Origin of the sequence: Pseudomonas sp. B14(2022) (genome assembly GCF_012030485.1) — a bacterium.
In the GTDB taxonomy this organism is placed as follows: domain Bacteria; phylum Pseudomonadota; class Gammaproteobacteria; order Pseudomonadales; family Pseudomonadaceae; genus Aquipseudomonas.
In genome coordinates this window covers 169,708-217,187 of sequence record NZ_JAAUVM010000010.1, presented here as the reverse complement: position 1 = coordinate 217,187, position 47,480 = coordinate 169,708, and the positions used below count along the sequence as shown (strand labels likewise).

34 protein-coding genes and 3 pseudogenes are annotated in these 47,480 nt (G+C 57.8%); 35 read left to right on the top strand and 2 right to left on the bottom strand.

The window, feature by feature from the left end; translation table 11 throughout:
• The 22 genes and pseudogenes from HCF10_RS17165 to HCF10_RS17055 form a co-directional block, all read left to right on the top strand.
• Positions 1–305, top strand: a pseudogene (locus HCF10_RS17165) (IS481 family transposase); the annotation flags it as partial.
• A 266-nt stretch (positions 306–571) separates the two neighbouring features.
• A complete protein-coding gene (locus HCF10_RS17160) occupies positions 572–982 on the top strand; it encodes a MarR family winged helix-turn-helix transcriptional regulator (protein ID WP_167656029.1) in 411 nt (136 codons plus the stop codon).
• A complete protein-coding gene (locus HCF10_RS17155; protein ID WP_167656028.1) occupies positions 979–3,057 on the top strand; it encodes an FUSC family protein in 2,079 nt (692 codons plus the stop codon). Before HCF10_RS17160 ends, HCF10_RS17155 begins: the two co-directional genes overlap by 4 nt.
• Positions 3,054–3,263, top strand: coding sequence for a DUF1656 domain-containing protein (locus HCF10_RS17150; protein WP_012721577.1), 210 nt, complete (start codon positions 3,054–3,056; stop codon positions 3,261–3,263). The genes HCF10_RS17155 and HCF10_RS17150 overlap by 4 nt, the downstream gene beginning before the upstream one ends.
• Positions 3,260–4,150: an efflux RND transporter periplasmic adaptor subunit gene (locus tag HCF10_RS17145; protein WP_090401202.1), complete on the top strand. Its 891-nt coding sequence runs from the start codon at positions 3,260–3,262 to the stop codon at positions 4,148–4,150. The genes HCF10_RS17150 and HCF10_RS17145 overlap by 4 nt, the downstream gene beginning before the upstream one ends.
• Positions 4,147–5,589, top strand: a complete 1,443-nt coding sequence (locus tag HCF10_RS17140) for an efflux transporter outer membrane subunit (RefSeq protein WP_145335705.1) — start codon at positions 4,147–4,149, stop codon at positions 5,587–5,589. Before HCF10_RS17145 ends, HCF10_RS17140 begins: the two co-directional genes overlap by 4 nt.
• 81 nt (positions 5,590–5,670) lie before the next feature.
• Positions 5,671–6,303 carry an NADH:ubiquinone oxidoreductase subunit N gene (locus HCF10_RS17135; protein WP_131700499.1) on the top strand — a complete coding sequence of 211 codons (633 nt, stop codon included), beginning with the start codon at positions 5,671–5,673 and terminating at the stop codon, positions 6,301–6,303.
• A 149-nt stretch (positions 6,304–6,452) separates the two neighbouring features.
• Positions 6,453–7,949 (top strand): YdgA family protein, encoded by a 1,497-nt coding sequence (locus HCF10_RS17130; protein WP_167656027.1) that lies wholly within the window; start codon positions 6,453–6,455, stop codon positions 7,947–7,949.
• Between the two features lie 438 nt (positions 7,950–8,387).
• Positions 8,388–10,868, top strand: a complete 2,481-nt coding sequence (pgaA, locus tag HCF10_RS17125) for a poly-beta-1,6 N-acetyl-D-glucosamine export porin PgaA (RefSeq protein ID WP_167656026.1) — start codon at positions 8,388–8,390, stop codon at positions 10,866–10,868.
• Positions 10,869–10,880: 12 nt separating this feature from the next.
• Positions 10,881–12,884, top strand: coding sequence for a poly-beta-1,6-N-acetyl-D-glucosamine N-deacetylase PgaB (pgaB, locus tag HCF10_RS17120; protein ID WP_131700502.1), 2,004 nt, complete (start codon positions 10,881–10,883; stop codon positions 12,882–12,884).
• A 2-nt stretch (positions 12,885–12,886) separates the two neighbouring features.
• On the top strand, positions 12,887–14,227 hold the full coding sequence (gene pgaC, locus HCF10_RS17115; protein ID WP_167656025.1) for a poly-beta-1,6-N-acetyl-D-glucosamine synthase: 1,341 nt from the start codon (positions 12,887–12,889) through the stop codon (positions 14,225–14,227).
• A gap of 2 nt (positions 14,228–14,229) precedes the next feature.
• A complete protein-coding gene (pgaD, locus tag HCF10_RS17110) occupies positions 14,230–14,703 on the top strand; it encodes a poly-beta-1,6-N-acetyl-D-glucosamine biosynthesis protein PgaD (RefSeq protein WP_131700504.1) in 474 nt (157 codons plus the stop codon).
• A 454-nt stretch (positions 14,704–15,157) separates the two neighbouring features.
• On the top strand, positions 15,158–16,879 hold the full coding sequence (locus HCF10_RS17105; protein WP_167656024.1) for a ShlB/FhaC/HecB family hemolysin secretion/activation protein: 1,722 nt from the start codon (positions 15,158–15,160) through the stop codon (positions 16,877–16,879).
• 31 nt (positions 16,880–16,910) lie between these two features.
• The gene (locus tag HCF10_RS17100; RefSeq protein ID WP_237683134.1) at positions 16,911–24,881 is read left to right on the top strand and encodes a two-partner secretion domain-containing protein; all 7,971 of its coding nucleotides are present in this window, start codon (positions 16,911–16,913) and stop codon (positions 24,879–24,881) included.
• Positions 24,882–24,889: 8 nt separating this feature from the next.
• Positions 24,890–25,363 (top strand): hypothetical protein, encoded by a 474-nt coding sequence (locus HCF10_RS17090; protein ID WP_167656023.1) that lies wholly within the window; start codon positions 24,890–24,892, stop codon positions 25,361–25,363.
• 923 nt (positions 25,364–26,286) lie between these two features.
• On the top strand, positions 26,287–26,679 hold the full coding sequence (locus HCF10_RS17085) for a hypothetical protein (RefSeq protein WP_167656022.1): 393 nt from the start codon (positions 26,287–26,289) through the stop codon (positions 26,677–26,679).
• A gap of 9 nt (positions 26,680–26,688) precedes the next feature.
• On the top strand, positions 26,689–26,988 hold the full coding sequence (locus HCF10_RS17080; protein ID WP_443200914.1) for a cytidine deaminase-like fold-containing protein: 300 nt from the start codon (positions 26,689–26,691) through the stop codon (positions 26,986–26,988).
• The gene (locus HCF10_RS17075; RefSeq protein WP_167656020.1) at positions 26,989–27,390 is read left to right on the top strand and encodes a DUF6911 family protein; all 402 of its coding nucleotides are present in this window, start codon (positions 26,989–26,991) and stop codon (positions 27,388–27,390) included.
• A 159-nt stretch (positions 27,391–27,549) separates the two neighbouring features.
• Positions 27,550–32,628, top strand: a pseudogene (locus HCF10_RS17070) (hemagglutinin repeat-containing protein); the annotation flags it as partial.
• A complete protein-coding gene (locus tag HCF10_RS17065; protein ID WP_167656019.1) occupies positions 32,615–32,833 on the top strand; it encodes a hypothetical protein in 219 nt (72 codons plus the stop codon). The pseudogene HCF10_RS17070 and the gene HCF10_RS17065, both read left to right, overlap by 14 nt.
• 156 nt (positions 32,834–32,989) lie before the next feature.
• A complete protein-coding gene (locus HCF10_RS17060) occupies positions 32,990–33,298 on the top strand; it encodes a hypothetical protein (protein ID WP_167656018.1) in 309 nt (102 codons plus the stop codon).
• Between the two features lie 144 nt (positions 33,299–33,442).
• Positions 33,443–33,673, top strand: coding sequence for a hypothetical protein (locus HCF10_RS17055; RefSeq protein ID WP_167656017.1), 231 nt, complete (start codon positions 33,443–33,445; stop codon positions 33,671–33,673).
• Positions 33,674–34,136: 463 nt separating this feature from the next.
• Here HCF10_RS17055 and HCF10_RS17050 read toward each other — a convergent pair whose 3' ends face one another.
• Entirely contained in the window at positions 34,137–34,394 is a 258-nt protein-coding gene (locus tag HCF10_RS17050; protein WP_032883635.1) for a hypothetical protein, read from the bottom strand.
• Between the two features lie 285 nt (positions 34,395–34,679).
• On the opposite strand from HCF10_RS17050, the pseudogene HCF10_RS31460 reads away from it, so the two are divergent.
• From HCF10_RS31460 to HCF10_RS17005, 8 genes and pseudogenes are all read left to right on the top strand, one after another.
• A pseudogene (locus HCF10_RS31460) lies at positions 34,680–38,846 on the top strand (hemagglutinin repeat-containing protein); the annotation flags it as partial.
• 5 nt (positions 38,847–38,851) lie between these two features.
• A complete protein-coding gene (locus tag HCF10_RS17035) occupies positions 38,852–39,466 on the top strand; it encodes a hypothetical protein (protein WP_167656016.1) in 615 nt (204 codons plus the stop codon).
• Positions 39,467–39,825: 359 nt separating this feature from the next.
• Positions 39,826–40,320: a hypothetical protein gene (locus HCF10_RS17030; protein WP_139237781.1), complete on the top strand. Its 495-nt coding sequence runs from the start codon at positions 39,826–39,828 to the stop codon at positions 40,318–40,320.
• A gap of 89 nt (positions 40,321–40,409) precedes the next feature.
• Positions 40,410–40,628 (top strand): hypothetical protein, encoded by a 219-nt coding sequence (locus HCF10_RS17025; RefSeq protein ID WP_205885713.1) that lies wholly within the window; start codon positions 40,410–40,412, stop codon positions 40,626–40,628.
• Positions 40,629–40,837: 209 nt separating this feature from the next.
• The gene (locus HCF10_RS17020; RefSeq protein ID WP_167656015.1) at positions 40,838–41,296 is read left to right on the top strand and encodes an SMI1/KNR4 family protein; all 459 of its coding nucleotides are present in this window, start codon (positions 40,838–40,840) and stop codon (positions 41,294–41,296) included.
• A gap of 139 nt (positions 41,297–41,435) precedes the next feature.
• The gene (gene lepB, locus HCF10_RS17015) at positions 41,436–42,221 is read left to right on the top strand and encodes a signal peptidase I (protein ID WP_167656014.1); all 786 of its coding nucleotides are present in this window, start codon (positions 41,436–41,438) and stop codon (positions 42,219–42,221) included.
• A gap of 127 nt (positions 42,222–42,348) precedes the next feature.
• Positions 42,349–42,822: an RDD family protein gene (locus HCF10_RS17010; RefSeq protein ID WP_092358626.1), complete on the top strand. Its 474-nt coding sequence runs from the start codon at positions 42,349–42,351 to the stop codon at positions 42,820–42,822.
• A gap of 7 nt (positions 42,823–42,829) precedes the next feature.
• Positions 42,830–43,264 carry an RDD family protein gene (locus HCF10_RS17005; protein WP_167656013.1) on the top strand — a complete coding sequence of 145 codons (435 nt, stop codon included), beginning with the start codon at positions 42,830–42,832 and terminating at the stop codon, positions 43,262–43,264.
• Between the two features lie 33 nt (positions 43,265–43,297).
• Here HCF10_RS17005 and HCF10_RS17000 read toward each other — a convergent pair whose 3' ends face one another.
• Positions 43,298–43,555 (bottom strand): hypothetical protein, encoded by a 258-nt coding sequence (locus HCF10_RS17000; RefSeq protein ID WP_065948568.1) that lies wholly within the window; start codon positions 43,553–43,555, stop codon positions 43,298–43,300.
• A gap of 508 nt (positions 43,556–44,063) precedes the next feature.
• On the opposite strand from HCF10_RS17000, the gene HCF10_RS16995 reads away from it, so the two are divergent.
• From HCF10_RS16995 to HCF10_RS16975, 5 genes are all read left to right on the top strand, one after another.
• A complete protein-coding gene (locus HCF10_RS16995; RefSeq protein WP_205885720.1) occupies positions 44,064–44,456 on the top strand; it encodes a DUF2846 domain-containing protein in 393 nt (130 codons plus the stop codon).
• 77 nt (positions 44,457–44,533) lie between these two features.
• Positions 44,534–45,226 carry a hypothetical protein gene (locus tag HCF10_RS16990; RefSeq protein WP_167656011.1) on the top strand — a complete coding sequence of 231 codons (693 nt, stop codon included), beginning with the start codon at positions 44,534–44,536 and terminating at the stop codon, positions 45,224–45,226.
• 58 nt (positions 45,227–45,284) lie between these two features.
• A complete protein-coding gene (locus HCF10_RS16985) occupies positions 45,285–46,166 on the top strand; it encodes a tetratricopeptide repeat protein (protein ID WP_167656010.1) in 882 nt (293 codons plus the stop codon).
• Positions 46,167–46,239: 73 nt separating this feature from the next.
• The gene (locus HCF10_RS16980; protein ID WP_237683132.1) at positions 46,240–46,659 is read left to right on the top strand and encodes a hypothetical protein; all 420 of its coding nucleotides are present in this window, start codon (positions 46,240–46,242) and stop codon (positions 46,657–46,659) included.
• A gap of 117 nt (positions 46,660–46,776) precedes the next feature.
• Positions 46,777–47,397, top strand: coding sequence for a hypothetical protein (locus HCF10_RS16975; RefSeq protein WP_167656009.1), 621 nt, complete (start codon positions 46,777–46,779; stop codon positions 47,395–47,397).
• The last annotated feature ends 83 nt before the right edge of the window (positions 47,398–47,480 follow it).

Genomic DNA, 47,480 nt, shown 5'->3' with positions numbered 1-47,480 from the left:
ATTACGTACGCCCTCACGAAGCGCTCGGCATGAAAAGTCCGGGAGACTTGTATGTGCCGTCCACCCGAATTTATCCAGGATGCTTGCCCGATGTGGAGTATCCGGCAGAAATGAAAGTTCGAAGCGTCAGGCAGGACGGATCGATCAAGTGGAACGGCAAGTTGGTATTTATCAGCGAGGCGCTGTCCGGGGAAAGGATAGGGCTCAAAGAAGCTGAAGATGATGCTTGGGATTTGTACCTGTGTGATTATCCCTTGGGGAGGCTTGGACGAGGTATGACCCGCGTCCAGGCCTCAAATGTGTAAACGATGTCCCCGGTTTCAGATGTAAACGATGTCTACGGTTCTACACCCCGATGGCGGTGGATCATCTAACGAATCTGTTCACTGACACTAAGCTATCGGGAGCAAGCCCCCTCCCACATTCGTCCTGCGGTGTTGCCACTGAATCGCTCCATCCATCGCTAAATTGTTTCAAAACTTGACGCATCTAGCGCCTTTCTCCATATTGATAGTTAGCAAACTAACTGTATGCGAACTATCCAGTGCCTCAATCCCTCGAACAACTCCAGATGAACCTCAGCAGCAGCATGGTGGTGGGCGCCCGTAACTGGCGCAAAATCTGCCAGAGCACGCTGGTGAGCTATGGCATCTCAGAAGCCTGCGCCGTGCCGCTGTTGATGATCGGCCGCCTGGGCGACGGGATGCATCAGGTCAAAGTGGCCCAGGCGTCGGGGATGGAAAGCCCGTCGCTGGTGCGTCTGCTCGACCGGCTGTGCCATGACGGCTATGTGTGCCGTACCGAAGACATCCACGACCGCCGCGCCAAGGCCCTGAGCCTGACCGAGCGTGGGCGCGAGTTGGTGCAGGCGGTGGAGGTGCAACTGGTGCGCCTGCGCCGCGAAGTGCTGGCGGACCTTCCGACCGCCGATATGGAAGCCGCACTGCGCGTACTGCGGGCCTTTGAGGCGGCGACGCTTTGAACGGATTTTTTACCGGTTTTCCGCCCGCCCGTGACTGGTTCTATGGGGTTCGTACCTTCGCCGCGTCGATGATCGCGTTGTACATCGCCATGCTGATGCAAATGCCGCGTCCGTACTGGGCGATGGCTACGGTGTATATCGTCTCCAGCCCGTTTGTCGGTCCTACCAGTTCCAAGGCGTTGTACCGCGCCATCGGCACCTTGATGGGGGCGGCGGCGGCGGTGTTTTTTGTGCCGATGTTTGTGCAATCGCCGTACATCCTGGTGGTGGTGATCGCGCTGTGGACGGGCACCTTGCTGTTCCTCTCCATGCACCTGCGCACCGCCAACAACTATGCCTTGATGCTCGCCGGCTACACCTTGCCGCTGATCGCCCTGCCGGTGGTGGATAACCCGCTGGCGGTGTGGGATGTGGCCGAGGCGCGCACAGAAGAAATCTTCCTCGGCATTGCGGTCGCGGCGGTGGTGGGCGCGATGTTCTGGCCACGGCGCCTGATGCCGGTGTTCGATGGCGCGGTGGCCAAGTGGTTCAGCGACGCCCAGGTCTACAGCCAGCGCTTTCTCACCCGCAATGTGCAGCCGGAAGAAGTCAGCACCCTGCGCGGCGGCATGGTTGCCACCTTCAATACCCTTGAATTGATGATCGGCCAGTTGCCCCACGAAGGCGCGCGGCCGCAGACGGTGCGCAATACCAAGGAATTGCGCGGGCGCATGATCCACCTGCTGCCGTTGGTGGAGGAACTCGACGATGCGCTGTATGCCGTCGAACAGCGTGCGCCGCAGTTTCTAGAGCAACTGACGCCGCTGCTGGAAGCCACCCGGCAGTGGCTGGAAAACACCACCGAAAGCGCACCGCTGGAACGCTGGCGCGCTCTGCGTGACCAGGTCGACGCCCAGCAACCCCACGGCGAAGCTTTGGATGACCGCCACACGCTGCTGTTCTCCAACGCCCTCTACCGCCTCGGTGAGTGGATCGACCTGTGGCAAGACTGTCGCAGCCTGCAAGCCGCCATCCAGTGCGAAAGCCAGGACACCTGGCGTGCCGTGTACCGCCACTGGCGCCTGGGCCGGCTCACGCCGTTCCTCGACCGTGGCCTGATGTTCTACTCGGCGTTTTCCACCGTCACCGCGATCATCGTCGCTTCGGTACTGTGGATTCTGCTGGGCTGGACCGACGGCGGCAGCGCGGTGATCCTGGCAGCGGTGGCCTGCAGCTTTTTCGCCTCGATGGACGACCCGGCACCGCAGATCTATCGGTTCTTTTTCTGGACCGCCATGTCGGTGCTGTTCGCCAGCCTCTATCTGTTCCTGGTCCTGCCCAACCTGCATGATTTCCCGATGCTGGTACTGGCGTTCGCGGTGCCGTTCATCTGCATCGGCACGCTGACTGTGCAGCCACGTTTTTACCTGGGCATGCTGCTGACGCTGGTGAACACCTCGTCGTTCATCAGCATCCAGGGCGCCTACGACGCAGACTTCCTGAACTTCGCCAACGTCAACCTGGCCGGGCCCGTGGGCCTGCTGTTCGCCTTTGTGTGGACGTTGATCGCACGGCCCTTCGGCGCCGAACTGGCGGCCAAGCGCCTGACCCGTTTCAGCTGGCGCGACATCGTCGGTCTGACCGAGCCCGCTACTCTGAACGAACACCGGCACCTGGCCGCACAAATTCTCGACCGCCTGATGCAGCATCTGCCGCGCCTGGCGTTGATCAACCAGGACACCGGCAGCGCCCTGCGCGACTTGCGCGTGGCACTCAACCTGCTCGACCTGCTGGCCTATTCGCCGCGCATCCTCGGCGTACCGCGGGTGCTGCTCAACCAAGTGGTGGAAGGTGTGGGCGGTTACTTCAAAGGCTGCCTCAAGGCGGGTGAACGCTTGCCCGCGCCCAGCGGTCTGCTGATGACCCTCGACCGCACGCGCCGCGCCCTCAACGGCCAGGGCCTGCAAGACGAAGACGATACCCGCCTGCACCTGCTGCACGCGCTGGCCGGCCTGCGCCTGGCCTTGTTGCCGGGTGTGGAATTCATTGGCGGCACGGAGATGGAAGCGCCGCTACCCGATGGAGCGCCTTTATGATCGGTGACCTGGACATCAGCGGGGTGTTCCTGCCCACGCTGCTGGTGCTGATGGGCATTACGTACGTGTTATTCCTGGTGGTTCACGGGCTGTTGACCCGCGTCCACTTCTATCGCCTGGTCTGGCACCGGGCATTGTTCAATGTGGGGCTCTACGCGCTGTTGCTGGGCGCGGTGGACTCACTCAGTCGATACCTGATGACATGAAAAAACCTTTTTTGACCATCGGCCGTGTAGTCCTGACGTTGTTGATCGTGAGCTTCGCGGTCGTCGTTGTGTGGCGCATGGTCATGTACTACATGTTTGCCCCCTGGACCCGTGACGGCCACATCCGTGCCGACATCGTGCAGATCGCGCCCGACGTGTCCGGGCTGATCCAGCGCGTCGATGTACGCGACAACCAACTGGTGACCAAGGGGCAGGTACTGTTTGCCGTGGACCAGGACCGCTTCAAGCTGGCCCTGCGCCAAGCCCAGGCCGCCGTGGCCGACCGCCAGGAAACCCTGGCCCAGGCCCAGCGCGAGTACAAGCGTAACCGTGGCCTCGGCAACCTGGTGCCCAGCGAGCAACTGGAAGAAAGCCAGTCCCGCGTTGCCCGCGCCCAGTCGGCCCTGGCCGAAGCGCAAGTGACGGTGGATTCGGCCCAACTCAACCTCGATCGCTCCGTCATCCGCAGCCCGGTAGACGGCTACGTCAACGACCGCGCGCCGCGTACCCAGGAATTCGTCACCGCCGGGCGGCCGGTGCTGTCGGTGGTGGACAGCAATTCCTTCCATATCGACGGCTACTTCGAAGAGACCAAACTCGACGGCATCCACGTCGGCATGGGCGTCGACATCCGTGTGATCGGCGACAACGCCCGTTTGCACGGCCATGTGCAGAGCATCGTCGCCGGTATCGAAGACCGCGACCGCAGCAGCGGCTCGAACCTGCTGCCCAACGTCAACCCAGCGTTCAGCTGGGTGCGCCTGGCCCAGCGGATTCCGGTGCGCATCGCCTTTGACGATGTACCGGCGGACTTCCGCATGATCGCCGGGCGTACGGCGACCGTGTCGATCATTGGCGACAAACCCAATGAGGGAGCCAAGCCATGAAGCAGCTTTGGGCAACCGCTGCGCTGGGGTTGTTGCTGTCGGCCTGCCAAGTGGTGGGGCCGGATTACAAGCTGCCGCCAACGTCTGCCGTCAACCGCGCTGACCTGCAAGGGCAACTGGCGGGCGAGGGCAACAACGTGGTGTCGGCGCCAGTGCCGGCCGACTGGTGGAAGCTCTACAAAGACCCGCGCCTGGACGAGTTGGTGCGCCAGGCCATGGCCTCCAACACCGACCTGCGCGTGGCCGCTGCCAACTTGCAGCGCGCGCGTTATCAGACCCAACAAGCTGAATCTGCCGGCGGCTGGAGTGCCGGCGCCAAGGCCGAGGTGCAGCGCCTGCAGGAATCCGGCGAAGCGTTTTTGCAGGCGGACAAAGTGCCGGTGGACAACATCGGCAGCGTGGGCATTACCACCTCGTATCAATTCGACCTGTTCGGCACCTTGCAACGTGGCATCGAAAGCGCCCAGGCCAGCGCCGATGCGGCCCAGGCCGCCGCCGATATCGCGCGCATCACCCTGGTGGCCGATGTGGTGCGCTCCTACACCCAGGTGTGCGCGGCCAACGAAGAACTGGCGATTGCCAACGAGTCCCTCGACCTGCAAGCCCAGAGCACCAAACTGACCCAACGCCTGCGTGACGCGGGCCGTGGTGATGAAACCCAGGTCACCCGCTCGCAAACCCAGTACAAATCCCTGCGCGCCGACATGCCGCGCTACGAAGCGGCGCGCCAGGCCGGGCTGTTCCGCCTGTCGATGCTGCTGGCCAAGCCAGTGGACCAACTGCCGGCGGGCACCGGCACCTGCGCCGAGCTGCCGCACATCGCCCAATTGTTGCCGGTGGGCGACGGTGCGGCACTGCTCAAGCGTCGCCCCGACGTGCGCCAGGCCGAGCGCCAACTGGCCGCCGCCACCGCACGTATCGGTGTGGCCACCGGCGCCTTGTACCCGGACATCGCCATCGGCGCCACGGTGGGCACCGTGGGCCTGCTCGACAACCTCGGCCAGCCGGCGACCAACCGCTGGGGCTTCGGCCCGATGATCAGCTGGACGGTGCCGACCAACGGCGCCCGTGCGCGTATCCACGAAGCCGAAGCCGCGACCCAGGGCGCCCTGGCGCATTTCGACGGCGTGGTCCTCAACGCCATCCGCGAAACCCAGACCGGCCTGGCGCAATACACCGCCGTGTTGCAACGGCGCGAGGCGCTGGCGGACGCCGAGCACTCGGCCCAAGAGGCTGCGGACCAGACCCACCGGTTCTTCCAGGCCGGCCGCGAATCGTTTCTCGCCGACCTGCAAGCCACCCGCACCTACACCGCGATGCGTGCGCAGCTGGCGGCGGCAAACACTCAGGTTGCCATGAGCCAGATCGATCTGTTCCTGGCCCTGGGCGGCGGCTGGGAAAGCGGACGAACGCAAGCGTCACAGCCCGGCAAACCCTGAGCGAATAGCTATGCTTGGACAGGCGGGTCGCCGTGACGACTCGCCTGACACTGCTCGCGTTTGCTCATGGGGATTCCAATAATGAAAAACCCTTATGCTCCCGCTTTCTGGTGCGTGCTCTTCGCACTGGTGTTGTTATCGGCCGCGTATTTCTACGGCGTCATGCTCGCCCATCAACTCGACAAGGCCATGGTGTTTCTCGACAGCGCCTGCCTGGTGATCGGCACCCTGTCCATCGGCGTTGTCGCCTGGGCCTCTTACCAAAATCAACGGGTCAAGAAAAAACTCCTGGAACAAGGCAAGACCCGCGTAGCGATCTGGGACACCAAGGTCGCGCTGCGCCGGGTCGAAACCGTGTTCGACCGCTATTTCTGGGGCAGCTATTGGCAGCCTGGGCGCACCTTCCAGGAGGTCATGGGCGACCTTACCGGCACGCCCCTGGAAAAAAGCCTCGAAGTCCTGAAAAAACAGTGTGTATTGCTGGATCGGCAGGTCGCCGAGGGCCGGCATTGGCTCAATAACGCGCGGGAATTGTCCGACGTTGCCACGCAGATGGCCCGTGAGCGCTACCAACTGGACTTCTGCGACCCCAAGTCCGACACCCCCGGCAATGCGGTCATACACCGCGAGTTTGAGGTGCTGGTATACACCTGGACGGCACGCCTGAAGAGTTTCGACCACCAACTCGACGAGATCGAATTGGAGTACTCGTGAACCAACTGCACGCCTGACCCCTCTGAGAAAGCTGGGCCGTTCGCGGCTGCCAGTGCTAATCTTCTCCCCGTTTTCGGCGGGCTTGAGCCAACCCCAACAGGGTTCAAGGAAGACAGCCCACTTCTCACAGGATTTGATCAGGTCACTTCATGAATAAGCCAGCAGTCGTTCTTTTGGGTTTTGTTGTCGCCGTAGGCGTCGTCAGTGCAGGCGGCGCCTGGTACACCGGTAAACAACTGGAGCCGGTGCTGCAAACCGCGATCCAGAACGCCAACAAGGAACTGCAGACCTCCATGGCCGGCGTCGACGGCACCGTGGCCCTGGAGCTGGTGTCCCTGGAGCGTGGCGTGTTCAGCAGCACCGCCCATTACCGCTTGAAAGGCCAGGGTTCGGTCTTCGGCGAAGAAAACCCTAATCCGGAACTGCTGTTCGTCGACCATATCGAACACGGCCCGCTGCCGTTCTCGCGCCTGGTGACGCTCAAATGGCTGCCGGTCATGGCCACCAGTCACTACGAACTGGAAAAGAACGCCACCACCGAGAAGTGGTTCGCCGCTGCCAAAGACGTATCGCCGCTCAAGGGCGTGGCCAATATCGGCTATAGCCGTTCGGTCAACGGCAACATCGAATTGCTGCCCCTGGAGTTCAAGGACGCCGCAGCTTCGGCGAGCTTCTCTGGCGCCAACCTGAATTTCGACAGCACCGCCGAAGGCCAGAAGGTCAAGGCTGACGGCTTCATGAACAGCTTCAAGATCGCCGGGCTGGATGGCAAGGGCGAACACTTCGAAGCTGAATTGTCTGGCCTGACCATCGCCAGCAACCTGGAAAAATCCACCTTTGGCTTCTACACCGGGCAAAACACCGTTGAGCTGACCGACAGCAAGTTCACCTTCGGCCCGCAGAAAGCCGTGTTGACCGTCAAAGGCTTCGAGCAGAAAGACTCCAGCGAAACCAAGGACAACAACCTGGCCGGCCGTGTCGACTACAAGATCGACGAGATCGGTTACCAGGGTAAACCCGTGGGTTCGGCGGCCATGGCCCTGAGCATGAAGAATGTCGACATCCCGGCCATGCTGGTGCTGACCAAGCTTTACCAGGACAAGATGCAGCCGGTGCAAGCCGCCGCCGCAGCGGGCGAGCCTGCACCTGAGCTGCAACTGAACGAAGCCGAGCAGGCCCTTGCCGAAGCGAACGTCAACCAGGTACTGGCCGCCAAGCCGCAACTGGCGGTGGAAAACCTTTCCCTGAAAACCACCCATGGCGAAAGCAAGTTCAACCTGCTGGTGGACCTGGCCAAGCCGGCGTCCATGGAGCTGCCGCCGGTTGAACTGGGCAAGCAGATGATTGCATTGCTGGACGCCAACCTGACGCTGTCCAAGCCGATGATAGGTGACGTCGCCGCCCTGCAAGCGCAACTCGGTGGCGTGAGCGACCCGAAAGCCATCGAACAGCAGTCCCAAATGGCCGCCGAGATGGTCAGCGGCATGGCGGTCGGCACTCAGTTGGCGACCCTGGTCGGCAGCGACGTAGTGTCCAAGCTGCACTACGCCAACAATGAAGTGACCTTCAACGGCCAGAAGATGACCGTCGAGCAGTTCATTGGGTTTGTGATGGCCAAGGTCGGCGCGGTCAGCGGCGCTCAGTAATATTTCGCCATCGCCCCGAAGTAAATAATGTGGGAGGCCCCACTACCTTTGCGACCTAGCGCTGTCGCACAGCAAACTGGGTCTCTGTGGCGAGCGGGCTTGTCCCGCGTTGGGGTGCGAAGCGCCCCTGATGAAGGCGAATGCGCTATATCAAGCACTCCTCGCCTGGTTTTGGGGCTGCTGCGCAGCCCAACGCGGGACAAGCCCGCTCGCCACAAGGCTGGCACCCCGTTATCGCAGGCAAGTCCGCTCCCACATTCACATTTCAGGCGGGCCGCGCAATTCTGAACAATTGTTCTGAATTGGTCTTCTTCCTACTTTCCTGAGAGATAGTTCGCACAGGAAAGCTAGGCCGGGTCATTAGACGCCGGCACCCTGCGGCAACTCGCTCAGGACCACTTATCGTTACAGCTTTCCGTGTGTAAGGAAGCTCACGATATGTTGCGAAACCTACCACTCAGTGCATCAGGCCGGTTGCGACTGCTCGTCGGGGCAGCCTTATGCAGCCAATTACTGATGCCCGCCTTCGCCATGGCCGATCCGGCCTATGACGCGCTGATTATTCAGGCGCGCAACGGCAACTTCACCCCCGCCCTGACCCAATTGCGCCAGTTGTCTGCCGAACGCCAGACGCCAGGCCAGGTCAGCGATCATGTGGTGATCGCCGGTTGGGCCGGCCAGGATGCCGAAGTGTTGAAGGTGTACGAGGCCCAGGGCAAACATCGCAACCTCAGCACCCAGGCGCTTGCCACCGTCGCGCGTACCTATCGCAACCAGCAGCAATGGTCCCAGGCCGAGGCGGTCTATCGCCAGGCGTTGCTGCGTGAGCCGAATAACGTTGACCTGCAATTGGGCCTGGCCCTGACCCAGGCCGACGGCGGCAAGGCTGACGAAGCGCTAAAACGCACCCGCGCATTGGTCGCCGCCAAGCCCGATGACCCTAACCGGCGCATGGCCCTGGGGTACGCGCTGACCCGTGCCGGCTTGGACTACGACGCGCTGTTTGAATTCGACCAGGCGTTTATCCGCGCTGGCGACAAGCCTGAAGTCGCTCGCGAATACATCGTCGCACTGCAAAAGGCTCGTCTGCCGGAAGCGGCGTTGCGCCTGTCCGCCCAGCGTCCGGGCCTGGTGGACGCGGTGACCCAGCGCCGCCTGGAAGGTGACCTCGCCGCCGAACGGGTGCGCATGGCCGAGTTCGCCACGCGCAGCGAAAAAGAACGCTATGTGATTGCCGACCGCGCCCTGGCGGACTACGACAAACTGCTCGCCCGCTGGACCCCGGACGCCACTGCCCATGACGATGTGGTGCGCTGGCGCATCGACCGCCTGGGTGCGCTCAAGGCACGGGCACGCACTGCCGAAGTGATCAGCGAGTACGAAGCCCTCACGGCCCAAGGTGTGCAGCTGCCGACGTACGCCGTGCGTTGGGTCGCAGCGGCCTACCTCGACCAGCGCCAGCCAGAAAAGGCTGCGCCGCTGTATCGCCAGGCGGTGACCGCTCCGGACGCAGACGTAGGTGATCATGTTAAAGACAGCAGCGCCCTGTTCTACGCCTTGTTGGAAAGCGACCAGGTGGAAGAGGCGCGGGCAGTCGCCAATAACCTGGCCAGCACCGAGAAGCCCCGGGTTGAACTCAAGGGCCTGCCCATCGGCAACCCTAACGATGAATGGATGGACGCCCAGCAGCTGGCAGCCCAGGCCGGTACGTATGGCGCTGACCTCAACGCCAGCGAAGAAAGCCTGGAGGCCCTGGGCAATAAAGCCCCCGGCAGCATCGGCGTACGTCTGGCCCAGGCCGAGATGTACCGTGCCCGTGACTGGCCGAGGCGCGCCGAAGATTCACTCAAGGAAACCGAAAACCAGAGCCCGCGCGACATCGGCGTGGAAATGTCCCAAGGCTTCACGGCGTTGGATTTGCAGGAGTGGCGCCAACTCGACCTGCTCACCGACGATGTCGTCGCCCGCGCGCCGGAAAACCGCCAAGTACAGCGCCTCAAACGCCTTCGCGATGTGCACGACATGGCTGAAGTCCGCGTGGAGGCCTACACCGGTAAAAGCTTCGGGGGCGGCAACGACCAGGAAGCCGGTGCGGTGTCCGGCAGCCGTGACTGGGGCATTGAAACCGTGATCTACACCCCGCCCATCGACGAAGACTGGCGCCTGTTCGCCGGTGTCGGTTATGGCACCGCCGACTTTGCCGAAGGCACTGGTCATCATCGTTGGCAACGCGTCGGCGTGGAGCGGCGTACCCGTGACATGACCCTCGAAGCCGAGGTCTCCAACCATTCCTACGGCTTTGGTTCCAAACAAGGCGCGCGGCTGTCGATTGCCCGGGACATCAACGACCACTGGCAATACGGCGGCAGCCTGGATTACCTCTCGGCCACCACTCCGTTGCGGGCGCTTAATACCGACGTCACGGCCAACGGCGGCAGTGGTTTTATCCGCTGGCGCGCCAATGAGAGCCGGGAGTGGAAACTCACAGTCAGCCCGTCCCATTTCAGCGATGGCAACGACCGGGTCGAAGCCTTGCTCACCGGCCGCGAGGGTGTCTACAGCTCGCCCAAGGTGCAAGTGGAGTTAGGCCTGGACGTCAGCGCCAGCCGCAACAGCAAGGAAGATACGTTGTACTTCAACCCCAAGTCGGACTTCGGCGTGTTGCCCACCGTCACCGTCAACCATGTGCTCTATAACCGCTACGAGACCCAGTGGAGTCAGCAGTTCCAGGTCGGTGCGGGCACCTACAGCCAGCGAGATTATTCCACCGGCGGTGTCGGCCTGATCGGCTATGGCCAACGCTTTCGCTGGAACGACGTGCTGGAAGCCGGCGCCAACCTGAGCCTGGTCAGCCGACCTTATGACGGTGAGCGCGAACGCGATCTGCGCCTGCTCGTCGACCTCACTTACCGTTTCTAGAAGAGCCTGACCATGACCCTCCTCAGCCGTTGCTTGTTGGTCCTGGGTGTATTGCTGGCCGCCGCCTGCGCCCAGCAACCCGCGCCATTCACCCCGCCCGCCGAGCGGCCGATCCTGGCCGCCGAAGCGCCGTGGCCGAAGAACCACTTTTTGGGCATTGCCTACCACGATGTCGAGGACAACGATCCCGACCAGGCAGTGGTGGCCGTGCGCACCGAACGCTTGATCGAGCAGTTGGCCTGGCTGCGGGAGAATGGGTACCAGGCGGTCAGTGTGGACCAGGTCCTTGCCGCTCGCCGGGGCGGGCCGACACTGCCGCCCAAAGCCGTCATGCTGAGCTTCGACGACGGTTATTCGAGCTTCTATACCCGCGTGATGCCGATCCTGCGGGCGTATCACTGGCCGGCGCTGCTGGCGCCAGTGGGTAGCTGGATCGATACACCGCTCAACCAACCGGTGGATTTCGCCGGTACGCCCCGGCCCCGTGGCGACTTTCTGACCTGGCAGCAGATTCGCGAAGTGTCCCAGTCCGGCCTGGTGGAAATCGCTGCCCACACCGATGCCAATCACAAAGGCATCCTGGCCAACCCCCAAGGCAACCTGGAGCCCGCCGCCACCACACGGCGCTTTGATCCGGCGACCAATCGCTACGAAACCGAGGCACAGTTCCAGGCACGGATGCGTGCCGACGTGGTCGCGATTTCCAACAAAATCCGTACGGTCACCGGCAAGGCGCCTCGGGTATGGGTATGGCCGTATGGCGCTGCCGACGGCACCTCGCTGGCGGTGGTGGGTGAGCACGGTTATGAGATGGCGCTGACCCTGGACGACGGCCTCGACGACTCGAAAAAACTGATGAACAGCCCGCGCTTCCTGGTGGATTCCGACCCGGACGGCGAGCACTTCGCGAGCAGCATTGTCTCGGTGCAGACCAAGGCCCCGCTGCGCGTACTGCATGTGGATCTGGATCACGTCTACGACCCCGATCCGGTGCAACAGGCGCATAACCTCGACGTGCTGGTGCAGCGTGTGGTGGATATGGGCTCCGTGACCGTGTTCCTGCAAGCCTACGCCGACCCCAAAGGTGACGGCCTGGTACGTTCGCTGTACTTCCCCAACCGGCACCTGCCGATGCGGGCCGACTTGTTCAACCGTGTCGCCTGGCAGTTGCACACCCGTGCCCGGGCCAGCGTGTTTGCCTGGATGCCAGTACTGAGTTTCGACCTTGATCCCAAACTGCCACGCGTCACACGCTGGGATCCGGAAACCGGTAAGGTCGGCCCTGATCCCGACCAATACCAGCGCTTGTCGCCGTTCGATCCGAAAGTGCGGCAGATGATCGGCGAGATTTACCAAGACCTGGCGAGCACCGGCAACAGTGCCATCGATGGCGTGCTGTACCACGATGACGCGCTGCTCAGCGATTTCGAAGACGCCAGCCCCGCAGCGCTCAAGGCCTATGCCGCCAATGGCCTGCCCAACAGCATCGCTGCGCTGCGCGCCGATCCGGCCATCATGCAACGCTGGACCCGTTTCAAGAGTCGCTACCTGATCGACTTCACCAACGAATTGACCGCCAAGTTCCGCGCCATCCGTGGTCCGCAGATACAAACCGCGCGCAATCTCTTCGCCGAGCCGATGCTCAACCCCGGCAGCGAAGCCTGGTTCGCACAGAACCTCGACGATTTCCTCCAGACCTACGACTGGACTGCGCCGATGGCGATGCCGCTGATGGAAGGCGAGACACTCGAGAACTCCAATGCCTGGCTGGAAAAACTGGTGGCGACGGTCAAGGCGCGCCCCGGCGCACTGGAGAAAACCGTATTTGAGCTGCAAGCCAAGGACTGGCGCACCAAGGCCGCACCCGATATCAGCGGTACGCAATTGGCCGAATGGATGAATGTGCTCAAGCGCCAGGGTGTCACGAGTTTTGGCTACTACCCGGACAACTTCCTGGAAAACTCCCCGGACTTGAAGACAGTGCGTCCGGCCCTTTCCAATCAATGGAACCCTTGACCATGTTCGACAGAATCCTGGCTATATTCGTACTCGCGCTGGTATTGGGTGTGCCCCTGGGCCTGATCTTTCTGGTCACCGGGCAGTTCCTGATGGACTTCGTGTTCTTCTATCCGCTGTTCATGTCGGCGCTGTGGATCGCCGGCGGGCTGTACTTCTGGCTGCACTGGGAGCGCCACTGGCCCTGGGAAGAAGACACCCCGGCGCCTGCCCTGGCCGGCAACCCGCTGATCTCGATCATCATCCCTTGCTACAACGAAGGGGATAACGCCGCCGACACCATCCATGCGGCGCTGGGCCAGCTGTACCCGAATATCGAAGTGATCGCGGTCAACGACGGTTCCAAGGACAACACCGCCGCCGTCCTCGATGCCCTGGCGCTGGAGCATCCGCGCCTGCGGGTGCTGCACCTGGCGCAGAACCAGGGCAAGGCCGTGGCCTTGCGCATGGGCGCGGTGGCCTCGCGCAGCGAATACCTGGTGTGCATCGACGGCGATGCGCTGCTGGATAAAAACGCGGCGGCCTACATGGTCGCGCCGATGCTCGACAACCCGCGCCTGGGTGCCGTGACCGGCAACCCACGCATCCGCACACGTTCGACCTTGATCGGCCGCGTGCAGGTGGGCGAGTTCTCCTCGATCATCGGCTTGATCAAGCGCACCCAGCGCGTATTCGGGCGGATCTTCACGGTCTCGGGTGTGGTGGTGGCGTTCCGTAAAAAGGCGCTGGACCGCATCGACTACTGGAGCACCGACATGATCACCGAGGACATCGATGTCAGTTGGAAGCTGCAGCTCGATCACTGGAGCATTTTTTACGAGCCGCGTGCACTGTGCTGGATCTTGATGCCCGAGACCGTCGGCGGCCTGTGGAAACAGCGCCTGCGCTGGGCCCAGGGTGGTGCTGAAGTGTTGTTCAAAAACATCCGGGGTATCTGGCAATGGCGCCATCGCTACCTGTGGCCGCTGATGTTCGAATACTGCCTGTCCACCGGTTGGGCCTTCACCTTCCTGCTCTCGGTGATTTTCTGGGGCCTGGGCAAATTCATTGTGCTGCCGCCGGCGATCACCGTGGACTCCCTGGTCCCGCCGGCCTTTACCGGCCTGGTGCTGGCGATGGTGTGTCTGGTGCAGTTTGCGGTGAGCATCCTGATCGACCGCCGCTATGAGAAAGACCTGTGGAAAACCCTGTTCTGGACCGTGTGGTACCCGATGGTGTTCTGGCTGGTCAGCCTGTTCACCACCCTGGTCAGTTTCCCCAAGGTGCTGTTCAACCAGCACCAGAAGCGCGCGCGCTGGGTCAGCCCGGATCGCGGTATCAAACCTGTTGAAGAGGAGGCGTGATCATGAAACTGGTCAGAACCCGCCAAAGTACCGTGATGTGGCTCATCGATGTGTTGTTGACCCTGATGGCCTGGGCCGGGTTGGTCTGGCTGCTGGCGCGCGGGATCACCTCGATGCTGAACACCCACGGCGGCCCACGCATCGAGGCGCCGATTTTCGCGGCGCTGAACACCTTGCAGATCTACCTGTGGATCGCACTGTTCAACGCCGTGATCCTGGTCACCTGGGCACGCTACCAGCAACGCAAGGGGCGCAAGTTCGCCCAGCGGCGCGCCGAGGCCAAGGCGCTCAGCGATCAGAACCTGAACGAGAGTTTCAGCCTGGCCGAGGGCGACCTGGAGCAATTGCGCCGACCGGGTGTACTGGTGATTCACAACGACGAAGACGGCGGCGTGGCGGAAGTCAAAGCCCACGTCTCCCGCGACGTGGAAAAACAAGGATTGACCCTGGTGCCCGAGAAAAAAGACGTCAGCTAAGGACTGTAAATCCAATCCAATGTGGGAGGGGGCTTGCTCCCGATAGCGGTGGTTCAGCTAATGAATACTTGGCTGACACACCGCTATCGGGGGGCAAGCCCTCTCCCACAATTGTCTATCCACTCGACCTCGAACATGAATGTCGACAAGTGGGACCCAATTCACAAAAACGCCGCGAACTATTCGGTTCTTTTCGGTACTAACTTATCTCGGAAGAACTTAGTGGCCAAATACTGGCAGTTATAAGTTCATTCGATAAATCGCTATCAAAAGAGCTGCCGCCTGTCGGAATAGTACTTCGAGTTTCAGGCCGCCTGTATTTTTGATGATTATTTATTGTTAGCAATCAACTAGTTGTGAGATTAACGAGTGCGAATGTGCAACTGGCTCAGCTTCTTGGGTTGGCGCAAGTTCAATGTTAGTTTCGCGGCCCTTGATTTTCGACGGACCGAATATGTTTTTTTTATTGCCACGGACTCGGTATTTCCTCTGCACGTTGCTGCTCGCCTATATGAGCGCAAACAGTGCCATGGCCGCTCCTACGCCCGGGGACCAGGACCTGATCCGCGACCGTCAGAATCGCCTGCTCGAAGAGCAACAGCGGCGCCTGCAGGAACTCCAGGATCTGCCCGGCAAAGCGGCCAAGCCCGAGGCCCCGGCCACGCCGGCAGATACCCGTTGCTTCCCCATCCAGGACATCGAACTCAAGGGCGCCGACAGCCTGTCCGCCGCCGACCGTACCCGCCTGCTCAAACCCTACATCGGCCAATGCCTGGGCGTTACCCAGCTCAACGAACTGCTCAAGGTCATCACCGACTACTACATCGCCAAGGGCCACGTCACCAGCCGCGCCTACCTGCCGCAGCAGGACCTGTCCAGCGGCCATCTGCAAGTGCTGGTGGTCGAAGGCAAACTCGAAGGCATAAAGGGCGCCCAGGGCAGCACGGTCACCGACCGCGAACTGGCCATGGCGTTTCCCGGCAAGGTCGGTGAAGCGCTCAACCTGCGCGAAGTCGAACAATTGGTGGATCAACTGAGCCGCCTGCCGTCCAAACAGGCGCAAATGGAGTTGACCCCCGGCACGCAGATCGGCGGCAGCGAAGTGCTGGTCAAAAACCAGCCGCAAAAACCCTGGCGCGCCAGCCTGTCGCGCAACAACGACGGCCAGAAAAGCACCGGCGAACAGCAATGGGGCGCCGGCCTTGAGTGGGACAGCCCGCTGGGCCTGGCCGATCAACTGATCCTGCGCGGTGGCCACGACGCCATCAGCGACCATCAGAAAACCTCGAAAAACAGCATGCTGTATTACAACGTGCCGTGGGGCTGGTGGAACTTCAGTTACACCTACAGCGAGAGCGATTACCGCACCTACGGCGTGACCAACGACTTCAAGTTCAAGCAGAACGGCGACAACCAGAACCACCAACTGCGTGCCGAGCGAGTCATCCACCGCGACGACGTCAGCAAGACGTCGGTGAACGTCGGCCTGGCACACCTGCGTACCAACAACTACATCCTCGACGTGCGCACCGCGCCCAGCAGCAACCGCCTCAGCGAATTGCAACTGGGCGTCAACCACGGGCGACGCATCGGCAGTGCTTTCGTCAACCTCGACCTTGGCATGCAGAACGGCATCGGTTTGTTCGACGCCCAGTCTCAGGAAGAGCGCGACTCGCTCGGCCGTCGCCAACCCAATTCGCGCTACCGCAAGTACACCGCCACCGTCAGCTACCTGCAGCCATTCAGCCTGTGGGGCGAGTCGTTCAGCTTCAGCAGCCTGGCTACCGGCCAACGCAGTGAAGACGTCCTGTTCAGCCCCCAGCGCATGAGCCTGGGGGGCTCGGCCTCGGTGCGTGGTTTCAAGGACCAGCAACTGATGGGCGACAGCGGCGGTTACTGGCGCAACGAAGTGCGCTGGGCCCGCCCTGTGACCCTCGACTGGATGCGCCCGGCGTTCGCCGAATACGGCGCCAGCATCGGCTATGACCAGGGTGTGATCACCCATGATCGTTACAACGACAACGTTCATGGCCGAGTCTCCAGCAACTCTCTGGAATTGTTCGCCCGGGGCAAACATGTCAGCACCAGCGTGACCTTTGCCCATTCGCTGGAAAGACCCGGCGTGCTGACCGAACGCGAAGCACCGATCTACTTCCGTATGGATTTCTTCCTGTAATTCAACGCTGCACCGCAACGAGAGTCTGAAAATGGATGTTCGCCAATTCGCCTTCCTGGCCCGCCAACCTTCTGCTGCCCTGAGGCCGCGAGACGCGTTCTTCGGTCTGCCCAAGCGCGGGCTGGTGCTGATCCTCGCCAACGCGCTGTTCTGGCAGCCTCTGCTGGCCCAGGCCGAAGGTATCGTGGTCGCCACCCCAGGCACCACGGTGGGCGCGGCGGGCAATGGCGTGCCGGTGGTGAACATCGCCACGCCCAACGGCGCAGGCGTGTCCCATAACCAGTACACGGACTACAACGTCGGCCCCAACGGCGTGATCCTCAACAACGCCAATAGCCCCATGGCCAACACCCAGCTTGGCGGCTATATCGTTGGCAACCCCAACCTCAAGGGCGGCGCCGCGAACGTCATCCTCAACGAAGTCACCGGCGCCAACCCCAGCCAGTTACGCGGTTACACCGAAGTGGCGGGGCAGTCGGCCAAGGTCATCGTCGCCAACCCGTACGGCATCACCTGCAGCGGTTGCGGCTTTATCAACACCCCGAACGTCACCCTCACCACCGGCAAACCGGTGCTCGACGCGGCCGGCCAACTCAAGAGCTACCAAGTCGACGGCGGCGCCGTGACCATCGACGGCCAGGGCCTGAACGCCAGCAGCGTCGACCGCTTCGAAATCATCACCCGCTCGGCCAAGATCAACGCGCAAATCAACGCGCGCCAGCTCACCGTGATTGCCGGGCGCAATGACGTTGACGCCCAAAGCCTGAAAACCACCGCGCGCGCCGACGACGGCAGCACCAAGCCGGAACTGGCCATCGACTCATCGGCCTTGGGCGGCATGTACGCCGGCGCGATCAAGCTGGTGGGCACCGAAGCCGGCGTGGGCGTGAAGCTCGACGGCACACTGGCGGCCAGTGGCGGTGATATTCAGTTGGACGCCAATGGTCGCTTGACCATGGCGCAGGCAGCGGCCACCGGTAACGTCACGGTCAATGCGCAGAATATCGACCTCACCGATAAGGTCTACGCCACCGGTAATGTGCAACTGACCAGCGCCCAGACGTTGGTCAACCGCAAGAGCGTGGCCGCCGGCCAACGCATCGACATCAATGCGGCCACGGTCAACAACCCCGGCATCATCGAAGCCGGCGTCGCCCCCGACAACACCCGCAATATCACCGGCGACCTGGTGATTAACGCGCAAACCGTCAACACCAACGGCAACCTGCTGGCCAGCCGCGCACTGGCGATCACCGCCGCGCAAGCGTTGACCAATCAGGGTGCGATCATCCAGGCCAAAACCGTCGACGTCAGCAGCGCCAAACTGACCAACCAGGGCGCTACCGCACGCCTGTTTGGCGAACAAAGCCTGGCGCTCAACTCGCCGGCCATCGTCAACCTCGGCGGCCTGATTCGTTTTGGTGACGGCCAGGCCGCAAGTCTCAACAGCGCCTCGCTGGATAACCGCCAGGGCCGCATCGAAATGGCCGGCGGCAGCCTGGTGCTCACCAGTGCCGACCTCAACAACAACGGCGGACAAATCATCGCCAACAACCTGACCGTGAATGCGGGCAGCCTCAACAACCAGAACGGCGTAGTGGTCGCTGGCGCCACCACCGTGAACGCCACTGACCTGGATAACAGCCTCAAGGGCCTGATCCAGGCCGACGCCGGCGCGCTCACCCTCAACGTCGCCAACGCCTTCAACAACAGCCAGGGGTTTGCCCAAGCCAGCACCGATCTGAACCTCAACGCCGGCAGCCTCAGCAGTAACGCCAATGGCGTGCTGAGCGCCGACACCGGCAAGCTCACCCTCGTGACTGCGCAACAGCTCAATAACGCACAGGGCCGTTTGCAGGCAGGCAAGGGCGATATTGAACTGCATGCCGCGAGCCTGGATAACCAGAGCGGCGTGATCGTCGGCAAGCAACTGTTGCTCGCCGCCAGTGACATCGACAACCGCGCCGGCACCGTGCTGGGCAACGCCGTCGATGTGACCGCTAAGACCCTCAACAACAGCGGTAAAGGCTCGTTGATCAGCGATGCCGGTGACGTGACGCTCAACATCAGCGACCTGCTGACCAATACCGGTGGCGCGATTGACGCTGGTGAACGCAGCGTGCTGGTCAAACAGCTCACCACCCTCAACAACAGCGGCGGCCTGCTGCGTGGCAAGCGCCTGGACATCACCGCGCAGCATCTGGACAACGATAACGGCCAACTGCTGGCCGGCAACCTTGGCCTGAACTACAGCGGCCAAGAGCTGAGCAACCGCAAAGGCCTGATCCTCAGCGGCGGCGCCCTCACCGAATTGACCACCGGCAGCCTGGACAACCAGGGCGGCACCGTGCAGGGCGATACCCTGACCGTCACCGCCGACTCGGTCGACAACGGCAGCGGCGGCCTGATGGCGAGCCTGATCGGCAATCTGCAACTGACCGTTGAAGCCCTGGCCAACCGCGGCGGCAAGCTGTTCGGCAAAGAGCAGGTGACCATCAGCGGCGGCGCCCTCGACAACAGTGCGGGCGGCCAGCTCAGCGGCAATCAGCTCAACCTCACGTCACGCGACACCTTGACCAACCGCGGCGGCCTGATCGAGGCCAACCAGGGCCTGACCGTCGGTGGCGGCAACCTCGACAACAGCGCGGGTGGTCAACTGCGCGCCTTGAAAGGGATCACCAGCAGCATCAACGTCAGCGGCGCAGTCAATAACCAGAATGGCATTCTGGAGTTTGGCAGCCAGAGCTTCAGCCTCGACGCCGCCAGCCTGAACAACCAGTCCGGCCAATTGCAGCACGCCGGCAGCGGCCTGATGCGCGTCCACACCGCCAGCCTCACCGGCAGCCAGGGCGATATCAACGGCATGGGCACAGCCGACTGGGCATTCGGCAAGGTCGATGGTCTGGGCCGTGTGCAACTCAACGAAGTCATCACCTATAAAAGCAGCCAGGCGCTGGCGCTGAAAGCCGGTGACCGCATGGCCAGCGGCAAGGGCCTGGTCATCGACGTGGCCAGCCTGGATAACGGCGGCGAACTGCTGAGCGACGGTGACCTGAGCATCACCACCGGCGACATGACCAACACCGGCCGCGTATCGGCCCTGCAAACGCTCACCGTTACAGCCAATAACCTGAGCCAGAACGGCGGCCGTCTGGCCGGCACCAGCACCCGTCTGAGCCTGACCGGCACCCTCGACAGCCTCGGTTTCCTCACTGCGCGTCAGCAACTGGATATCGCCGCGGCGCAGATCAATAACCGCGGCACCCTCGGAGCCCAGGGTGCGGTAAATCTCACTGCGGTCAACGGCATCACCAACGCGGCCGATTCGCTGCTGTTCAGCGGTGGCGACCTGACTCTGCGCGCCAATGGTTTCAGCAACCTCCATGGCGACGTCTACAGCAAAGGCGACTTGAGCTTCGCCGCGCGCGATGGCGGGCGTGCCGCGCTGTTCAGCAACCGTTCCGGCACCGTGGAAAGCGAAGGCTCAATCGGCATCAATGCGGGCTTTATCGAAAACGCCAAAGATGAATTCGAACTCGGGCAGACGCTAACCACCGGCAGCTTGAGTTGGATCTGTGGCCAGCACTGCGGCGAAAAAGACTGGTGGGAAAAAGGCATAATCACCATCTACGAGACGTACCTTGAGGCGGCGACCAAGGATTCGGCATCGGCGCGCCTGGTAGCTGGCAAAAACATGCTGCTGCAAGGCGACAATGTGCAGAATCGCTACAGCCTGATGGCTTCCAATGGCGACTTGAGTATTGCCGCCGGTGACCTGCTGAACCAGGGCGCTGGTACGCGCACGGGGCAGCGCAAGATTGTCATCAGCACGCCAGAACGCGTTTCCGACGATTTGTTTGAACGCATGCAATGGGTCGACGTTCCCGCTTTCAATGCGGCCACGGCGGCTGGGCATTTCGATAAGGCACGCTTCGAAGAACTGAAAAACCGCTCACCTAATAGCTTGCCTTTCGCTTACGCAAGCGACGTCACCACCTGGACCAACAACAGCGGCCCCGGCTACGACGCCACCCTGCAAGCTGGCGGCACGGTCAACCTCAATGTCACCCGCATCTTGCAAAACGGTACGCTGCACGACAACACCCTGGCCCAACTCACCGGACGCCTGGGCGATAACCAGACCGGCATCCCGGTCGGTGGCATCAACATCAACCTGAGCCAACACGCCAACAGCCCCGGCGCCCAGGCGCCTGGCAGCGTACTGCCGGTGGTTACCCCAGCAGCGGGTGGCGGTTTTGTACCCGTTGACTACACCGGCGTGGCCTTCGCCCCGGTCGACCCCACCACCGCGCCCAACTTCCAGTTGCCCAAGGGCGAGTACGGCCTGTTCGTCAAAAACGCCGACCCCACCAGCCACTACCTGATCGAAACCAACCCGGAATTTGCCAGCCTCACCGGCTTCTTCAGCTCCGACTACATGCTCGGCAAACTCGGCTTCACCAGCGACAACGCCTGGCGCCGCCTCGGTGATGGCCAATACGAAAGCCGCCTGATCCGCGACGCGGTGCTCGCGCAAACCGGCCAACGCTTCCTCGCCGGCGGCCTGACCAGCGACGCCGACCAGTTCCGCTACCTGATGGACAACGCCCTGGCCAGCAAGGACGCCCTGCGCTTGAGCCTCGGCGTGACGCTCACCCGCCAGCAGGTCGGCGCCCTGACCCACGACATCGTGTGGATGGAAAACCGCGTGGTCGACGGCCAGACCGTCCTCGTGCCGGTGCTCTACTTGGCCCAGGCGGAGTCGCGCAACGTGCGCGGCAACAGCCTGATCCAGGGCCGTGACCTCAACCTGTTCACTGGCGGCGACCTGATCAACGTCGGCACCCTGCGCGCCAGCAACAACCTCTCCGCCGCCGCCGGCGGCAGTCTCTACAACGGCGGCCTAATCGAAGCCGGCAACAACCTGACGCTGCTGGCCCAGGACAGCATTCGCAACGCCATGGCCGGTGAAATTCGCGGCAAGCAAGTGAGCATGAAAGCAGTCAGGGGTGACATCACCAACGACAGCACCGCTATCCAGGTCCGCGACGGCGTAGGCATGCGCACCCTCACGGACAATAGCTCCAGCCTCATCGTCGCTCGTGAAAACCTGGCCATGGATGCTGGCCGCGACCTCATCACCCGAGGCGCCCTGACAGGCGGCACCGACGTCACCTTAATCGCCGGCCGCGACATCAGCATCCTGCCTGTCAGCGACACCAGCGTGAAACACACCTTCAGCGACGGCGGGCAAAAATCCAGCATCACCACCGACGTCAAAAACCTCGCCGCCAGCGTCACGGCGGGCGGCAACCTCAATATGAAAGCCGGGCAGGACGTCAACATCATCGGCAGTAATGCCTCCGCCGGCAAAGACTTCAACATCGACGCCGGGCGCGATTTCAACGTGTCGTCGGTCAGCGATGTGCACAACGTCGAGGGCAAGGAAAAGCACGGCAAGAAACGCATCAAGACAGCGGACGAGCAGACCACCCAAGTGGCGAGTGTGCTGACGGCGGGTGGGGATTTTGTCAGCCAGGCTGGGCGTGACACCACGATCGTGGCGAGCAGGATCAGCGCGGGGAATGAGGCTTATCTGTATAGCGGGGATAAGTTGAGTTTGTTGGCGGCGCAGAACAGCACCTACAGCCTTTACGACATGAAGGAGAAGGGTGGCTGGGGCGCGAAGAAGACCAAGCGCGATGAGGTGACACGCGTTACGAATGTGGGGACTGAGATCAAGACTGGTGGTGATTTGTCCCTGGTCAGTGGCGGTGATCAGCTGTATCAGCGGGCCAAGCTTGAGAGTGGTAACGACCTGGCCATCACCAGTGGCGGTGCGGTGACGTTCGAGGCAGTCAAAGACCTGCACCAGGAGAGTCACGAGAAAAGCAAGGGTGACTTGGCTTGGACCAGCGCCAAGGGCAAGGGTAATACCGACGAGACGTTGCGTCAGAGTGAGTTGGTGGCGCAGGGCGAGCTGGCAATCAAGGCCGTGGACGGCTTGAAGATTGATATAAGGCAGGTTAACCAGAACACGGTAAGCCAGACCATCGACGCGATGGTCCAGGCGGACCCGCAATTGGCCTGGATCAAAGAGGCCGAAAAGCGCGGGGATGTGGATTGGCGGCAGGTTAAAGAGCTGCACGACTCGTTCAAATACAGCAATTCGGGCCTGGGTGCTGGCGCGCAAATTATCATAGCGATCATTGTTACCTACTTCACGATGGGGGCTGCCAGCGGCGCAATCGCCGCCGCTGGGACGGGTACCTCGATGGCTGGGGCGACGGCTGCTGCCACAGCCACATCTGCCGCAGGCTGGGCCAACGCTGCGGGCAGCGTTGTGCTTGCCGGCATGGCCAGTAATGGTGCGATCAGTACGATCAATAACCGTGGCAATTTGGGCGCAGTGTTTAAGGACGTAACTTCCAGCGACGCGATGCGAGGCTATGTTGTATCGGGCGTTACTGCGGGGTTAACCGCAGGGTTCTACGACGACTGGACCAGCACTCAGACAGGCACTACTACTGCGCTGCCTAACTCGGGTGTGGTGACATCTGCTAGCCCATTGAGTACCTGGCAAGGTGTTGGTCAATTTACTGCGAATCAGGTTCTGCAAAACGGCACATCGGCCATCCTGACTAAAGCGCTGGGAGGAGAGGCCAGCCTTGGGGATGCACTGCAAAGCAGCCTTGCCAATGCATTTGCTGCTTATGGCTTCAACATGATTGGTGACGTCTCCAAGAATCGGTTCGCCGACGGCGGTATCACCAAGATTGGGCTGCATGCATTGATGGGCGGGCTGGCAGCTGAAGCGGCCGGCGGCGATTTCCGTACTGGTGCGTTGGCAGCAGGTGTGAACGAAGCTCTGGTAGACAGCCTCGCCAAACAGTACGCCAGCATGCCGGAGGATAAGCGAAAGAGCTTGCTGGTGATGAGCTCGCAGTTGGTTGGTGTGCTTGCCGCGTCGGTGGACAGTGATGCTGATGGCAAAAGCTTGCAGACCGGGGCTTGGGTTGCGAGCAACGCGACACAGTACAATTTCCTGAACCATTCGGATGTAATTGAGTTAGAGGCGGCAGAAAAAGATTGCCACCCAAATGGAACCTGTGACCAAGTCAAAAAAGAGTTCGATGCTCGTAGTGCTGCGAACCTGGCCCGATTGGATAATTGCGAAGCGACGCACAACTGCGCGCAAATTCGCGCCGAGCTTGATGAGGGTTCTAAAGCGATCGTTGCATCGGTAGAAAGAACTGAGACACTTAACCCTGGCGGATCAAGTAATGACTTGGTGGCTAGCTATCGAACTGTCAATGAACAGGAATGGACTAAGGCAGGCCAGCTGCACCTTAATCAAATCGCTAATTTATGGGTAAATGGTGATCCTACATGGATGAAGGAAGGTTCCCTTTACCTCGATCAAACAGGATTCAACCCGTTCGGAATCAACGTAGTTCCTGGCATGCTTCCCGGCGGCGGTGCTGGAAGCGTAGGGGCGGCAGGTGTTAAACCAACAATTAGTCCAGGCCATGAGGCCATGGCCGAAACTGGAAAACCGAGATGGGATACTCCTCAGTCGCGTGTAGATGGAGAGTTTGGGCCGACTAACGGTAATCACGCTGATACGCCGAAGGTTAAGGTTGAAGACTCAAACTATCCAAGTCCGATAGTGAATCCGGCAACAAATAAGATAGTTACAGAACATATAGTGGCTCCGTCAGGCAAGGCGCCTAAAACGGCAAATCCGAATTCGATTTATGAAATTTCCCGTGCAGACGGTAGCAAAAGTGTGACTTACTATGATGAATTGGGGCGGACGTTTTCTAGAGAAGATTATGGTCAGCAACGGAGTCATGGCAGCTTAGGTTACGCTACGGACGGTCGGGCGGTGCCTCATGAGCACAAAATAGAATATAACGATCGGGGGTTCGTCGATAAGCAGTATTATCGAGAAGTAAGTGCCGACGGAAAAGTTGTCGGGCCTTGGATTTTAGATAAGTAGGTATCAGCATGTCGAATGATGTATGTGGATATGTTTTTCCGCCACCCAGCCCGGACGCTTGGGTAGCGTTGGATAAATATATTTCCGAAAGCGATTTGGGGATATTCAAAATTAGCAGCGCGGAGCTATTTAATTATCCGCCAGAGTTATTGCCAAGCGAAGAAACCTTTGTGTTTCTGATTGGGGATAGACCCGGGTATCCCAATGCTACATATTTGACTGACTATAATCAGTATGATCCGCTGTATTCGGATATCGGGTTTCCTGGTGATCCGGTAGAAAGAGTTAAAATTTTATTGGCGGCGATTTTTGAGATTGTTGCAATTTGTGAATGTAAAAAACTTGTATTTTCAATTTCAGACAGTAGCCAAATAGAAGAAATTAAACAAGTTAATGTTTTTTGTGTTGTTGATGTCGTTTTGTCAGATTTCGAACGTGCGCAGGCCCCACCGGACACTTTATACGAAGTTTCTATAGGATAAGTTAAATGGGCAGAGAAAATTCAGACGGGTGACGTAATGATGTTCTTTGTCGGTAGAAACGTAATGGCGACGAAAACGGGGTTATGACCATAGGGGAAAGAGGGCGAATTTATTTAATTTTAGCTGCAAAGTACATTAAATAAACATATCCCCTTCATAGGGGAATAGTGGTCTCCCCTTTTGCTGTTTATAAAGCTGTTTTAGACAGTTCGCAAAGGACTAGAGCAGAGGTTAATAAGCGTCTTGGAGTTGACTGAATGGATGAGTCGTTTCCAATTATAACTAAAAGAGTTAACTCTGATGGGAGAGTCGAGTGTCATTTAGGCTTTTCTTCTGATTGGGATGGTTTTGAATCGATTGTAAAATATTTAAAAAATATTGGCAGGCGAGCTCAGTTCAAACCGTTGATAATATTTATCCTCGACGTTGGGTGTTGATATGTACTGGGGTTATGTTAACTGTTTATCACGACAGTCAGATAGGGAATTACTTGATTGTGGGAAATGGTGAAGATAAGGATAACTTACTCGGTCAGATCGAGGCGGATTTGATTGGGCGGTTCCGTTGATTGCTAGTCAGTAATGTTTCTACTTTTCTCTCCCCATAAGAAAAGGGGAAAATTTATTTGAGTTAGGCTTGAAAAGCCTATTAGATAAAACTGTCCCCTTTTTCAAGAGTTGGAAATAATGTACACACAAAATGATCTTGCTAATGATCTTGAAAAAAATTATCCGCAGGGAGTAAAGGGGGCGGATTTATTTAGGCGTGGTGTTGGTTCGTAAGTTATTAAATAAATTTGTCCCCTTTATCTTGCTTTATCTGGAAGCCGGGGATCGGTCAGGGAGACACGCATATTCCGCTTCATCCTGATTCTTCACCCCCCGTTCGTCGCTGAACGCTTATAGATTAATGTAGAGGGACGTATGAGCACTTTGTCAGATGATTTTGATTTTTCTCTGCTTTCTGGCTGTTATCTGGAAATGGTTTGTTTTGGTGTGCGTATTACGAGGTTTGATTTTTCCAGGCCGCAGACATTCGCGGGTGTGCCGCCCTATAAAATTTCATTCTGTGTAGAAGCCGGGCTGAAATATGAAATTGACGACATTGTGGGGCAGCGCGAATTTAATGACTCGTCTACCAGTGCGCCTTTATTAGATTTTTTATTAATGGACGTTGAGTCTGTTGTGGAAGTCGAGCCGGATACATTACAAATAATATTCAGCACGGGAGCGAAAATTACCATCAAGCCGGATGTTGCAGATGGTTATGAGTCTTACTCGATTTATTTGGATTCCGGTGACGTCATCGTCGTTTGAGCGGGTCAGATTGCAGATAAAGCCGCTACGAATCCTGGCAAGCTTTATCCAAACGGAAATATGAAAGATGCACACGCTGAAATTGGTGTGATCCAGCAAGCATATAGCTCTGGTAAAACTGCCGGGGCGGACATGTCCATGACAGTCGCAGGAAAAGATGTATGCGGATTCTGCAAGGGTGACATAGCCGCTGCCGCAGAAAAGGCTGAGTTGAAATCTTTAACCGTAAAAGCTATAGATGATAAAACAGGACTTCCGAAAAACTATTACTGGGAGTCAGGTATGAAGTCTATTAAGGAGAAAAAATAGATGATAATCGGAGGGTATACGCTTAGTCCTGAAAATGGCAGATTGCAACTTCCTCTCATTGATCAGCCGTCTATGGAAGATGTAAGGTCTATTATATGTGAATATGGCAAAGTCGACGGCGTCGCTTCGTTAGCTATTGCCCCGGCACCTGAAGCCGGACCTTACGAAATCAATCTTTATGCTGATTCTGGAAATTATCTTCTGATGCTGAACCAATACCTTGAGGATGGTGAGCACGTTGTGCGTACTCTTAATAACACGTCGGCTGGAACAAAGTTGGTTGATATTCTGGGTGATTACTATCCTGCGAGCTTCGTCACTAGGGATATAGATGTCGTTATTTCTTGTTTTCAGGAATTTTTGAGGTCCGGTGATGTAAGTTTTTCAGTGTTGAATGCTTAGAGTGAAGACAGAATGTAGAGATTAAAGTAAGCGGATCTATTCAGGCATGGAGCCGTTTCAGACCAAAAGAGAAAAGAGGGCAGATTTTAAAAGTGCTTTATCATTTAAATACATCTGTCCCTGAGGAATCCCCACAAGTCTACTTCAGCCTCTTAGCTTCACTTCGACCTGGCGACGTTCGAAGCGCTCAAGGCGCGCTCCAGCGATTGGCGTTTTTCCGAGGTGAGCAACGTCACCACCTGGACCGTCAACGATAGCCGCGCCTACAGCCCCACACTGGTGGCATCAATATCAGCCTCAGTCAGCACGCCAACAACACGGGCACCGCCTTCACGCCCGTCGACCCCACCACCTCGCCGTACTTCCAGTTGCCCAAGGGCGAATACGGCCTGTTCGTCAAAAGCGCCGACCCCACCAGCCACTACCTGATCGAGACCAACCCCCAGTTCGCCAGCCTCTCGGGCTTCCTCAGCTCCGACTACATGCTCGGCAAACTCGGCTTCAGCGCCGACACAGCCTGGCGCCGCCTCGGTGATGGCCAATACGAAACCCGTCTGATCCGCGACGCCGTGCTCGCGCAAACCGGCCAACGCTTCCTCACCAGTGCCTTGAGCAGCGACGCCGACCAATTTCGCTACCTGATGGACAATGCGCTAGCCAGCAAAGACGCCCTGCGCCTGAGCCTCGGGGTATCCCCTCACCAACCAGCAAGTCGGCGCCCTGACCCACGACATCGTGTGGCTGGAAAACGCCACCGTCGCCGGCCAACAAGTGCTGGTGCCGGTGCTGTACCTCGCCCAGGCCAGCAACCGCCTGGCACCCAACGGCGCGTTGATTTCCGGCACTGACGTCAACCTGATCACCGGCAGCAACCTCAACAACGCCGGCACCTTGCGCGCTACCGGCAGCCTGCTGGCGAACGTCGGCGGCAACCTCACCAACAGTGGGTTGATGGAAGCCGGTGGTCGCCTGGACCTGCTCAGCGGCAACAACCTGACCAACCGCGCAGGCGGTGTGATCAGCGCAGGCAACGTCAACCTCGCCGCCGGCGCCGACCTGCTCAACGAACGCAGCGTCACCACACACGAAAGCGCCAGCAACTACCGCACTGAACGCAGCGACTTCGTCGACAGCGCCGCGCGCATCGAATCGGCCAACGATTTGGCCATGCAGGCTGGCGGCAACGTCAACAACGTCGGCGGCGTGCTCAAGAGCGGTGCCGACACCACGGTCAAGGCCGTGGGCGACGTCAACATCACCGCCTCGAAAACCCTCGACAGCGGCGCCATCGGCAACCGTTCCAGCTTCACCACCATCGCCCAACAGGGCTCTGTGGTCGACGCTGGCCGCGACTTGCATGTGATCGCCGGGCGCGATATCAGCGCCATCGCCAGCCAGGTCGAAGCCAAGCGCGACGTCAACCTGATTGCCACCCGCGACCTCAACGCCATCGCGGCAGCCAACGAGCAACACTCCACGGGCAACACGAAAAAGGTCAAGAGCATCGAAGACCACGTGCAGCAAGTGTCCAGCGTGATCAAGGCCGGCGGTGACGCCACCCTGAGCGCCGGGCAGAACCTGCAACTGGTCGCCAGCCAGGTCAATGCCGGCAACGAGGCGTACCTGGTATCCGGCAAAAACCTCGAGCTCAAAGCCGCCGAAAATCAGGACTACAGCTTCTACAGCAAGACCAAGAAAACCTCCCAGGGCAAAAAATTCCGCCTGGATGAAACCGACGTCGTGAACAACGTCGGCAGCCTGGTCAGCGCGGGGACGAACAGCACCGTCGTCGCCGGTGCAGACCTGCTGCTGGCCGGCAGTGCCGTCACTGCCGAAAAAGGCGCCACGCAACTGGTCGCCGGCCAGGACGTGAACATCCTCGCCGTCAGCAACGCCGACAGCGCCCGCCACGAACGCAAGGAAAGCAAAAGCAGTTGGGGCGGCCTCAAGTCGAGCAAAGTCCAGGACAAAGTCGACGAAAAACGCACCACCGCCCTGGGCAGCATGGTCTCCGGCGAAACCGTCACGGTCGCCGCCAAGCGCGACGCCACGGTCACCGGCTCGTCCCTGGTCAGCACCGGCGACCTCGCTGTCCAGGCCGGCCGCGACCTGACCATCGACGCGGCGCAAAACACCTTCGCCCGCACCGACATGCACAAGGAAAAAAATCGCGACCTCACCGGCGTGCTGACCGGCAACAAGCTCGGTATGGACGACATGACCGGCAACCAGAAGCTGTACATCAACAGCTCGAAGCACAACGGCACAGCCAATGAAATGACCTTGACCGGCAGCACGATTGGTTCGAGTGCGGGTAATGTGTCGCTGACGGCAGGGCGTGAGTTGAAGGTGGTGGCCAGTGATCTGGTGAGCACCAAGAACATGGAGTTGAGTGGGGCTGATGTCACCGTTACTTCGGGGATGGAGACGGCCAGTCAGACCAGTAAGGACAGTTCCAAGAGCTTGGCGGTTGGGCGCGTGATCGCGGGCACCGTGGTCGACACCGCCAACAGCATCCGCGACGCAGCCGAGGCGGCGCGCAGCTCCGACGACCCGCGCCTCAAGGCCGTGAAGATCGCCCAGGCGGCGCTGTCGATGTACAACCTGAATAACCAGGCGGGCGATCTCGCTAAACAAAGTACTGGCTTCAAGGACAAGACCGGTGGCTCTGCTGGTAACGGGTCGCTGATCAAGATCGGTACCGAACTGGCCAACACCCGTACCAAAAGCAGCAGCGAATACACGGCGCAGACCGCTCACCAGAGCAACCTCAACGCCGGGGGCAAACTGTCGATCATCGCTGCGGGCGACGCGCCGGGCACTGTGGGTGACTTGACGATTACCGGCAGTACGTTGAAAGCCGACAGCACGTTGCTGTCCGCGAAAAACAACATCCTGATGCAAAGCGCACAGAACACCACCGACCGCAAAAACGACGGTTCACGCAACAGGACCGCTATCGGTGCCAGCTTCAACATAGGCGAGCAAAACGGTTTCACCATCGACCTCGGTGCACAAACCGCCAAGAACCTTGGCTCGGGTGGCTCGGTTACCCAGGTCAACACCACGTTGGACACCGGGTCGCTGGTGCTGCGCAGCGGCCAGGACACCAGCCTGATCGGGGCGCAGGTACGCGCTGAGCGTATCGATGCCAACATCGGCGGCAACCTCAACATCCTGTCGCGCCAAGACACCGAAACGTCCAAGAGCAAGCAGAACAGCGCGGGCTTCGGTGCGAGCATCTGCATTCCGCCGATCTGTTATGGCTCCCCGGTAACCGCGTCGGCGAACCTGGCGGCTTCGAAGATGAACAGCGACTACCAGGCGGTTACCGACCAGAGCGGCTTCTTTGCCGGTAAGGGTGGCTACACCATCGATGTGGCCAAAAACACCACCCTGCAAGGTGCGGTGATTGCCAGCGAGGCTGCGGCCGACAGGAACCTGCTGCTCACCGATCGGTTGCTGGTCAGTGACATCAAGAACAAGAGCGAGATCAAGAGCCAATCGGCCGGCGTCAGCGTCTCCGGTTCCTACAGTAGCGGCGCGAGTACCCTCACGCCGGGTGCCTTGTATGGAATGTCGCTGAACGATTCGGACCACAGCTACACGCGCAGTGCCGTCAGCGAAGGCACGATCGTGGTGCGTAACCCTGAGGGTACGGGTGACCTGGTTGGCCTTAACCGCGACACCGCCAACGCCAACCAACGTCTCGACAAGCCTGATGAAAAGGCCATGCAGGAACGCATGGACCTGATCAAAAGCTCGATGGAGCTGACCAAGGGCATTGGCGACGCGATTGCTGCCGCGAAGATCAGGGACGCCGAAGACCCCACCACTGAGGCTGGCAAAGCCACGCGGCAGAAGCTAATTGAAGACGGCATCGCTAACCCGACTGCCGAACAAGTCAGCCAGCGTGCTCAGAAGGACTATGGCTTAGGGAGCAGCTTCCAGAGGGCCAGCCAAGCCGTCACCGCCATTGTTCAAGCGGTCATGGGTGGCAATGTTGGCGGTGCGTTGGCAGGTGCCGCGGCGCCGTACCTGGCACAGGAGATCAAGAAAAAAACTGAAGGCGACCCTTACGCCAACCTGATGGCTCACGCAGTGCTTGGCGCGATGGTGGCGCAAGCGCAAGGAAATTCGGCGCTGGCAGGGGGCACCGGCGCTGCGATGGGTGAGTTGATTGCCCGTCAACTTTATCCGGGCACCGCAACAAGTGACCTGACGCAAGCGCAAAAGGAAACGGTTTCCGCCTTGTCGACCTTGGCTGCGGGGGTGGGCGGAGGGCTCACTGGCGGTGATATGCTCGGTGCCTCCGCTGGCGCTCAGGCAGGACGTAATGCGGTGGAGAATAACTGGCTGAGTGAGACAGAAGCCCGCGCACTTGATAGAGAACTATCGGCCTGCAAAAACGTTAAAGGCGACTGCGGTCTAGTATTAAAAAAATATATTGAAATCAGTAATGAAAACAGTAAAAAAATGATGGGTCGTTGCATTGGCGGTGGTTTAACGTGTGTCCTACGGGAAGAGGAAATTCAGGCAAGCACCAATGCTGCGAGAGATGCCGACCCGTCACAGTTCCGCCTGAGTGAAAAATTGAAAAATCCCGAGGCTGTCGCACTGGTAAATTACCTCAATGGCTCGGACCTTAAATTTTTGAAGGAAAATATTACTGACACAGACCGAGTCATGTCAGTTGTCATCGATCCGCTCTCTTGGCCGGTAATGGTGATGGGCGGAAGTTCAATCCTTACTAACGCTTTGACCAAAGGTAAAGAGCAATTGATAGCGGTGGGCGCTTCCGCAGGTATTGGTGCAGCTATCCAATATGGAACGACAGGAAAAGTGACACTGTCGGACGTGATTGGCTCTGGGGTAGTCGGCGCGATCACAGCTGGCAAAGGTTACAATCCGACGGTTACTTGGAATGCAACGGGTGGTTATTATCAAGCGGAAATGAAAGGGGAAGACCCATTTATGGGAGCTTTGTTAAGTAAGGCGGGCGCTTCTGTGGGGTTTGCCGTTGGTAATACGATCAAGGCGCCTCTTGATAAGCTGCTTAACCCGGTGTCGAAGCAGTATGAGTGGATGCCGACTGGAATATGGACTATCAGCAGGCCGGCATCGCAAAGTTCCGTTCCCTCCATATTTGGTAATCTGGGCGACTCTGTATCGTCAGGATTTTTCAATAGTGGAGCTGATTTCTATTTGAAGAAAAGAGACAACAATGAAAAAGAATGAACCTTGGTGGGTTGCTATTTATCTTCCTTGTGCCTGTGCGTTCGGTCTGTTGTTTATGTGTGTGTTCTTTCAGGTTGCCGGGTATTGGTTGAGTGGTGGCGAGGACTTTATTGTGCTTATAAAAGAAAATACGCCGCTTTATTTAAAAATGGCTGGGGTTGGCTTTGTTCTAGGTTTTGTTCTGTGGTTTTTTAATATTCGTTGACTTTTAATTTAATAAAGGTGGCTGAGTTTTTGTATAAAAGGGTGCATGAAAGGGGGCGGATTTATTTAAACGTGACGCTAGTCGGTAGTCGATTAATAAATCTGTCCCCTTTAATTCCACTTGTGAAAGTAGTGCCAAAAAAGGAGGGTTGTAATCGTGAGCGACTCAGCTTCAATTATATCGGATGTGGCAATTGATGAAGATGCGTTTGCTGATTTTATCCACTCTATAGGCGGAGTCGTTAGTATCGGAAAACGTAATCGTGGAATATTGAATTGGGACGAGGCCACTTTGTATATTTCATTACTCAATTCCGAAAAATTCATGAATTTTTATGATTCGCAAGATATTCTCGATTGGGAAAATTTGTTGGGTGCCCCTCCTAAGACAATGATCGAAATGCAGTTGGGTCATTCGAAAGGCTCGATACGAGTTTGGCAAGAAATGGAATTGTGTTGTAGATGACGTTAATGCGGTGACGCTTAACTACTCCGAAGTCTGTGACAGGTACACAAGGTCGAGTATGAAATAGGAGAAAATAGGGGTCAGACCACGATTATTACACCAATGTATATTGGTGGTCTGACCCCTATTTCTCGGGGGGCAGCAATGAGCATGGAAGACATAGTGGCTGACAGACTTGGAAGAGTAGTTGCTGATGGATTTGATATTTTTAAAATATCAAAAGAGGCACTTGATATTTACCAAGATCCAAAACTTTCTCTCACAAAAGCTTTAGATGTTGCGTTGTTGTCACTAATGGCAATGGTCGAAGGGCCAGAGTTTGAGATGACAGAAAAAGAATTTTATGATTTTTTATCTGATATTCGACAGATGTAGTTTTCATATACCCAACTTGATCAAGCGGTAATTCCGTGGGCGCAAAAGGCAATAGCCTTTACAATGAGGCGGTCGATGCGAGCAAGTAAACTTATAAATACCCTGCTGCTGATAGTTTCATTGTTGGCGGTGGTGTGTGGGGTGAGTACGTTTTTCGGCATGATGGTCGCCATAGTGGTTGGTATACTGCTTCGCACAGATTCGAACTGGGTGTTCATCTGGATTGGATTTCCCTTGTCAGCAATATTTGCTGTGTGCTGGATAGTTGCACGGTGGGATTATGTGAAATCTTTTATATCCGGGCGTGGTGGGTGGTAGAGCGGGTAATCGAGGTCAGATAACGTTTGTTTGAGTGTCTATGGAATTGAGCTTGCAATATTACGATCTTTAAAAATTAGTTTTATTTTTATCTATTTGAAATTTTTTAAATAAGGCGGTTATGAAAATAACCGCCCATTTTTATTTATGAAATTTGTGAATTCAACTTCCGCCCAATCACATCCAGCAAATCACACCCATCCCGCAGCGGAATAGCCAGCAACAGCGCAAAGTCGTGAAGCACAATCGCATCACTGCTGATCTCTTCCCGAAATGCGAGGTTCTCCAAAAATTGAGTTACCGCACGAATGCGATACGCGGCGGCATCATAGAGAACATCTAGGGGCGCTTGTGTGTCGATCACCAGCGCGGGGATGGTTGAGTCATGGCCCGTAAGCGGCATGTATCTATTCATAGGTAAAACCTCGGTCGATGTAATGAAAGCTGTCACCTATCGTCGCCAAACGAATGGGTGACAGCTGTACGCAGGTTGGCGAACCGGGACCGAGTTCCGGCAGACCCGAAGGTCTCCCGCGCACAGCTGCCATAAAGCAGCGATGCGGGTACGGAAACCCCTGCAAGCAAGCAGAAAGCTTTCGCATACGGTCAACGGATCGCCAAATCCGATCGCCCTTTTGGACGACCGGCGGACTATAAGTCCTCAGCGTAAAAACACGCAAGGCATCAAAAGGCCAACGTCGCCCTTCGAGCCGGCGCCAACCTCAACGCCATCGCGGCAGCCAACGAGCAACACTCCACGGGCAACACGAAAAAGGTCAAGAGCATCGAAGACCACGTGCAGCAAGTGTCCAGCGTGATCAAGGCCGGCGGCGACGTCACCCTGAGCGCCGGGCAGAACCTGCAGCTGGTGGCCAGCCAGGTCAATGCCGGCAACGAGGCCTACCTGGTCTCCGGCAAAAACCTCGAGCTCAAAGCCGCCGAAAACCAGGACTACAGCTTCTACAGCAAGACCAAGAAAACCTCCCAGGGCAAAAAATTCCGCCTGGATGAAACCGACGTCGTGAGCAACGTTGGCAGCCTGGTCAGCGCGGGGACGAACAGCACAGTCGTCGCCGGTGCAGACCTGCTGCTGGCTGGGAGTGCCGTCACTGCTGAAAAAGGCGCCACGCAGCTGGTGGCCGGCCAGGACGTGAACATCCTCGCCGTCAGTAACGCCGACAGCGCCCGCCACGAACGCAAGGAAAGCAAAAGCAGTTGGGGCGGCCTCAAGTCGAGCAAAGTCCAGGACAAAGTCGACGAAAAACGCACCACCGCCATGGGCAGCATGGTCTCCGGCGAAACCGTCATCATCGCCGCCAAGCGAGACGCCACGGTCACCGGTTCCAACCTGGTCAGCACCGGCGACCTCGGCGTCCAGGCCGGCCGCGACCTGACCATCGACGCGGCGCAGAACACCTTCGCCCGCACCGACATGCACAAGGAAAAAAATCGCGACCTCACCGGCGTGCTGACCGGCAACAAGCTCGGTCTGGACGACATGACCGGCAACCAGAAGCTGTACATCAATAGCTCGAAGCACAACGGCACGGCCAATGAAATGACCTTGACCGGCAGCACCATTGGTTCGAGTGCGGGCAATGTGTCGTTGACGGCGGGGCGTGAGTTGAAGGTGGTGGCCAGTGATCTGGTGAGCACCAAGAACATGGAGTTGAGTGGGGCGAATGTCACCGTTACTTCGGGGATGGAGACGGCCAGTCAGACCAGTAAGGACAGTTCCAAGAGCTTGGCGGTTGGGCGCGTGATCGCGGGCACCGTGGTCGACACCGCCAACAGCATCCGCGACGCAGCCGAGGCGGCGCGCATCTCCGACGACCCGCGCCTCAAGGCCGTGAAGATCGCCCAGGCGGCGCTGTCGATGTACAACCTGAATAACCAGGCGGGCGATCTCGCTAAACAAAGTACTGGCTTCAAGGACAAGACCGGTGGCTCTGCTGGCAACGGGTCGCTGATCAAGATCGGTACCGAACTGGCCAACACCCGTACCAAAAGCAGCAGCGAATACACGGCGCAGACCGCTCACCAGAGCAACCTCAACGCCGGGGGCAAACTGTCGATCATCGCTGCGGGCGACGCGCCGGGCACTGTGGGTGACTTGACGATTACCGGCAGTACGTTGAAAGCCGACAGCACGTTGCTGTCCGCGAAAAACAACATCCTGATGCAAAGCGCACAGAACACCACCGACCGTAAAAACGACGGTTCACGCAACAGGACCGCTATCGGTGCCAGCTTCAACATAGGCGAGCAAAACGGTTTCACCATCGACCTCGGTGCACAAACCGCCAAGAACCTTGGCTCGGGTGGCTCGGTTACCCAGGTCAACACCACGTTGGACACCGGCTCGCTGGTGCTGCGCAGCGGCCAGGACACCAGCCTGATCGGGGCGCAGGTACGCGCTGAGCGTATCGATGCCAACATCGGCGGCAACCTCAACATCCTGTCGCGCCAAGACACCGAAACGTCCAAGAGCAAGCAGAACAGCGCGGGCTTCGGTGCGAGCATCTGTATTCCGCCGATCTGTTATGGCTCCCCGGTAACCGCGTCGGCGAACCTGGCGGCTTCGAAGATGAACAGCGACTACCAGGCGGTTACCGACCAGAGCGGCTTCTTTGCCGGCAAGGGTGGCTACACCATCGATGTGGCCAAAAACACCACCCTGCAAGGTGCGGTGATTGCCAGCGAGGCTGCGGCCGACAGGAACCTGCTGCTCACCGATCGGTTGCTGGTCAGTGACATCAAGAACAAGAGCGAGATCAAGAGCCAATCGGCCGGCGTCAGCGTCTCCGGTTCCTACAGTAGCGGCGCGAGTACCCTCACGCCGGGTGCCTTGTATGGAATGTCGCTGAACGATTCGGACCACAGCTACACGCGCAGTGCCGTCAGCGAAGGCACGATCGTGGTGCGTAACCCTGAGGGTACGGGTGACCTGGTTGGCCTTAACCGCGACACCGCCAACGCCAACCAACGTCTCGACAAGCCTGATGAAAAGGCCATGCAGGAACGCATGGATCTGATCAAGAGTTCGATGGAGTTGACCAAAGGGATTGGCGACGCCATTGCTGCATCGAGAATCAAAGCGGCTAACGACCCCAACAGTGAAGTCAGCAAGGCGGCGAGAGAGAAACTCGTGGCGAATGGGGTTGCCAACCCGACGCCAGCTCAGATCAGCCAGCAAGCCCAGCAGGATTATGGCGTTGGCAGCAGCTTCCAGAAGGCCAGCCAGGCGGTGACTGCCGTGGTGCAAGCGGCGATGGGGGGCAGCGTTGGTGGTGCGTTGGCAGGGGCGGCGGCGCCGTATCTGGCGCAAACGGTCAAGCAGATGACCGAGGGCGACCCGAACGCCAACTTGATGGCTCACGCCGTGCTGGGTGCGGTGTTGGCGCGGGCCGGTGGTAACTCCGCGCTGGCAGGGGCAGCCGGGGCCGTGGTGGCGGAGAAAACCGCACAGCTGATCAAAGAAAGTCTGTATGGCGGAGTCAGTAACGAAAACCTGTCCGAAGCGCAAAAGCAGACAATTTCCAGTCTCTCGACCCTGGCGGCTGGGCTCTCCGGATCGTTGGTTGGCAAGGACGCGCTGAATGCGGTGGCAGCCGCGCAGGTTGGGAAGAATGCGGTTGAAAATAACCTTTTGAGTCCAGCCAACGAATCTTTGCTTCAAAAGGCTCGCGATGCGATCAAACGCAACAAGTACACCTCCGAGGACGCAAAGACGCTGATTGCGCTCGATCAACAAGATCAGATTTCAGATGCTTTGGTTGAGCGCCTGCGCCGCAACCCAGACTCGATGTCGGCTGCCGATAAAGCCGCGGCGCAGGCGTATCTCGCGGATTACGCAAACGCACTCGTTGTGGCGTACGGGAAGGATGAGGCAGCTCGTCGCATCTACGCGCTTATGCGACCCGGTCCTCTGCGGCAAAGCAACGATGTGGCGTACGCAGCTGGGAATTCCATCAAAGACGCTTCCCTGGAACGGCTCTATCCCGGCGATCTGTCGGCGCAGATGAACCGCTCTCCTAGCGAAAACGAACAGCTTTACCGCGAAGCGCAACATATATGGCGCTTCGAACAGAACTATCAGGCAGAAGCTGCAGTTGGCACTCCTGCCTTGTATGCATTGGGCGGGTCGGTAGGCTTGGCAATACGGTTGGTGACTGCTGAAAGTGGGATATTGCAGATCACTTATGGTGGAGTACAGGCCAGCAACGGTGATGCGGGTGACGGTACCAAGAACATTTTTCTTGGGCTTTTGAACGCGTCGGCTGCGGGGTTGCCAAGTTTGTTTAAGGGACAGTCAGTCGCTGGCAGCACGAAGGTGACGATACCCAAAAATGAGAGCGTGGTTGGGGCAATACCCGACGCAGAGCTCGGCATTCTGGTTGATAGAAACGTTCTGCAAGCAGGCCCAAATTTCGCCAAGGGTAGCCTTGGTGCTGAAGGTGTTTTTCTTCCTCCTCAGGTAGTAGGTAGCCCTTATTTCATTCGAATCGATCCCATTAAAGGTCAAGGGCCGATGGCGATTGACTCATCTTTATTTACGTCCGGTCCAAAAACGATGGATGGAGGCGTTCGGAACTCCAAACAATTCTGGGCGGAGTGGAAAAATAACTACGGTGATACCCTTAGTCCACAAAACTTACTCCGTATTGAGGCAAAGCAGTCTCCAGTGGTCGATCAGCATTGGGTGGATAAATTTCCGGAACATCAGTCTTTTCTTGATGAAACCATTATTCACCACCATTTGGACTATGGTAAAAACGCGATTCCGCTCCCTAGCTCGGTTCATAGTAAGCAACCGGGATGGGGTATTTGGCATCCCGAACATTCAGGTCAATAGGTCACGTGATGATTAATGATTTAGATGGACTAATAAAATATTCCGAAAAAATGGCTGCCAGGTTTTCCGTCATTGCCTCAGAAATAAAGCTGTGTTCTCCTGGTTACTCAAAGAATTATTTGTCCTCGCTGAGGGAGGATGGACAACATTTTCCTGATGACTATCTGGTGTTGCTTGAGCGCGTGCAAGTGCTCGGCGTTTCAATCGGCCAATTGAATTTATGGCCAGTACCTTACGGGCGGCGCGAGTTATCGTCAGTCCTGATAGAGGCAAACAGAAGCCCTGAAAATCCATGGCTTACATTTTACAATGATAACGAAATTGTTGAGGTTGCACGTTGGGAAGCCAATATTATTTGTTTAGGGCGAAAAGACTCCAGTAATAACAGCAGGGCCTACTTCTTGGATATAAGTTCTGGTCATAAATTGAGTTTGCGGCCAATGGCAGACTCTTTTGAACAACTGATTATCGTCGCGGGCAATTTGCATGAGGTCTCAATGGATTATGAGGAAGAACCAGAATCCGGCGTGCAGGAGTTTTCTTTGCGCTTAGTGACTCTTGGAATTAAGGCGGATGCTTCCGCTTTATGGCTTGAGCTGTTGAATGAGGCACTTTACTAACGGAAAGTCGCCCGTCGGTGTCTTTTTCTAGTTGATAGGTCGAGAAATCAGAAGTCGGGGGGCAGACCACATTTTTATAAAGTTTCCAAATAAGCGGGAAAATTTTCTTGGTGGCGTGGCGGGCGTAATTACTGTAGTTATTGATGCTCTTTAAAAATCCATTTTTTTGGATTATTTTTCGTGATTTTTATATGCGGCTATGCTTAAGTCTCTGAAATTTTAAGGGGTTAATGTTGGAATAGGGATCAGGCCACGATTAGTGCACCAATGTATATTGGCGGTTTGCCCCCTATTTCTGCTGCGGTACGGCAGAGTGTATTTCATCGGGTGCCAATATCGATCTGGTTGATGCCAATACGTTGAAATGGATAAAAGCGGCCGATGCCAAGATAGTCTCCGATGTTGGAACGGCCATGGGTGGCATAGCAGTATTCACGACGGGAGGCGCAGCCGCTGTAAAGGTATTCCTGTCAGTGAGGCTGCGAGAGTATCCAATGCACTGGGTGTTGCTAAAGTCTGAGATGAACTGGCCGAAAGGGATATTGGTGCTTTCAAGGGAAATTAGTATGAAGTCGGCTTTGTACAAATACCGGTATCTATTGGGGGCATTGTTGTTGATCGCCGCGTTACTCAATTGTTTTCTTCGTTTTTGGGGCGATGCAAGGCCATTTTTCAGCGCTCTGATGCTTCAGTTGTGGTTTGGGCAAGCTGTGTTTGCATATCTGAGAGGCGGCTGGATCTCTATAGGTCCAGGTGGTTTAGGCAAAGATGCAAGCCCTGTGGGGCGGGCATCACTGGCGTGCGTGTCTTTTGTTATTTATTTGTTGGGGTTTGTATTGGAATTTAGTCAATGAAAATAGGGGGCAGACCACGGTTACATTAATGGTGGTTTGACCTCTATTTCCCTGCTTCTAACAATCATGTTCCCTATGCAGACTAAAATATGAATATGTCTATCGTTCGGAAGGGTGTTGTTGTCACTGGCGAATATTCTGGCTGGGAAATTGTTGTTGCGGACGACCGTGATGGCGATACTGGTGGGTATTATCTTTACTTGAAAAAAGGTGATATTGAAGGGTTTGAATATTGGTTCGAGCGTGAGGCAGGTCTTCAGGCTCAGTTAGTTGATTTTGAGGTGAAGTGGATAGTTTTACAAGTTTAATTCGCATGGCTTTTAATTTACCTTTGGCACGAAATTGGGGTCCCGAAATCGGAATCAGACCACGCTTTAATGATGGTCTGAGCCCTATTTCCCCTGTTTCAGTTCCTACGGATTTGAATGCAAAAACTTTGACAAAGCAGGCCAAAGAATTTAACTCTTCTCAGTCGGATTGTTGGACGTTGCGGGCTCGGAGCGGGGAGTAATTAGGCGTGGATTATTCGAGAATAATTAATCTTATTGGAGAGTCGGAATTTGTTGAGTTTTCTGATTATGGTGACGGGATTGCTGATGAGTGGATTTATAAAGCTGAAACTCGTCTTGGGTTGAAACTGCCTGATAGCTATAAATGGTGGCTGAAGTGTTATTCTGGCGGGGAAATATCTGGGGAGGAGATTTATAGTATTTGCGAAATGGATTTTGACAGTGTAAATGGTGGTGATATCGTTTATATGTCAATCGTTAACGGTCGAAATGGGTTGTGTGGGAAGGAGAGGCTATTTATCTGTGAAGCGCCGGGGACAGGGGAATCATTTTATTTTGCCACGGACGATGGTCTTAATGATGGGGAGTATCCTGTTTATAGGCTTGATCTTTCTAATCAAGCTTCTAGTGTGTACGCGAAAAATTTTATCGATTTCTTAGAAAAAAGAATAATGGCTTACAGTTGATTAATGATTATGGAGAAAGGGAAATCAGGGGCAGACCACCGTCACAATCCTTAGCCAGTTAACAGCGATTAAAGGTTATGTGGATTGGCGAGCCCAGCAGTAATATGCGCGGCGCCAGCATTTGCATTAAGGACGATCAATGAAACCCGCAAAATTCTCCCTCCAGGCCTTCCTGATGGCCTGCCTCATCCCCGGCTGGGGTTTGGTGTATGTAGGCCGCACGCAGTGGGGTATCCGGGTCGCAGCGTTGTTGCTCGGCGGGGTCGCGCTGATGGGCGCCTTGGGGTTGGTCACTACGCCCCTTGGGCTGTATGCATTCTTCGCTTTCGTCATCACGGTCAAACTGACCTCTGCCATCGTGTCCGCCGTGTTGGCCCGTCGCTACAGCGGTCCGCCCAATGTGCCGCGTAAACGCTTCCACGCTCTTTACGTCGGCGTGGTGGTGATCCTGGTGCTGACGCTGGACGTCTTTCGGGTGCCGTTGTTGGGCTTCAAAAACTATTACATTCCATCGGGGTCGATGGTTCCGACGTTGTCGATTGGCGACTACATCATGTCGGACCTGCGGGCTGGCGTGCCCAAAGTGGGGGATATCGTGGTGTATCGCTGGAATGGCACCGAGGCGGTCAAACGGGTGGCGGGAATCGGTGGTGACACTCTGGCCATCGTCAATGGCGAGGTTATCCGCAACGGTGAGAACCTGGGTTTGTTTCACGCACCGGCTGAGCGCGTCAAAAAGGACTACTCCCTTGAGTTGGCGCCACTCCAGGTAGCGCCGGGGCATGTGTACCTGTTGGGCGACAACCGTGATGTCAGCAACGACAGCCGCTTCATGGGCCAGGTTGCGCTTGAGGATGTGGTGGGCAAGGTCACCGGCATCTGGTTCTCGAATGAGCGGGGGCGCATCGGGACGACTTTCCCATGAACCTTTCGAGCCTCGCTGGCGCAGGTACTCCCGGCCAGCGGGCAGCACAGCAATACCATTGAAAGGCTGAGAGCCGATTTGCGCCCAGTCAAAACACACCAACGCCATGAATCTGGAGTAATACCGCATGGACGCAAACCACACCGCCAAACGCCCGACGATCCTGGCCAGCATCGGCCGGCGCCTGGCCGCGCGCCTTATCGACTGCGCCATCGCAGTCCTGATCTTTTTCATCGTCAAATTCTGCGCCGGTGCATTGTCTGCCTACGTGCCGGCCGTGACGCCCAAGGCTGGTTTTCTCTCGGCGTTTTTTGCAGCCTTCGCCTACTTCCTGCTGGCCGATGCGTTGCCCAACGGCCAGAGCCTGGGTAAGCGTTTGTTGAGCATCGCCGTCGTCGACCGTAAAACACGCAAATGCTGCACGGTTTCCCAGGCGTTAACCCGCAATTCCGGAGCGCTGGTGGTGATCGATTGGGTGTGGATATTCATGGAGTCCAGAACGCGCCTGGGCGATATGTTCGCCAAGACCATCGTGGTTCAGACCGGCAACCTGACGAGCGTTCGCAGCCTTGCGGATATTTATGACAACGGTAGGGGATAAACACGTCATGAACGATTCAGTATCGGCTACGCAAACCTGGGACATCGCCAGCCCGTTCAGACGGTTTCTCGGCTATCTGATCGATATGGCGGTGGTGTTTTTCCTACTGTTTTTGAACAGAAACCTGGACTACGCCTATTTCTATCTGGGCTCTGCAGGAGGCCCGGCATTGTTTGATGCCCTCCACTATGTGCTGCTGTTTTCAGCCTTCGGGTACTACTTGTTTTGCGATGCCTTGCCCAATGGCCAGAGCTTGGGCAAGCGGGTATGCGGCACGGCCGTGGTGGGTTACCCGTACCCCACGAACTGCACGCTGTTCCAGTCGTTCCTGCGCAATGTTCCGAAGATGGTGTTCAGTGTGCTGGACGGTCTTTTTGTACTGTTCGGCCTGCGTCGTCGCTTGGGCGATATGTTGGCCAAGACGATTGTCATCAATTCCTGAGCAGGGCGGCCTGGACGGGCCGCCCGGTTTAACTCAGGATGGGTTGGCGTTCAGCCTGCGACTGATCGCATCCAACAAATCACAGCCGTCGCGCAGCGGAATCGCCAGCAGATGGGCGAAGTCCTGCAGCACCACAGCGTCGCTGCTGAGCTGATCGCGAAATGCCAGGTTTTCTAGGAGTTGGGTGACGGCTTGGATGCGGTGCACAGCGGCGTCGTGGAGGACGTCGAGGGGGGCTTGGGTGTCAATGAGCAGGGCGGGGACGGTGCAGTCGTGGCCGGTCAGGGGCATGTAACGGTTCATAATTGGCACTCTGTTAAGTGGTTGAGACCACCACTCAATCGTCGCCAAACGAATGGGTGGCAGCTGTACGCAGGTTGGCGAACCGGCAACAGAGTAAACCGGCAGACCCGAAGGTCTCCCGCGCACAGCCGCCATAAAAGGCACGGCTTTGCGGGTGCAAAAACACCTGCATGAAAGCGGATTGCTTTTGCACTCTGTTGTCAGGTCGCCAAACCTGATCGCCATTTGGACGACGGCCGGACTATAAGCCCCTCACCCAAAACCGCGCAAGGCATCAGGGTGGTGGCACAATGCCTCATGCAATGCCATCCGCTGCCGACATATTGGCGATGCCCAGGCGCATCAAAAATCTGAATCGGCCTTCGCCGACATTTTCGAAACCGCCCCACCGCTACCCACAAGGAAGAAATACATGATCAAGTTGTTCTGCAAAGCCGCTGTCCTTCTGTCCCTGGCCACACTGTTTGGCTGTTCTTCGACGCCGTCGGTGGAGAAGATGCAGGCTGACGTGGCAAGCTATTCGCTGCCCAAGGCTGCTGTGGCCGATAAAGGCTTGGTGTATGTCGTACGCCCTAGCAACGTCGGGATGCTGGTACGGTTCAACGTGTTCCTGGATGACAAGGAAGCCGACTCGGAGATGGGTTACAACCGCGGTAACCAGTACATCTATTTTTTCGTGACGCCGGGCAAGCACGTGATCAGCTCCAAGGCTGAAAACTGGGCGGACCTGCCTATCGACGTCAAGGCCGGTGAGGTGGTTTACCTCAAGCAGGAAGTCGAAATGGGCTTCGCCGTGGCGCGCAACAGTCTCAAAGTGCTGAGCGATCTGGAAGGCCGTTATCTGGTCAAGGATGCGTCCTTGGGCACTATTGCCAAAGAAAGCAAATGAGTTAACGCGTTGGGTGCCGGCCGAGCCAGAGGCTCTGCCGGCAGTCGCTGTACACCTGCAAACATTAAAGGACTGACGTGAAAAACCTCCTCTTCATCCTCCTCACCACCCTCATCCTCGGCGGTTGCGTCAGTCACCCCCTGACGCCCGAAAACCGCGCGCAGATCAAGACCGTAAAAGTCCTGCCCGTGAAGTGGGAAAAGAACATGGTGTATTTAGGCCGTGAGCAAGCCTGGGGCGCGGCCCTGGGGGCCGGGCTTGGTGCGGGTGTTGGCATGGCCAGCGGTGCATCCAAGGTGGGCACCGCGGCGTTGACCGGTGCCGGTTTTGCGGGCGGCATGAAGCTCGGACAGTTGGCCGAGATGCCGACGCCCGTGGCGATTCTGACGGTGATGGAGGCGGAAAAAATCGATCTAGGCGTGCTGCTCAAGCAGGGCTTTATCGACGCGCTGGGCAAGACCTCAACGCTCAAGGTGGTGGGCGACGATGAACCCGCCGATGCGCAGATCCAGCTGACCGTGGCCGAGTGGGGCTTTCGCCTGACTCAAGGTTTCAGCAGTGTGATTTATCCCACCCTCAACGTGCTGGCGCAGATGAATCGCGGTGATGAAATGGTCTGGCGCACCAGCGAGGCGGTCACGCCGTTCAATGGCCAGAATGTCTACGGCTACACGCCGCTCACCTATCGCACCGACCCCGAGGCATTGCGCCGGGCGCTCACGGGTATTACGCAGATCTCCAGTGGGTATTTGGTGAAAGAACTCAAGTAAGCCTGCGAGTGCGTGAATACCGGGCTGCCCCTATTTTCCGACTCCACGGATGCATCATATGAAAAAGGCAATTGTTGTACTGGCAATCACGGGCCTCGTCGCAGGGTGTCAAGCTTCCGGGCCACCAAGCTCCTTTGAGCAGAGTCTGGCCAACGTTCAGTGCATGCTATCTGAAGGCGCGAAAAGCCTCACAGCAGATCAGGTTCAGTCCATTCGTAAAGCCAGCGATAACGGCAACGTGCGCTGTAAGACCGCGCTCGGTAGTTTGTACGAATCCGGTCGTGGCGGCGTGCCACAGGATTTTGCCAAGGCCAGATCGCTCTATGAGTCCGTCGCTGCCGTGGATGGCGTCGGTTACGAGAGACTGGCGCGCATGGCCGAGGAGGGCCACGGGCAAGTGCGCAATGATGTGGAGGCGCGACGGCTTTATCAGTTGGCGCTGACCAACAGTGACAGCGATAAAAGTAAACTTGCCTTGGCCAGATTGATGGAAGAGGGCCGCGGTGGGCCGCAGGATCTGTTCGGGGCAATGATGTATTACGTGGAGGCCAGCCAGCATGCCGGCGATGTCGCGTGGAAGGGCCTTCAGCGCATTCGCGCTCAAGGGCCGGTGCTGACGCCTGAACAGACACAGCGCTACAACGATGCCTGGGGTGACACCAGCCGCAAGAGCCTCAATCGTACGGCACTGGACATCGAGATTGCCTTGAACAAGCAAATCCAGCGCGGTAGTGCGAGCAAGCCGGTGACGCTGCAAGTGCAAGGCAAATCGGGTTCGAATGTGCCGCAAATCGTACTGATCGAAAGCTCGGGCAACGCTGAGGTAGACCAGGCCGTAGTCACCGCATTCGGTAAATACCGCATTCCTGCCGCGCCGCTATTGCAGGCAGGCCAGGATTCCTGGTCGTCCGAGCGGTCTCTCAAGGTTGGTTTGAATTGAAGTGCAGGAGCCCTATGCCATGGGCCGTTCGGGCGCGTGTCGGTACAAGGTTCCCATGGCACCTGGGGGGCGAATGGCAGGTTTAGCGATTATGGGGTGGCGGTTGGTGCAGGGTGTTTGCCTGCTGGTGATGTTCGTCAGCGCCACCGCATTCACCCTGGCCTGGGCCTACCTCGATCCTAGTTCGTCGTGGTTGGGCACGGCCGTGGCGGGTTTCGTCTGGGGCGGCATCGGGTTGTTGTTCGCGTATGTGTTTGAACGGTCTCGAACCGCTGCGGCCACGCTGCGATTCATGCTGACTCGGACATCGGCGTTGCTGGTGCTTGCGGCGGGGGTGGCCTATCTGGTTGGCCTGCTGTGGGTCGAGCCGGAGCAGGACTTTATGGACGCTCAGTTAAAGGGCGCATCGTGCGGTAAGTACACGGGCACGATTGAGAAAGGGTGGGAGCAAATCTGCGCCCGTTCACATTCAGAACAGCCACAAACACCGTGAGTTGATGCCAACGGCATGATGCTCAAAGCCCTGTATGCGTGTTAACCGATTTATCCCGTTACTGCAGAAGCAAACTCGCTCCCACCCACCCATTATTTGGACCCAAGGAAGCTGTCAATGAAACTGTATCGTCTGTTTATCTCACTCACTGCACTGGCGACCTGCACCAGCAGCTTCGCCGCGGCGCCTGCCCTGCAAAGTTTTCTCGCCTGCGACCAGAACTCCCTGGCGGTGGTAAGCCAGCCAGGGCTCAAAGAACGTGTTGCCCATAAGCTGGAGAACGGCAAGATCACGCTCAGCGGCGGCACACAATCCGATATGGGCCAGCGCTGGATGTTCGACACGCCACTGACGCTTGACGGTATGACCTTGACCGGCTTTTTCGCCGAAGACCAGGACCTGATGGGCTCGCGCATCATCAACTGGGGGTTCTACACCGAGCAAACGCCCGACGCACTTTACGCACCGCTGAGTAAAGTACCGGGTACGGCGTTGGAGAAAGCCAACGGTATCTACGCGCGTGCGCAGATCTGGTCGCACAAGCAATCAGCCTGGGTGCCGGAAGGCGGCGCTGACAACGCGGGCAAGCTGGTCACCGATACGGCCGAACGCATCTTGATGGTCGAGCCCGCACCCGGTGACCTGGCCAAGACCAGCAAAGGCATGATCACCTGTTCGGTTCAGGGCGCGGTGAGCGCAGCGATGCTCAAGACCACTCGACCTGACCTGATCAAGTGAAGTGAGGCCGGCAACGATACCGCGGGCATGCTGAATGCCTGCGGTGTTCTCTGGTTTTTCGCGAGCAAGCTCGCTCCTACAGG

Coding starts and splice junctions, on each gene's coding strand:
- HCF10_RS17090 (WP_167656023.1), top strand. CDS start 24,890: ATGTCGAATGATGTATGTGGATATGTTTTTCCGCCACCCAGCCCGGAC.
- HCF10_RS17010 (WP_092358626.1), top strand. CDS start 42,349: ATGGACGCAAACCACACCGCCAAACGCCCGACGATCCTGGCCAGCATC.
- HCF10_RS17005 (WP_167656013.1), top strand. CDS start 42,830: ATGAACGATTCAGTATCGGCTACGCAAACCTGGGACATCGCCAGCCCG.
- HCF10_RS17160 (WP_167656029.1), top strand. CDS start 572: ATGAACCTCAGCAGCAGCATGGTGGTGGGCGCCCGTAACTGGCGCAAA.
- HCF10_RS17135 (WP_131700499.1), top strand. CDS start 5,671: ATGAAAAACCCTTATGCTCCCGCTTTCTGGTGCGTGCTCTTCGCACTG.
- HCF10_RS17055 (WP_167656017.1), top strand. CDS start 33,443: ATGAGCATGGAAGACATAGTGGCTGACAGACTTGGAAGAGTAGTTGCT.
- HCF10_RS16985 (WP_167656010.1), top strand. CDS start 45,285: ATGAAAAAGGCAATTGTTGTACTGGCAATCACGGGCCTCGTCGCAGGG.
- HCF10_RS16995 (WP_205885720.1), top strand. CDS start 44,064: ATGCAGGCTGACGTGGCAAGCTATTCGCTGCCCAAGGCTGCTGTGGCC.
- HCF10_RS17000 (WP_065948568.1), bottom strand. CDS start 43,555: ATGCCCCTGACCGGCCACGACTGCACCGTCCCCGCCCTGCTCATTGAC.
- HCF10_RS17150 (WP_012721577.1), top strand. CDS start 3,054: ATGATCGGTGACCTGGACATCAGCGGGGTGTTCCTGCCCACGCTGCTG.
- HCF10_RS16980 (WP_237683132.1), top strand. CDS start 46,240: ATGGCAGGTTTAGCGATTATGGGGTGGCGGTTGGTGCAGGGTGTTTGC.
- pgaC (WP_167656025.1), top strand. CDS start 12,887: ATGTTCGACAGAATCCTGGCTATATTCGTACTCGCGCTGGTATTGGGT.
- HCF10_RS17075 (WP_167656020.1), top strand. CDS start 26,989: ATGATAATCGGAGGGTATACGCTTAGTCCTGAAAATGGCAGATTGCAA.
- HCF10_RS17140 (WP_145335705.1), top strand. CDS start 4,147: ATGAAGCAGCTTTGGGCAACCGCTGCGCTGGGGTTGTTGCTGTCGGCC.
- HCF10_RS17145 (WP_090401202.1), top strand. CDS start 3,260: ATGAAAAAACCTTTTTTGACCATCGGCCGTGTAGTCCTGACGTTGTTG.
- HCF10_RS17100 (WP_237683134.1), top strand. CDS start 16,911: ATGGATGTTCGCCAATTCGCCTTCCTGGCCCGCCAACCTTCTGCTGCC.
- HCF10_RS17105 (WP_167656024.1), top strand. CDS start 15,158: ATGTTTTTTTTATTGCCACGGACTCGGTATTTCCTCTGCACGTTGCTG.
- HCF10_RS17130 (WP_167656027.1), top strand. CDS start 6,453: ATGAATAAGCCAGCAGTCGTTCTTTTGGGTTTTGTTGTCGCCGTAGGC.
- lepB (WP_167656014.1), top strand. CDS start 41,436: ATGAAACCCGCAAAATTCTCCCTCCAGGCCTTCCTGATGGCCTGCCTC.
- HCF10_RS17085 (WP_167656022.1), top strand. CDS start 26,287: ATGAGCACTTTGTCAGATGATTTTGATTTTTCTCTGCTTTCTGGCTGT.
- HCF10_RS16975 (WP_167656009.1), top strand. CDS start 46,777: ATGAAACTGTATCGTCTGTTTATCTCACTCACTGCACTGGCGACCTGC.
- HCF10_RS17050 (WP_032883635.1), bottom strand. CDS start 34,394: ATGCCGCTTACGGGCCATGACTCAACCATCCCCGCGCTGGTGATCGAC.
- pgaB (WP_131700502.1), top strand. CDS start 10,881: ATGACCCTCCTCAGCCGTTGCTTGTTGGTCCTGGGTGTATTGCTGGCC.
- HCF10_RS17065 (WP_167656019.1), top strand. CDS start 32,615: ATGAAAAAGAATGAACCTTGGTGGGTTGCTATTTATCTTCCTTGTGCC.
- HCF10_RS17025 (WP_205885713.1), top strand. CDS start 40,410: ATGAATATGTCTATCGTTCGGAAGGGTGTTGTTGTCACTGGCGAATAT.
- pgaA (WP_167656026.1), top strand. CDS start 8,388: ATGTTGCGAAACCTACCACTCAGTGCATCAGGCCGGTTGCGACTGCTC.
- pgaD (WP_131700504.1), top strand. CDS start 14,230: ATGAAACTGGTCAGAACCCGCCAAAGTACCGTGATGTGGCTCATCGAT.